60 protein-coding genes (2 of these 60 only partly in view) are annotated in these 52,118 nt (G+C 69.0%); 25 read left to right on the forward strand and 35 right to left on the reverse strand.

Annotated elements, in window-relative coordinates; translation table 11 throughout:
- The 5 genes from BMZ45_RS15860 to BMZ45_RS15880 form a co-directional block, all read left to right on the forward strand.
- A protein-coding gene (locus BMZ45_RS15860; RefSeq protein WP_091637502.1) for an energy transducer TonB crosses the window boundary here: on the forward strand, positions 1-45 show its final stretch. The gene continues 627 nt to the left of window position 1, outside the view; the window shows 45 of its 672 coding nt (coding positions 628-672); its start codon lies off the left edge, out of view; it ends in the stop codon at positions 43-45.
- Between the two features lie 74 nt (positions 46-119).
- Entirely contained in the window at positions 120-872 is a 753-nt protein-coding gene (locus BMZ45_RS15865) for a MotA/TolQ/ExbB proton channel family protein (protein WP_057161609.1), read from the forward strand.
- A gap of 51 nt (positions 873-923) precedes the next feature.
- Entirely contained in the window at positions 924-1,343 is a 420-nt protein-coding gene (locus BMZ45_RS15870) for an ExbD/TolR family protein (protein ID WP_091637503.1), read from the forward strand.
- 18 nt (positions 1,344-1,361) lie between these two features.
- Positions 1,362-1,778, forward strand: coding sequence for an ExbD/TolR family protein (locus tag BMZ45_RS15875; protein ID WP_091637504.1), 417 nt, complete (start codon positions 1,362-1,364; stop codon positions 1,776-1,778).
- Positions 1,779-1,910: 132 nt separating this feature from the next.
- Positions 1,911-2,321 carry an ExbD/TolR family protein gene (locus BMZ45_RS15880; protein ID WP_091637505.1) on the forward strand — a complete coding sequence of 137 codons (411 nt, stop codon included), beginning with the start codon at positions 1,911-1,913 and terminating at the stop codon, positions 2,319-2,321.
- Between the two features lie 24 nt (positions 2,322-2,345).
- On the opposite strand, the gene BMZ45_RS15885 is transcribed toward BMZ45_RS15880, so the two are convergent.
- From BMZ45_RS15885 to cls, 3 genes are all read right to left on the reverse strand, one after another.
- Positions 2,346-3,089 carry a pyridoxine 5'-phosphate synthase gene (locus BMZ45_RS15885; protein ID WP_091637506.1) on the reverse strand — a complete coding sequence of 248 codons (744 nt, stop codon included), beginning with the start codon at positions 3,087-3,089 and terminating at the stop codon, positions 2,346-2,348.
- 413 nt (positions 3,090-3,502) lie between these two features.
- Positions 3,503-3,784 carry a hypothetical protein gene (locus BMZ45_RS15890; RefSeq protein ID WP_091637507.1) on the reverse strand — a complete coding sequence of 94 codons (282 nt, stop codon included), beginning with the start codon at positions 3,782-3,784 and terminating at the stop codon, positions 3,503-3,505.
- Positions 3,785-3,912: 128 nt separating this feature from the next.
- Positions 3,913-5,313 (reverse strand): cardiolipin synthase, encoded by a 1,401-nt coding sequence (cls, locus tag BMZ45_RS15895; RefSeq protein WP_254776679.1) that lies wholly within the window; start codon positions 5,311-5,313, stop codon positions 3,913-3,915.
- A gap of 241 nt (positions 5,314-5,554) precedes the next feature.
- On the opposite strand from cls, the gene BMZ45_RS15900 reads away from it, so the two are divergent.
- The 4 genes from BMZ45_RS15900 to BMZ45_RS15915 all read left to right on the forward strand — a co-directional run bounded on the left by BMZ45_RS15900 (position 5,555) and on the right by BMZ45_RS15915 (position 9,338).
- Positions 5,555-6,325 carry an SIMPL domain-containing protein gene (locus BMZ45_RS15900; RefSeq protein WP_091637509.1) on the forward strand — a complete coding sequence of 257 codons (771 nt, stop codon included), beginning with the start codon at positions 5,555-5,557 and terminating at the stop codon, positions 6,323-6,325.
- A 173-nt stretch (positions 6,326-6,498) separates the two neighbouring features.
- Entirely contained in the window at positions 6,499-7,602 is a 1,104-nt protein-coding gene (locus BMZ45_RS15905; protein ID WP_091637510.1) for a PA0069 family radical SAM protein, read from the forward strand.
- Between the two features lie 166 nt (positions 7,603-7,768).
- Positions 7,769-8,911 (forward strand): sensor histidine kinase, encoded by a 1,143-nt coding sequence (locus BMZ45_RS15910; protein ID WP_175489103.1) that lies wholly within the window; start codon positions 7,769-7,771, stop codon positions 8,909-8,911.
- Positions 8,904-9,338 carry a response regulator gene (locus BMZ45_RS15915; RefSeq protein WP_091637512.1) on the forward strand — a complete coding sequence of 145 codons (435 nt, stop codon included), beginning with the start codon at positions 8,904-8,906 and terminating at the stop codon, positions 9,336-9,338. The genes BMZ45_RS15910 and BMZ45_RS15915 overlap by 8 nt, the downstream gene beginning before the upstream one ends.
- Positions 9,339-9,351: 13 nt before the next feature.
- Here BMZ45_RS15915 and BMZ45_RS15920 read toward each other — a convergent pair whose 3' ends face one another.
- The 14 genes from BMZ45_RS15920 to BMZ45_RS15985 form a co-directional block, all read right to left on the reverse strand.
- Positions 9,352-10,008, reverse strand: coding sequence for a hypothetical protein (locus tag BMZ45_RS15920; protein ID WP_139215536.1), 657 nt, complete (start codon positions 10,006-10,008; stop codon positions 9,352-9,354).
- A 66-nt stretch (positions 10,009-10,074) separates the two neighbouring features.
- Positions 10,075-10,539 (reverse strand): GNAT family N-acetyltransferase, encoded by a 465-nt coding sequence (locus tag BMZ45_RS15925; protein ID WP_175489104.1) that lies wholly within the window; start codon positions 10,537-10,539, stop codon positions 10,075-10,077.
- 50 nt (positions 10,540-10,589) lie between these two features.
- Complete coding sequence (locus tag BMZ45_RS21325; RefSeq protein ID WP_139215537.1) at positions 10,590-10,982, reverse strand: hypothetical protein; 393 nt, start codon at positions 10,980-10,982, stop codon at positions 10,590-10,592.
- Positions 10,979-11,404, reverse strand: a complete 426-nt coding sequence (locus BMZ45_RS15930; protein ID WP_091637515.1) for a PaaI family thioesterase — start codon at positions 11,402-11,404, stop codon at positions 10,979-10,981. The genes BMZ45_RS21325 and BMZ45_RS15930 overlap by 4 nt, the downstream gene beginning before the upstream one ends.
- Before the next feature lie 60 nt (positions 11,405-11,464).
- Positions 11,465-11,767: a hypothetical protein gene (locus BMZ45_RS15935; RefSeq protein ID WP_091637516.1), complete on the reverse strand. Its 303-nt coding sequence runs from the start codon at positions 11,765-11,767 to the stop codon at positions 11,465-11,467.
- Between the two features lie 79 nt (positions 11,768-11,846).
- A complete protein-coding gene (locus BMZ45_RS15940) occupies positions 11,847-12,398 on the reverse strand; it encodes a glycosyl-4,4'-diaponeurosporenoate acyltransferase CrtO family protein (RefSeq protein WP_091637517.1) in 552 nt (183 codons plus the stop codon).
- Between the two features lie 104 nt (positions 12,399-12,502).
- Positions 12,503-12,775 (reverse strand): hypothetical protein, encoded by a 273-nt coding sequence (locus BMZ45_RS15945; protein WP_091637518.1) that lies wholly within the window; start codon positions 12,773-12,775, stop codon positions 12,503-12,505.
- 13 nt (positions 12,776-12,788) lie between these two features.
- Positions 12,789-13,028, reverse strand: a complete 240-nt coding sequence (locus BMZ45_RS15950) for a hypothetical protein (protein WP_091637519.1) — start codon at positions 13,026-13,028, stop codon at positions 12,789-12,791.
- Between the two features lie 104 nt (positions 13,029-13,132).
- Complete coding sequence (locus BMZ45_RS15955; RefSeq protein ID WP_091637520.1) at positions 13,133-13,387, reverse strand: DUF2164 domain-containing protein; 255 nt, start codon at positions 13,385-13,387, stop codon at positions 13,133-13,135.
- Between the two features lie 78 nt (positions 13,388-13,465).
- Positions 13,466-13,936 carry a hypothetical protein gene (locus tag BMZ45_RS15960; RefSeq protein ID WP_091637521.1) on the reverse strand — a complete coding sequence of 157 codons (471 nt, stop codon included), beginning with the start codon at positions 13,934-13,936 and terminating at the stop codon, positions 13,466-13,468.
- The gene (locus BMZ45_RS15965) at positions 13,923-14,648 is read right to left on the reverse strand and encodes a 2OG-Fe(II) oxygenase (protein ID WP_091637522.1); all 726 of its coding nucleotides are present in this window, start codon (positions 14,646-14,648) and stop codon (positions 13,923-13,925) included. Before BMZ45_RS15965 ends, BMZ45_RS15960 begins: the two co-directional genes overlap by 14 nt.
- 709 nt (positions 14,649-15,357) lie before the next feature.
- Complete coding sequence (locus BMZ45_RS15970) at positions 15,358-16,749, reverse strand: sigma-54 dependent transcriptional regulator (protein WP_217643218.1); 1,392 nt, start codon at positions 16,747-16,749, stop codon at positions 15,358-15,360.
- A gap of 273 nt (positions 16,750-17,022) precedes the next feature.
- Positions 17,023-18,057, reverse strand: coding sequence for a class 1 fructose-bisphosphatase (locus tag BMZ45_RS15975; RefSeq protein WP_091637524.1), 1,035 nt, complete (start codon positions 18,055-18,057; stop codon positions 17,023-17,025).
- 458 nt (positions 18,058-18,515) lie between these two features.
- Complete coding sequence (locus BMZ45_RS15985) at positions 18,516-18,932, reverse strand: hypothetical protein (protein ID WP_091637526.1); 417 nt, start codon at positions 18,930-18,932, stop codon at positions 18,516-18,518.
- A gap of 247 nt (positions 18,933-19,179) precedes the next feature.
- Between BMZ45_RS15985 and BMZ45_RS15990 the strand changes: the two genes are divergently transcribed.
- From BMZ45_RS15990 to dinB, 3 genes are all read left to right on the forward strand, one after another.
- A complete protein-coding gene (locus BMZ45_RS15990; RefSeq protein WP_091637527.1) occupies positions 19,180-19,620 on the forward strand; it encodes a hypothetical protein in 441 nt (146 codons plus the stop codon).
- Positions 19,621-19,649: 29 nt separating this feature from the next.
- Positions 19,650-20,120: a hypothetical protein gene (locus BMZ45_RS15995; RefSeq protein ID WP_091637528.1), complete on the forward strand. Its 471-nt coding sequence runs from the start codon at positions 19,650-19,652 to the stop codon at positions 20,118-20,120.
- Positions 20,121-20,596: 476 nt separating this feature from the next.
- The gene (dinB, locus tag BMZ45_RS16000) at positions 20,597-21,682 is read left to right on the forward strand and encodes a DNA polymerase IV (RefSeq protein ID WP_091637529.1); all 1,086 of its coding nucleotides are present in this window, start codon (positions 20,597-20,599) and stop codon (positions 21,680-21,682) included.
- A gap of 294 nt (positions 21,683-21,976) precedes the next feature.
- Here the strand turns inward: dinB and BMZ45_RS16005 are convergent, their stop codons facing one another.
- The 3 genes from BMZ45_RS16005 to BMZ45_RS16015 form a co-directional block, all read right to left on the reverse strand.
- Positions 21,977-23,005 (reverse strand): MBL fold metallo-hydrolase, encoded by a 1,029-nt coding sequence (locus tag BMZ45_RS16005; RefSeq protein ID WP_091637530.1) that lies wholly within the window; start codon positions 23,003-23,005, stop codon positions 21,977-21,979.
- Between the two features lie 112 nt (positions 23,006-23,117).
- Positions 23,118-23,666, reverse strand: coding sequence for a GNAT family N-acetyltransferase (locus BMZ45_RS16010; RefSeq protein WP_091637531.1), 549 nt, complete (start codon positions 23,664-23,666; stop codon positions 23,118-23,120).
- The gene (locus BMZ45_RS16015; protein ID WP_139215538.1) at positions 23,663-24,013 is read right to left on the reverse strand and encodes a hypothetical protein; all 351 of its coding nucleotides are present in this window, start codon (positions 24,011-24,013) and stop codon (positions 23,663-23,665) included. The genes BMZ45_RS16010 and BMZ45_RS16015 overlap by 4 nt, the downstream gene beginning before the upstream one ends.
- Before the next feature lie 191 nt (positions 24,014-24,204).
- On the opposite strand from BMZ45_RS16015, the gene BMZ45_RS16020 reads away from it, so the two are divergent.
- The 6 genes from BMZ45_RS16020 (at position 24,205) to BMZ45_RS16045 (ending at position 29,839) form a co-directional block, all read left to right on the forward strand.
- Positions 24,205-24,870: a response regulator transcription factor gene (locus BMZ45_RS16020; RefSeq protein WP_091637533.1), complete on the forward strand. Its 666-nt coding sequence runs from the start codon at positions 24,205-24,207 to the stop codon at positions 24,868-24,870.
- Complete coding sequence (locus BMZ45_RS16025) at positions 24,867-26,246, forward strand: ATP-binding protein (RefSeq protein WP_091637534.1); 1,380 nt, start codon at positions 24,867-24,869, stop codon at positions 26,244-26,246. The genes BMZ45_RS16020 and BMZ45_RS16025 overlap by 4 nt, the downstream gene beginning before the upstream one ends.
- 98 nt (positions 26,247-26,344) lie before the next feature.
- Entirely contained in the window at positions 26,345-26,944 is a 600-nt protein-coding gene (locus tag BMZ45_RS16030; protein ID WP_217643219.1) for a hypothetical protein, read from the forward strand.
- 65 nt (positions 26,945-27,009) lie between these two features.
- Complete coding sequence (locus tag BMZ45_RS21860; protein WP_217643220.1) at positions 27,010-28,371, forward strand: NIPSNAP family protein; 1,362 nt, start codon at positions 27,010-27,012, stop codon at positions 28,369-28,371.
- Between the two features lie 102 nt (positions 28,372-28,473).
- Positions 28,474-29,172 (forward strand): helix-turn-helix transcriptional regulator, encoded by a 699-nt coding sequence (locus tag BMZ45_RS16040; RefSeq protein ID WP_091637535.1) that lies wholly within the window; start codon positions 28,474-28,476, stop codon positions 29,170-29,172.
- A 277-nt stretch (positions 29,173-29,449) separates the two neighbouring features.
- A complete protein-coding gene (locus tag BMZ45_RS16045) occupies positions 29,450-29,839 on the forward strand; it encodes an HU family DNA-binding protein (RefSeq protein ID WP_091637536.1) in 390 nt (129 codons plus the stop codon).
- A 240-nt stretch (positions 29,840-30,079) separates the two neighbouring features.
- Here the strand turns inward: BMZ45_RS16045 and BMZ45_RS16050 are convergent, their stop codons facing one another.
- Entirely contained in the window at positions 30,080-30,712 is a 633-nt protein-coding gene (locus tag BMZ45_RS16050; protein WP_091637537.1) for a response regulator transcription factor, read from the reverse strand.
- Positions 30,709-31,845 carry a sensor histidine kinase gene (locus tag BMZ45_RS16055; protein ID WP_091637538.1) on the reverse strand — a complete coding sequence of 379 codons (1,137 nt, stop codon included), beginning with the start codon at positions 31,843-31,845 and terminating at the stop codon, positions 30,709-30,711. Before BMZ45_RS16055 ends, BMZ45_RS16050 begins: the two co-directional genes overlap by 4 nt.
- Positions 31,846-31,990: 145 nt before the next feature.
- Between BMZ45_RS16055 and BMZ45_RS16060 the strand changes: the two genes are divergently transcribed.
- Positions 31,991-32,716 carry a hypothetical protein gene (locus BMZ45_RS16060; RefSeq protein WP_091637539.1) on the forward strand — a complete coding sequence of 242 codons (726 nt, stop codon included), beginning with the start codon at positions 31,991-31,993 and terminating at the stop codon, positions 32,714-32,716.
- Between the two features lie 144 nt (positions 32,717-32,860).
- Complete coding sequence (locus BMZ45_RS16065) at positions 32,861-34,252, forward strand: FAD/NAD(P)-binding protein (protein ID WP_091637767.1); 1,392 nt, start codon at positions 32,861-32,863, stop codon at positions 34,250-34,252.
- Positions 34,253-34,294: 42 nt separating this feature from the next.
- On the opposite strand, the gene phhA is transcribed toward BMZ45_RS16065, so the two are convergent.
- Positions 34,295-35,188: a phenylalanine 4-monooxygenase gene (phhA, locus tag BMZ45_RS16070; RefSeq protein WP_091637540.1), complete on the reverse strand. Its 894-nt coding sequence runs from the start codon at positions 35,186-35,188 to the stop codon at positions 34,295-34,297.
- 148 nt (positions 35,189-35,336) lie between these two features.
- Between phhA and BMZ45_RS16075 the strand changes: the two genes are divergently transcribed.
- Positions 35,337-35,813 carry an Lrp/AsnC family transcriptional regulator gene (locus tag BMZ45_RS16075; RefSeq protein WP_056177346.1) on the forward strand — a complete coding sequence of 159 codons (477 nt, stop codon included), beginning with the start codon at positions 35,337-35,339 and terminating at the stop codon, positions 35,811-35,813.
- Positions 35,814-35,949: 136 nt separating this feature from the next.
- Here the strand turns inward: BMZ45_RS16075 and BMZ45_RS16080 are convergent, their stop codons facing one another.
- The 3 genes from BMZ45_RS16080 to BMZ45_RS16090 form a co-directional block, all read right to left on the reverse strand.
- Entirely contained in the window at positions 35,950-36,642 is a 693-nt protein-coding gene (locus BMZ45_RS16080) for an aspartate/glutamate racemase family protein (RefSeq protein ID WP_091637541.1), read from the reverse strand.
- 76 nt (positions 36,643-36,718) lie between these two features.
- Positions 36,719-37,306, reverse strand: coding sequence for a hypothetical protein (locus BMZ45_RS16085; RefSeq protein ID WP_091637542.1), 588 nt, complete (start codon positions 37,304-37,306; stop codon positions 36,719-36,721).
- Positions 37,307-37,492: 186 nt separating this feature from the next.
- Entirely contained in the window at positions 37,493-39,154 is a 1,662-nt protein-coding gene (locus BMZ45_RS16090; RefSeq protein ID WP_175489106.1) for a M28 family metallopeptidase, read from the reverse strand.
- 364 nt (positions 39,155-39,518) lie between these two features.
- Between BMZ45_RS16090 and BMZ45_RS16095 the strand changes: the two genes are divergently transcribed.
- The gene (locus BMZ45_RS16095) at positions 39,519-41,261 is read left to right on the forward strand and encodes a phosphoethanolamine transferase (RefSeq protein ID WP_091637544.1); all 1,743 of its coding nucleotides are present in this window, start codon (positions 39,519-39,521) and stop codon (positions 41,259-41,261) included.
- A gap of 10 nt (positions 41,262-41,271) precedes the next feature.
- Here the strand turns inward: BMZ45_RS16095 and BMZ45_RS16100 are convergent, their stop codons facing one another.
- From BMZ45_RS16100 to BMZ45_RS16110, 3 genes are all read right to left on the reverse strand, one after another.
- Positions 41,272-41,844, reverse strand: coding sequence for a cysteine hydrolase family protein (locus BMZ45_RS16100; RefSeq protein WP_091637545.1), 573 nt, complete (start codon positions 41,842-41,844; stop codon positions 41,272-41,274).
- A gap of 20 nt (positions 41,845-41,864) precedes the next feature.
- A complete protein-coding gene (locus tag BMZ45_RS16105) occupies positions 41,865-42,236 on the reverse strand; it encodes a hypothetical protein (protein WP_091637546.1) in 372 nt (123 codons plus the stop codon).
- Positions 42,237-42,317: 81 nt separating this feature from the next.
- Positions 42,318-43,082, reverse strand: a complete 765-nt coding sequence (locus BMZ45_RS16110; protein WP_091637547.1) for a rhomboid family intramembrane serine protease — start codon at positions 43,080-43,082, stop codon at positions 42,318-42,320.
- A gap of 138 nt (positions 43,083-43,220) precedes the next feature.
- Between BMZ45_RS16110 and BMZ45_RS16115 the strand changes: the two genes are divergently transcribed.
- Complete coding sequence (locus tag BMZ45_RS16115) at positions 43,221-44,390, forward strand: class I SAM-dependent rRNA methyltransferase (protein ID WP_091637548.1); 1,170 nt, start codon at positions 43,221-43,223, stop codon at positions 44,388-44,390.
- A gap of 671 nt (positions 44,391-45,061) precedes the next feature.
- Here BMZ45_RS16115 and BMZ45_RS16120 read toward each other — a convergent pair.
- The 3 genes from BMZ45_RS16120 to BMZ45_RS16130 all read right to left on the reverse strand — a co-directional run bounded on the left by BMZ45_RS16120 (position 45,062) and on the right by BMZ45_RS16130 (position 47,165).
- Complete coding sequence (locus BMZ45_RS16120) at positions 45,062-45,388, reverse strand: hypothetical protein (RefSeq protein ID WP_091637549.1); 327 nt, start codon at positions 45,386-45,388, stop codon at positions 45,062-45,064.
- A 114-nt stretch (positions 45,389-45,502) separates the two neighbouring features.
- Complete coding sequence (locus BMZ45_RS16125; protein ID WP_217643221.1) at positions 45,503-46,201, reverse strand: hydrolase; 699 nt, start codon at positions 46,199-46,201, stop codon at positions 45,503-45,505.
- A gap of 28 nt (positions 46,202-46,229) precedes the next feature.
- A complete protein-coding gene (locus BMZ45_RS16130; RefSeq protein WP_091637550.1) occupies positions 46,230-47,165 on the reverse strand; it encodes a DMT family transporter in 936 nt (311 codons plus the stop codon).
- Between the two features lie 94 nt (positions 47,166-47,259).
- Between BMZ45_RS16130 and BMZ45_RS16135 the strand changes: the two genes are divergently transcribed.
- On the forward strand, positions 47,260-48,201 hold the full coding sequence (locus BMZ45_RS16135) for a LysR family transcriptional regulator (protein WP_091637551.1): 942 nt from the start codon (positions 47,260-47,262) through the stop codon (positions 48,199-48,201).
- Here the strand turns inward: BMZ45_RS16135 and BMZ45_RS16140 are convergent.
- Positions 48,198-48,638, reverse strand: coding sequence for a hypothetical protein (locus BMZ45_RS16140; RefSeq protein ID WP_139215539.1), 441 nt, complete (start codon positions 48,636-48,638; stop codon positions 48,198-48,200). The genes BMZ45_RS16135 and BMZ45_RS16140 overlap by 4 nt on opposite strands.
- Entirely contained in the window at positions 48,602-49,126 is a 525-nt protein-coding gene (locus BMZ45_RS16145; protein ID WP_091637553.1) for a hypothetical protein, read from the reverse strand. Before BMZ45_RS16145 ends, BMZ45_RS16140 begins: the two co-directional genes overlap by 37 nt.
- Positions 49,127-49,246: 120 nt before the next feature.
- On the opposite strand from BMZ45_RS16145, the gene rmuC reads away from it, so the two are divergent.
- Positions 49,247-50,602, forward strand: coding sequence for a DNA recombination protein RmuC (rmuC, locus tag BMZ45_RS16150; RefSeq protein ID WP_091637554.1), 1,356 nt, complete (start codon positions 49,247-49,249; stop codon positions 50,600-50,602).
- Between the two features lie 248 nt (positions 50,603-50,850).
- On the opposite strand, the gene BMZ45_RS16155 is transcribed toward rmuC, so the two are convergent.
- Positions 50,851-52,118 carry the 3' portion of an MlaA family lipoprotein gene (locus BMZ45_RS16155; protein WP_343124210.1) on the reverse strand. It continues 64 nt past the right edge of the window, so only the last 1,268 of its 1,332 coding nucleotides appear in the window; the start codon falls outside the window, past its right edge — the gene reads right to left on this strand; its stop codon occupies positions 50,851-50,853.

Consider the following 52,118-nt stretch of genomic DNA (forward strand, 5'->3'; position numbering starts at 1 on the left):
ACCAGCAAGGTTCGCGTCCCGGTAGATTTCGTCCCTCCGAACTGATCGGGTTCGCGGGACGGTTGTAACGCACCACGTAACTCTTCTTTCCTTATCCACGACATTCAAAGGTAAGCGTCATGCTGCAGGAAACCACCACCGCTGCTACTGCCGGGGGCTCCAACGCCGAAGCCCTCCAGCAGATGAGCTTCGCCCATCTGTTGACTAACTTCGACATCGTCGGCTGGGTCGTGTTCCTCACGCTCGCGATCATGTCGGTCCTGTCGGTCTACTGGATCGTCGTGAACTTCGTGAAGAACCTGCGTCTTCGCGGCAGTTCGGATCGCGTCGTCAGCACGTTCTGGGAAACCCCGAACGCACAGGACGCCATCCGCTTCATGGAAGAACAGTCGCGTAGCGAACCGTTCTCCAAGATCGCGCTCGACGCCGCCCAGGCCGCCGCTCACCATCAGCGCCACGAAGGTTCGCGCCTGGTCGAGTCGCTGAACCGTTCCGAGTTCGTCGATCGCGCCCTGCGTCAGGGTGTGACCCGCGAATCCTCGCGTCTGGAAAGCGGCCTGACCGTGCTCGCCACCGTCGGTTCGACCGCGCCGTTCGTCGGCCTGCTCGGCACCGTGTGGGGCATCTACCACGCCCTGATCAAGATCGGTGCGACCGGCCAGGCTTCGATCGACGCCGTCGCCGGCCCGGTGGGTGAAGCGCTGATCATGACCGCCATCGGTCTGTTCGTCGCCATCCCGGCGGTGCTCGCGTACAACTTCTTCGTCCGCCTGAACCGCGTCACGAACAACAAGTTCGACACGTTCGCGCACGACCTGCACGACTTCTTCGCTACCGGTTCGCGCGTCGGCGAACTGGCCGCTAAGCGCTAAGTCGCCTAACCGCGACGTCTTCACCTTACTTGTAGTAGTTGGAGTTCGGACATGGCCTTCAGTACAGACAGCGATAGCGGCGGCCCGATGGCACAGATCAACGTCACGCCCCTCGTGGACGTGATGCTGGTGCTGCTGATCATCTTCATGATCACGGCGCCTCTGATGTCGCATAAGGTCAAGGTCGATTTGCCCGAAGCCACTCTCAATAACAGGCCGGACAAGCCGCTGCCGACACAGCCGATTACTCTGGCTGTAAGGGAAGACGGTTCGCTGTTCTGGAACGACGAACCGATCACCAAGGGCCTGCTGGAAAGCCGGCTCTCGATCGAAGCGCAGAAGACGCCGCAGCCGCAGATCAACGTCCGTGGCGACAAGACGACCAAGTACCGCATCGTGCAAGACGTGGTGAAGATTGCGCAGGGCCAAGGCATGCGCAAGGTCGGCTTCGTAGCGATCAAAGAACGTTAAGGCACCCGGAGACTATTTATGGCATTCAGTTCTGGCTCCGGCGCAGGCGCACCGATGGCCGACATCAACGTCACGCCCCTGGTGGACGTGATGCTGGTGTTGCTGATCATCTTCATGGTGACGGCGCCCGTGATGTCTTACCCGATCGAAGTCAATCTGCCGCAGCGCACGACCACGCCGCCGCCGCCGACGCCGCCGAAGGAGCCGATCCGTCTGCGCATCGACGCTTCGGGTCAGATCTTCTGGAACGATACGCCGCAACCGATCACGGCGCTCCAGAGCATGATGGGCGCCGAAGTGCAGCGTGATCCGACCAACCAGCCGATGCTGGAGATCGACGTCAGCACCGATGCCGATTACGGCATCCTCGCCAAGGTGCTGGCGAAGGCAAAGAACGCCAATATGGAAAAGATCGGCTTCGTCCAAAACGACTGACCGATCGACAAGTTTGACGCTTACCGTCGTGAAAACGCCGCCTCCGGGCGGCGTTTTTTTTGCCCCCTTGCCAGCCGGGCCGGACCGGGTTTAGCGTGGAGCCGGGCATCCCGCCCTGGTGGGGGTAGAGCAATGGCCGTCTCCGCGTACTTCGAGTCTCCGTCCCGCAGCGACGCCCGCGCCGTCGCCGAAATCAACATCACCCCCCTGGTCGACGTGTTGCTGGTGCTGCTGGTGATTTTCATGGTCGCCGCGCCGGTGATGAGCGGGACCTTGGATATGCGAATCCCGGGCCGTTCGGACCCTATCGAGCAAACACCGCCGCCGCGCGTGCAGCTCGCCGTCCAGGCCGACGGCAGCTATCTGCTGGACGGGCAGGTGGTGGCCGCAGGCTCCCTGCGCGACGAACTGGCCAACCTGGCCGTGGCCGCCCCGCGCACCGTGCTGCAGATCAGTGCCAACGCCGATGCCGACTACCAGGGCTTCGCCACCGCGGTGTCGGCGGCGCAGGACAGCGGTTTGAAGAATCTCGCGCTGGAGTAAGCGCGATAGCGCAGCGGGACGGGCCTACAGCAGACGCAGGTAGGCCCGCACCGTCGCATCCAGGCCTGCGTACAGGGCCTCGCCGATCAGGGCGTGGCCGATCGACACTTCCAGCACCTGCGGCACCGCGCGCAGGAACTCGCCCAGGTTGGCCTGGCTGAGGTCGTGGCCGGCGTTCACGCCCAGCCCGACCGCCTGCGCGCGTCGCGCGGCATCGGCGAACACGGCCAGTGCCGCGATCGGATCGCCGGCCGCGTGGGCCTCGGCGTAGGGGCCGGTGTAGAGCTCGACCCGGTCGGCGCCGATCGCCGCGGCGATCTCGAAATCCTGCGAACCGGCGTCGGCGAACACGCTGACCCGGCAGCCCAGCGCCTTGAGCTCGGCGATCAAGGGCCGCAGCGACTCGCCGTCGCGGCGGAAATCGAACCCATGGTCGGAGGTCAGCTGACCGTCGCCGTCCGGCACCAGGGTCGCCTGCGCCGGACGCGCCTGCGCGCACAGGGCCAGGAAACCGGGATAGCCCGCGCGCGCCGGCGCGAACGGGTTGCCTTCCAGATTGAATTCGACCCCGCGCTCGCGGGTGAGCTCGGCCAAGGCCGCGACGTCGTAATCGCGGATGTGGCGCGCATCGGGACGCGGATGCACGGTGATGCCATGCGCGCCGGCGTCGAGACAGGCGCGCGCGGCCGCGACCACGTCGGGTTCGTTACCGCCACGCGAATTGCGCAGCACCGCGATCTTGTTGACGTTGACGCTGAGTACGGTCATCCGCGCAGTCTAGGCCGCAGCGCCGCGTTTCCCAAGCCCGCGCCCGCATCGAAACCGACGAGCCCCAAAGTCGATGTCCAACCCCAAGCAGGAGACATCACCCCTGTGGGAGCGGCGTAAGCCGCGATAAACCCCACCCACGACCAAACCCCCCAGCGCCCCCTGTAGGAGCGGCGCAAGCCGCGACGAACCCCACCTGCGACAACTGCGCGACCCGCGCGCAACCGCGATGCGATGCGCCCTCCGCTTGTTCCCATGGGAACGTCAGGCGCGACCAAGCAAGCACCAAAACATCGCGGCTTGCACCGCTTTCCACAAAGGAAGGAATCGTCGCGCCATCGAACCGGCACCGGCCTTGCCGGCGCGAGTGGTCAAGGCAGAGCAGTGCGCAACCGCCGCGTGCGCGGCGAAGCTCAACGCTGCTGCTGCGGCTCCGACGACGACCCCGGCTGCTGCGACGCGGCCGCCAGCTTGCGCGCCTCGGCCTGCTCGCGCAGGCGGCGCAGCTCGTTCGGGTCCAGCATCAGGCCCTCGTCGCGGCTGCTGCTGCCGATACGCGCGGCCAGCAAGCCCAGGATCCAGGCGATGAAGAACCCCAACGAAGCCAGCAGGGACACCACGAGCAACAGGCCCGAGGAGGCTTTGAAGGCGATTACGAGCGCGGCCAGGGCCAGCAGCAAAAACAGCCAGTACATCGCGGCGGTGCTCCCGTCGTTGGGGTGGTTGCCAGTCGCCGCGAGTGTAGCGCGCCGCCCGCCCGGCTACAGCCCGACAACCCCGTCGCGGCGACCGCTCGTCGCGCGCGACGTGACCCAGTGCGCGTTCACAGCAAGGGCGAGACCAGGCGTGCCAGCGCCTCGGGCAGGCGCCGCCGCCACAGCCCCTGTTGGCGGTCGCTGCGCACGCGCGGGGCGTAGCTGCATTCGGCCTGGATCAGCTGGGCCAGCTCGGCCGCCAGCGCATGGTCGTGGAACAGCACCGAGATCTCGAAATTCAGCCGGAAGCTGCGGTGGTCGAAATTGGCGCTGCCGATGATGGCCAGGTCCTCGTCGCACAGCAGGGCCTTGGTGTGCAGCATGCGCGGGCCGTACTCGTGGATCTTGACCCCGGCTTCCAGCAGTTCGTCGAAGTAGGAGCGCGCCGCGTAGGTGACCAGGCGGCTGTCGCTCAGGCGCGGCACCAGCAGGCGCACGTCCAGCCCGCCCAGCGCGGCCGAGGTCAGGGCCATGCGCGCGGCCTCGCCGGGCACGAAATAGGGCGTCACCAGCCACACCCGCTGGCGGGCGGCGTGGATCGCGCCCACGTGCAGGCGGTGGATCGCCTCCCAGGACGAATCCGGTCCCGACACCAACACCTGCGCGGCGATCGGACCCGGCTGCGGCGCCGGATGCTGCAGGCGCAGCGGCGCCTGCCCGGTGGCGTAGGCCCAGTCCTCGCAGAACACCAACTGCAACTCGCGCACCACGTCGCCTTCCAGGCGCAGGTGCAGATCGCGGTAGGCGTCCTTGCGGATGCGCTCGTCCTCCTCGTCGGTGATGTTGATGCCGCCGGTGAAGCCGACCAGGCCGTCGATCACCACGATCTTGCGGTGGGTGCGCAGGTTCAACCACGGCCGCTTCCAGAACCAGCGCAGCTTCATCGGATGGAACCACGCGACCTCGCCGCCGGCGTCCACCAACGGCTGCAGGAAGCGGTTGGAGGTGGAGCCCGAACCCACCGCGTCCAGCAGCAAACGCACCTGCACGCCGTCGCGCGCGCGCTCGATCAGGGCATCGCGCAGGGCCAGTCCGCAGGCGTCGGGCTGGTAGATGTAGTACTCCAGGTGGATGTGCTCGCGGGCCTGGCCCACCGCCTCCAGCAGGGCCGCGTACTTGGCGCCGCCGTCGATCAGCAGGCGCGCCTGGGTCGCGGTCGTCGGCGGCAGCCCGGTGGTGGCCTGGGCCAGCCTGGCCAGCTCCACCGCCTCCGGCGATTCGCTCAGCCCCGGCATGGTCGCCGGCAGCGCCGCACGCGCGCGCACCCGCCGCAGGCGCTGGCGATGGATGCGCTGCGGGCCGAAGACGTAGTAGATGAAGAAGCCCAGGTAGGGCAGGGCGGCCAGGCTGATCAACCAGCTGATGGTCGCCACCGGTTCGCGCTTCTGCAGCACGATCCACAACCCCAGCCCGATCAGGTAGGCAGCCCAGCCCAGGGTCAGGTAGAGGCTGAGGTGGGGGATGCCGATGAGCGCGTTCCACAGCGAGGACAACAGGTCGGACACGGGGCTCTCCAGGGGACGATCGGCGCGGACGCGTCGATCGCAGGCCAAGGCTAGCCCGCGGCGACAGTCGCGCAAAGTGTGCGCCGGCAGGTGGGCGCTACGATGCACCGGCACACGCAGCGCCTAGGATGACGCATACGCGCACCCCGCACCGTTGCGGCCGTATCCCGTTTCGCCGTCGCTCTTCGACCCAGGACCCCAGCCCATGAAAATCGCCTCGCTGTTGTTGCCGATCCTGTTGGCCAGCCCACTGCTGCCGGCCGCCGCGCAGGCGGCCAGCGTCACCCCCGCACGCACGGTGAGCGTGTCCGGCAGCGCCGAGATCAAGGTCGCCCCGGACGAAATCCTGCTCAACGTCGGCGTCGAGACCCGCAACCTCGAGCTCGCCCCGGCCAAACGCCTCAACGACGAGCGCGTGGCCGCGGCGCTGGCGTTCCTCGCCCGCAACGGCGTGCCCAGCAAGGACGTGCAGACCGACTTCATCAGCATCGAACCGCAGTACGAATACGACGACAACAGCAGCCGCGCCGCCCAGGAGCGTTCGCGCGTGGTGCCGGTGGTCTACATCGTGCGCAAGAGCATCGGCATCCGCCTGACCCGCACCGACAACTTCGAGACCATCCTCGCCGGCCTGCTCGACAACGGCGTGCAGCACATCCACGGCATCGAGTTCCGTACCTCGCAGCTGCGCAAGCACCGCGATGCCGCGCGTGCGCTGGCGGTTCAGGCGGCCAAGGAAAAAGCCGATGCCCTGACCACCGGGCTCGGCGCGCGCCGCGGCCCGGTGCAGAGCGTGTCCGAGTCCTATTCCGGCGGCTGGTGGCGCAGCGGCGCGACCTGGGGCGGCGGGCGAGGGCAGATGATGCAGAACGTGTCGCAGAACGGCGGCGGCGGCGAAGGCGCGGACGGCGCCACCCTGTCGGTCGGCCAGATCAGCGTGACCGCCTCGGTGGATGTGAGCTTCGCGATCGAATAGCGCCCTCCCGCGCTTCGGCCTTCCCTTTGAAAACGGGGAGGCCTGCGTTTACGGACCGCAGGTTCGTGCAGAGCCGAACGGCCGGCAGGCCCTGCCTGCGGGCCGGGCGGATTGCGCGGGTTCGCTTCTTGCCCGTCGCATCCCCTGCGACACCCCCCACCTAGCCTGCGGCCATGCACGACACCCGCCGTTCCCAGCTCTCGGTCCAGCCCGCCGCGATCAAAGGCCGCGGCGCGGCGTCCTACGTGCCCGGGCGCTACGCGGTCACCACCGCCCAGGGCGAGGACGACGGCTGGGGCTCGCTGCACGACCCGGCCGACGAGGTCTCGCGGCCGGACACCCAGGTTACCGAGGAGCGCGCGCGCAGCGTCGTCAACCGCAACGAGTCGCCGGACATCGCCTTCGGCCAGTCGATCAACCCCTACCGCGGCTGCGAGCACGGCTGCGTGTACTGCTTCGCCCGGCCCTCGCACGCCTACCTCGACCTGTCGCCGGGGCTGGACTTCGAAACCAAGCTCTACGCCAAGACCAACGCCGCCGAGCGCCTGCGCGCCGAGCTCGCGCGGCCCTCGTACCGCTGCGCGCCGATCGCGTTGGGCATCAACACCGATTCCTACCAGCCGATCGAGCGCCGCTACAGGATCACCCGCTCGCTGATCGAGGTGCTCAGCGAATGCGCGCATCCCTTCAGCCTGATCACCAAGAACGCCGGCGTGGTCCGCGACCTCGATCTGATCGCGCCGATGGCGCGGCGCGGGCTGGTCACCGTGTACTTCTCGGTCACCACCCTGGACAACCACCTGTCGTCGAAGATGGAGCCGCGCGCGTCGGCCCCGCACGCGCGCCTGCGCGCGATGCGCGAGCTCGCCGACGCCGGCGTGCCGGTCGGGGTGATGGCCGCGCCGATGATCCCGATGATCAACGACGCCGAGCTCGAGCACATCCTGGCCGCCGCCTTCGAAGCCGGCGCGCGCGCCGCCGGCTACGTGGTCCTGCGTTTGCCGCACGAGCTCAAGACGATCTGGCGCGAGTGGCTGGCCCTGCACTATCCCGACCGCGCCGAGCACGTGATGAGCCTGGTCCAGCAAATGAGCGGCGGCAAGGACTACGACAGCGCCTACGGCACCCGCATGCGCGGCACCGGCCCCTTCGCCCAGCTGATCGAGCAGCGTTTCGCCAAGGCCTGGCGCCGCATCGGCTATGGCCGCCTGCCCGGCCTGGACACCGGCCAGTTCGTGCCGCCGCGTCCGCTTTCGCCCCAGGGCGAGCTGTTCTGAGCCGAACGCCGCCGCACCCGCGGCCGTCGGCCTCGCCTGCGCCAGGACGGTTCCGGTCCGCGTTCTGACGGTGGTTCGCGGTTCAGCCCCGCGGCCCCCCTGCACCGCACCGTCACGGCGGCAGCCGGTACACTTGCCCGCCAGAGGAGCCCCGAGTCCGCAACGAATGACCGAAGCCGCCGCTCACGAAACGGGCGAGGACCGTTTCCGCATGGCGATGCAGGCCTCCGGCATCGGCATGGCCATCGTCGATCTGCAGGGCCGTTGGCTCGAGGTCAATCCGGTGTTCGAGCGCCTACTGGGTTACGCCGCCGCCGACATGGTCGGCCGCAGCACCGCCGAGTTCACCCACCCCGAGGATGTCGAGCTCTCTCGCGGCTTCCTCGAGGGCCTCAACGACGGCGGCATTCCAGCCCTGGATGTGCGCAAGCGCTACCTGCGCCGCGACGGCACGGCCGTGTGGACGCACGCCAACGTGGCCTTGGTGCGCGGCGCCGACGGCGCCCCGCGCTGCCTGCTGGTGCAGATCCGCGACATCGGCGACCAGCTCGCGGCCGAAGCCCAGGCCCGTACCGACGCCGACGAGTTCGCCCACGCGCTCGACGCCTCCAACCGCCATCTGCAGCTGTTCGCCGACGCGGTCGCCCACGACCTGCGCGCGCCGCTGCGTTCGATCGAGAGCTTCTCCGGCCTGCTCGCCGACCGCGCCGCCGAGCGTCTGGACGAGACCGACCGCGACTACCTGGACCGCATCCGTGCCGCCGCCGGTCGCATGACCGCGCTGCTGGCCGCGCTCAACGACCTCTCGCACGTCACCCGAACCGCGATGCGCCAGGCGCGCGTGGACCTGAGCCTGCTCGCCGACTGGGTCGGCGCCGAGCTGCTGGACGCCGACCCGCACCGTCGCGCCGACATCCGCGTGCAACCCGGCCTGTTCGTCGAAGGCGACGAGCGCCTGCTCAAGCTGCTGCTGACCCAGCTGATGGGCAACGCCTGGAAGTTCTCGCGCGAGCGCGACCCGATCCGCATCGAAATCTCCGGCGAGCGCGACGACGGCCGCCTGCGCGTCGCGATCCGCGACTACGGCGCCGGTTTCGACATGCGTTACGCGCATAAGCTCTTCGAACCCTTCCAGCGCCTGCACGGCCCGGATCAGGGCGGCGGCCACGGTCTCGGACTGGCGATCGCCAAGCGCATCGTCGACCGCCACCGCGGCCAGCTGCGCGCCCAATCCGAGCCCGATGTGGGCAGCACTTTCACTGTCGAACTGCCCGCCGCCGCCGCGGGCGAGGTAGCCGCGCATGCATAAGGTCATCCTGTTGGTCGAAGACAACCCCGACGACGTCGAGCTGACCCGGCTCGCGTTCGAGGAGGCCAAGGTCGCCAACAAACTGGTGGTGGTCGGCGACGGCGCCGAGGCCCTGGACTATTTGTTCGCACGCGGCCGCTACGCCGACCGCGACCCCGTCGACCTGCCTTCGATCGTGCTGCTGGACCTCAACCTGCCCAAGGTCGACGGCCGCGAAGTCCTGCAGGCGATCCGCGCCAACGAAGCCACCCGCACGCTGCCGGTGGTGGTGCTGACCACCAGCACCGAACCCTTCGACGTCGAAGCCAGCTACGCCCTGGGCGTGAACAGCTACATCCAGAAGCCGGTGGATTTCGAGCAGTTCGTATGGGCGGTGAAGCAGGTGGGCTTGTACTGGCTGGTGTTGAACCATCCGCGGACGCCTTGACCCGGTACCGGCATCACGGCCGGTTCCAAACCGGCGGCTCGCGAACATAAGCGGTCCAAACATCGGCTCCCATCTCCTGCGTCAAGCGCGCCACGACGGCGGTGGCGTCCTGCATGGCGTCGCTCATCTTCCGTAGGAACGCGCTGCGCGGCACGGACACCAGGAGACCCGTGTCGTCGCTGTCGGGGTCGCGCTGGTGTATCAACAGTCGATCGTCGGTGCCTTTGACGTCCAGCCCCCAGCCCTGATCCTGATCCCAGTACAGATCCCCCACGGCATCCGTCGCGATGGCGTCGGAAAAGCGGCGCATCTCCGACAGGGAGTCGTACCACGGGAAAGAAATGCTCAGCTGCTCCGTGGCGTTCGACAGCCAAAGCCGCATCCAGAAATAGTGCCGAATATGATTGAAGTCCTTCGCATGACGTCGGGCGGCAGAAACGATTTGCCAGTAGTAGTCGGCCAGCTCCTTCTCGTGGCCCCGCGCCTCGGGCGTACGAACAATCGAAGGAAACGCCTGGCCTAGCCTCGGCGGTATCAGCTTCTCCACAAGCTTTCGTTCGCAGATGTCTGCGTGTCGATCGGGACCGTAGTAGAAGTCATCGCGGATCAGGAAGCAGATCTCGGGTTCAAGCGAGTCGAGAACCGTTGCGTTCAAAGTACGAGATTCCATCCGGTCGTACCCAAGGCGTAAGTGAAACAGTCCTGCGAGCGAGACCGCTGCGGTATCGACTAGACCTCAGCCTTCGTCTTCGTACGCCATAGGCACATACACCAGGCCGTTCTTGGATTGCGCCGATTCCGTTGCGACGAAGCCGAAGCGCTCATACACCGGAATCGCCGGAAGAGACGAGTTGACCATGAACGAGGGGCTGCCGGACTCGGACTTGGCGCGCTCCCAAAGCAAGCGGGCAATGCCCCGTCCATGGGCGTCCTCACGAACGAACAGGTGGTAGAGGTGGAAGCCCTCGCGCAAGGCGATGACGCCCACAATCGCGCCAGCGTCTTCCGCGACGTAGTAGCGGAAACTCGGCGACCCGATGCGCTCGGCGGTAGCGGATGGCGTGAGCGTTGCCAGAAACACGGCGGCTTCAGGTGGCGGCGGATCTTCCAGGTAATGGTGCGCCCAGCCGGTGATCAGCCCGCTGATCTCGTCGGCATCGGATGCGTTGGCTGGGCGGATGCTGAAGGTCGTTACAGACATCAATCGATGGGTCCGGGTGGGTCCGAAAAGGATACGGCGCGCAGGCGAAATCAATTCTCCGAGAGCAGCGATTCCTGACCAGGATCGCCAAGCAGAAAGACTTCGCCGTTCGTCGCGGCGATGCTGCCGGTACCCAGGCTGCGGATTTCCCATTGCCAGGTGTCGTAGCGGGTCTTGAAGGTGCCGCGGGCGGAGCAGGGGCCATACAGAAAGTTGTCGTGCTGCTGGCGCCCTGAAATCAGCACGGCCTTGTTGAAGAAGGCGCGAACCCGTGCCGGGGTCATCGCGAACTTCTCGCAAGCTTCGTGCTTGGGTCCGATGCGGTTCTCCTTCACGACGATCTCGGTGATGGGCCCGACCGGCGTCGACGAGGCACCTGGCGGAAGCAGCAGGCCAAACCAACACGCGGCGGCCAGGCCGGAGAAACGGAAGCGTTCGTTCATGGCCGCTGCCCTGCGACGTTGATGATGGTGGCCTGCATCACCGCGACGGTCTCGCGGCGCGAACCCAGCTCGCCGACTACTTCGCCCTGACACACCGTCAGGGTCTTGCCCGCCTTCGTCACCTTGCCGATCGCCAGGAACCGGTCGGCTACGGCAGGGCGCACGAAGTTGATCTTGAACTCGACGGTAAGCACATCGAGCCCGGCCGGCGCGACGGTCAGCGCCGCGTAGCCGCAAGCGCTGTCGAGCACGCTGGTCAGGGCGCCGGCATGGATATAGCCGTGCTGCTGGGACAGGTCCGGGCGCGGCAGCAATGCGATCCGCACCTCGCCTGCGCTCGCCAGGACGAGCTGCGCGCCCAAGGTGGTCATCAACCCCTGAGCCCTAAAACTGGTGGCGATACGCTCCTGCAGATCCAACATGCTTGTTCTCCACGCTGCTCCAAGGCGCACGATCGCGCCGGGCGGCGACATCGGCCCTGATCAATTGTCGGTCAACGCAACCCAGGATGGAGCCTGGCCGATCCATTTCATGCGACCGCTTTTCATCTCCACGCGGCACTTGATGTAGTGCCGGGTTCCATCCTTGGTATATCGGACGCCGTAATGGTTCGGCCACGGCTTGATGGCGATATCGAGGCATCCCGCAGACTCGAAGAACTGCCGTATGCGCTTGACCCGGGGTGGATCCGCGATCGCGGCCAGCAACTTCGGCAGACCGCCAAGCAGAAGCGCGAAGGCGATGAAAACGAGGCATCCAAGCAGCAGTGCGCGGAGAACTTCCATGGAGTCGCCTGGGGCTGATGCTCACCGATCCGGGTGCGGTCGACGATCGACTGTGCGATGGAACGCCATCCCATCATAGCTACTCGCGACCGCCTCGAATGCCTCCGCTTACGCCAACTGCGGCGAGCCGCGCGCGAACGATGCGCAGATGCAGGATCGGATAGACGTTGAACGCGATCTGCACCACCACGAACAAGGCCGCCTCGGCCAGGTAGCCCCGCGCCCCAAGGTAGACGATGTACGGCGTGAACAGCACCGCCGCCCAGAAGTGGGTGGCCTCCGCCGACGCCGCCTGCGCCTGCAACGCCGCGAGACTGCGCTTGCCGCCCAGGCGGTACACGGAAGCATTGAAGTACCGCAGCGGCGTGTTCCGCAGCAGGCTGCCGAAGCCGTGCACGCCCAAGCGCCGATAGAGCGGGGCTTTGGGCAACGCCGGATCGACCTCGCGCAGAGCGCCGGGCATGCGCAACACGAACAAGGGTTCCGCGATCTTGGCCAGGCCCATGAAATAGAACATCAGCAACAGGCCCAGCCAGGGCGAGCCGTAGCCGATGACGTCGGCCAACATGATGAAGGTCACGGCAAAGAAGATCGCGACGAGAACCAGTTTGGTCGTGCTGCGCCAACGCATCTACGCCGACTCCTTGCTCATGGGGCTGATCCCTGGCTTACGCACAATCATCGCCGATCACGCCGATACCTCGTAGCTATGGTCGGATAGCGGCTGTCAGCGCTTTACGGCTCCGGCGGAGCCACCAATGCATGCAGTATCAGCTTGAACACCAAGGCGGCGCGCGACAGCAGCAACAGGACCCCGGTTACCAGCGTCGAGGTGGCCGCGGAATCCCCCGAGGTCATATGGCTGTCCCAATACGATCCCGCCAAACCGAACAGCAGAAATACCGCGCCCAGGCCAAGGAACGCGCAGCTGCTCAGTATCGAAAGCCAGACGGGCAGACGAAAGAATAGCGATCCCCAGGCGGCGATGACGAGCAGTGCATAGACCATGCCGGCGCTCCTGTTACGGTTCCAGGATCTGGACGAGATCGCCGTGCCGCAGCGCCTCATCGACCAATCGTCGGAACGCCACCGCCGCGATCGCGGGATCGGCCAGGTGATCTATGAAGTAAAAGCCGTCCGGCTCAAGCTCGTAGCCGTAGATCGCTCCCGCGGCGCCCGCTGCCGCCGGCAATCTTCCTGCCACCGCGGAGCGGTCATAGCGCGTGGGCACCTCAAACCGGATCTTGTACTCGATTCCCATGCAATCCCTCGCCAGTCGCGCTTGCTTGTCTGCGGGTCATCCTAGCGTCCGGATAGGGCGCTGGCGGGATCGGCGTACCTGCCCACAGGTCTGCGCATGCGCGCTTACCTTCTGAACTCCGTGCGCTGCTCGAGCTGATAGATCGCGTCCTGCACGTCCTCGAGCTTGGCGTTCAACACCGCCTGCGCGTCGTACAAGCCGCGGTTGTAGTAGTACGCGCCCAGCTCCTTGGACAGGAAATCGAGCAGGAACTCGGCGTCGAACTGGCCGATCTGCTGATTGAGCTCTTCGGAGAAGTAGCCCTGGATCTTGCGGACGATGAGCGCCTTTTCTTCTTTACTGAACGTGATATCGGACATGGGTTTTACGCGCCCTGGAACTTGATCTATGCGAACACTCGCAACGACGATGCTTCGCACTCCTGGCCGGCAGCAAGGTCACGGCTGGCATGCCACCGCGATGGATTTGATCTTCTCGCCTTCGGCGGCGATCTTGAGCCAACAGTGAACATCGGTAGCGTAGTACTCGTAGAACTGTCCCGTCTCCCGGTTCGCCACGATGGGCGCCCCGTACAGGGATCGCATCTTGTCCAGCCTATCGCCGGGGCACAGGCGCATCGGTGTGCAGCCCTTGCGGTGATCGCTATACAAGCCCGCGACCACGCCATCGCTAAAGGACACCTGCAGGTTCGGGTAGTGGTAGTCGAGATCGATGAAGTCCGTCTGCGGCTGTTGACGCAACGGTTTGCCGAGCGTCTTCGTTACCTCGCTGGTGGTCGCGCCCACCGCAATGCCGCCCAGCGAGATTTCGCTGCCAGCGACTTCGCCCTCGAACGCGAGCGCGGAAGCGGGCGCCAGGAGCAGGCAGAGCCAAAGCACCCGCATCCCGCGCACCTCAGCCGCCCCCATACAAGCGCTCCGCCCGCTGAAACAGAATCCAGCTCGTCGCGATGTACTTGTCTCCACCCTGGGGCCGATTGCCGCGATGGGTGTGGGTGAAGGCAGCCGGCGCGATCAGCAGGTCGCCGGTGCGCGGGGCGATCTTGCGTTGCTGGTACAGGAACTCGGTCTCGCCCTGCTCGAAGCCGTCGTTGAGGTAGATCGTCCACAGCAGGTGGCGGTGCAGGGTTTCGGCATTGGCGTCGCGCGGGAACAGCTCGCAATGCCAGTACGGATAGCCGCCGCGATCGGCGGTGTAGCGCTGCAGGTTGATCGCGCCCGGCCGCAGCACGGCCTGCACCACCGGGGCCAGGGTGGCGTCGTCCATCGCGACCAGGCGCTCGCTGGTGAGGCGGTGGCGGCCCTGGCCGTCGGCGCCGGGCACTTCCAGCATCAACGGCGCGATCAGGGTGTGCGGGTAGCGGCGCAGGTAGTGCAGCAGGCCGGCGAACACCGCATTGTTCAAGGCCGCTTCGGCGTCGCGCCATGCCTCGCGGCCGGAGATGGTCAGGTCGCGGCTGTCCTTGAGCTCGGGCATCACGCCGCCGCCGACGCGGCCGGGCACCACGTCGGCGCTGGCGTTGAAACGCTGCAGCAGGGCGGCGCAGGCGGCGCGGTCCAGCGCCTGCGGGTAGACCTCGATGAAGTCGTGTACGGCGTCTTGCGGCGGGGCCTCGGTCATGCGGCGTCTCTACGCAATGCGGCGGGAAAGCGGCCATCCTCGCACGGCCCATCGGCGTTGCAAAAAAGCAACATCGCCTGCTCAGGCTGGTGTGTACGGCGTAAGCACGCCAGACCTCGCCGATCGCTGGCGAAATCCCTCCGACGCCGCCGACGCAGCGCCCATTCGAGGTTGCAGCAACGAAACCTTTGCGCGGTACTAGCCCGGTGCCCGCTGTCGCATGCACGGAAAAATATCGTCGAATCAATTACTTGAGTGGTTGGCACGAAGCTCGCTTGGGTAACTCTCGTCCCCCTGCGCCGTCCGCGCCCCGGGACCGTCCCCCGACGGAGTCCACCATGTCCCACCGCCCGCAACCTCATCCGGCACTGTCCCCCGCGGACCGCGATGTGGTGGTGCGCACCGGCCTGGTAGGGCTTCGCCGCGAGGGCGCAGGAGACGCCCGCGCCCGAGGCGAGCGGCGCGGGCGTCGAAGACCCGGACACGATCGTCGCGCGGCGCGCCGCGGCCGCGCGTGGCCTATCGCCGCACTTCCACCCAGGACAACTCGGCGCAGCTGCGCGCGACGATGTTTCCTACGCGGATCTACCACGACATGCATGGGCGAACGCGAGCAGGCCATGCCTGTGGGCCGGGCGGATTGAGAGGGCTTCGCTTTTCGCCGCGCGTGCCGCGCATGCGTCGATCGTCCAAGCAGCGGGCACCCCCGCTAGGCCGCGCTGGACGTATCCGGCGCTCCCGTATCGTCGCCCGTGCGCAGGCCATGCCGCTGCATCAAGCGATACAGCGTGACCCGCGACACCGCCAGTTCGCGCGCGGCATCGACCAGACGCCCGCGGTTGCGCTGCAGTGCGCGTTCGATCGCGTCCTTGGTGGCGGCATCGCGGATTTCGTCCAGGGTCGGCGGCGGCGCGGCGCCGGCGCTGTCGATATGCAGATCCGCGGCGGTGATCAGCCGCCCCTCGGCCATCACCACGGCCTGGCGCACCCGGTTGATCAGCTCGCGCACGTTGCCCGGCCAAGGGTGGCTGTGCAGGGCGTGGCGCGCGCAGGGCGAGAAGCCCTTCAAGCTGCGCTGGCTTTCCTGCGAATAGCGCTGCAGCGCGTGCTCGGCCAGGCGGTCGATATCGACGCCGCGGTCGCGCAGCGGCGGCTGCTGCAGGCGCAGCACGCACAGGCGGTGGAACAGATCGGCGCGGAAGCGGCCGTCGATGACCGCCGCCTCCAGATCGTGATGGGTGGCGGAGATGATGCGCACGTCGATCGGAATCTGCTCGTGGCCGCCCAGGCGTTCGATGCTGCCCTGCTGCAGGAAGCGCAGCAGCGAGGCCTGGCTTTCCAGCGGCAGGTCGCCGATCTCGTCCAGGAACAAAGTGCCGCCATTGGCCATCTCGATCCGGCCCAGCTTGCGCTGCTGCGCGCCGGTGAACGCGCCGCGCTCGTAGCCGAACAGCTCCGACTGCACCAGGCTGTGCGGGATCGCGCCGCAGTTGATCGCCACGAACGGATGCGCATGCCGGCGCGAATGCCGGTGCACCGCGTTGGCGGCCAGTTCCTTGCCGGTGCCGGTCTCGCCGGCGATGAACACCGGCGCCTCGGTCAGCGCGGCCTTGCGCAGGGTGCGGCAGAGCACGCGCATCGCCGCGCTCTCGCCGATCATGCCGTCGAAACCGGCCTCGCTGGTGGTCTCGCCGTGTTCGCAAGCCAGGGTGGCCATGCCGTGGGCGTGGCCGACGATGGTGTTCAGCAAGGCCTCGGGGCAGGGCAGGGTGACGTAGTCGTAGCAGTAGTCGCGGATCAGCCGGCGCACCGGCTCCTGGTCCAGCTGGGCCGCCTCGACGCAGGCGACCCAGCCAACGTTGTTGGCCGACAGGGCGCTGCCGAGTTCGGCCAGGTCGTGATGGGTGAAGCCCTCGCGCAGGTCCAGCAGGGCCGCATGCGGCTGGCGAGGGTCGCGTTGCAGGATGCGCAGCACGCTGCGTGAATCCGGGGCGCGGCGCAGGTTCCAGCCCAACTGCTGCAGCCGCGCCAGCGACAGTACCCGGCCGGCGCTGCCGCGGGTGACGTAGATCAGTTCGCGTGCCTGTGGAATTTGAGGCAATGGCTCGCGCGGGGCCGCTTCCGTGTCTGCCGAATCGTGCTTACCCGCGCCTCGAGCCTGGGGCCCGCGCGGCACACCGTTGGCCATCGTGCTCTCCCCGCCCATGACGCGTTGCGCGCCGCTGTCCGTGGGCAAGAGTAGTCAACGCCGAGGGTGACCCAGAGCGGTCACCGCGATGCCGGGCATCGCGGTGAAGCGGGTTACGCGGGGGCAAGCACGAATCGCGCCATCGGCGATTCATCCGCAGCGGATGCGCGCCGGAGCGCGTGCCGGTCAGGCCTGGGCGTCGTGCTCGGCGTGGTAGCGCACCGCGGTCTCGACCTCGTGCTTGCTGCCCAGGAACACCGGCACGCGCATGTGCAGGCCGGTGGGCTGCACTTCCAGCATGCGCTGGCGGCCGGTGCTGGCCGCGCCGCCGGCCTGCTCGACCAGGAAGCTCATCGGGTTGGCCTCGTACATCAGGCGCAGCTTGCCGCCCTGGGCGGCGCACTTGGCGTCCAGCGGATAGCTGAAGATGCCGCCGCGGGTCAGGATGCGGTGCACGTCGGCGACCATGGACGCGACCCAGCGCATGTTGAAGTCCTTGCCGCGCGGGCCTTCCTTGCCGGCCAGCAGATCGCCCACATAGGCCTGCATCGGCGCCTGCCAGTAGCGCTGGTTGGACATGTTGACCGCGAATTCCTTGGTCTCTTCCGGAATCTTCATGTCGCGCGTGGTCAGCACGAAGCTGCCGACCTCGCGGTCCAGGGTGAAGGCGTGAGTGCCGTTGCCGATGGTCAGCACCAGCATCGTGCTGGGGCCGTAGGTGGTGTAGCCGGCGCAGACCTGCTCGGTGCCCGGCTGCAGGAAGTGCTGGTCCTGGGCCTGGGTGACGCCGTCCGGGCAACGCAGCACCGAGAAGATCGTGCCCACCGAGATGTTGACGTCGATGTTGCTGGAGCCGTCCAGGGGATCGAACAGCAGCAGGTAGTTGCCGCGCGGATAGACGTCCGGGATCGGATGCGAGGTGTCCATCTCCTCCGAGGCCAGGCCGGCCAGGTGGCCGCCCCAGGCATTGGCTTCCAGCAGGATCTCGTTGCTGAGCACGTCCAGCTTCTTCTGCGCCTCGCCCTGGATGTTGCCGGTGCCGGCATCGCCGAGCACACCGCCCAGCGCACCCTTGCCGACCGCGATCGAGATCGTCTTGCAGGCACGCGCCACCACCTCGATCAACAGACGCAGATCCGGACTGATCCGGCCGGCGCGCTGCTCCTCGATCAGGTAGCGGGTAAGGGAGACGGCGGTGCTGGCGCTGGGGGCCTGGGTCATGGCGGGGCTGGAAGGCGGTGAAGAGGCCGCCATTGTCGCCGATGGGGCCGGCGACGGCACCCGTGGGCGGCCTGACGCCGGGTGCGACCGTCCGGTGGCGGTCCCATCACCCGCGCCGCCTCGGGCTTGGCATGACGGGTGTGCCTACCTGCTAAGACTATGAGCAGGCCCGGCCGAGAATGGACCGCAGAGCCATCGGCACCGCGGCAAGACCCGTTGTAGGCGTGGTGCAGCGGAAGCTTCTGCTCTTAGGCTTGTTGACGTGCTCGGCCGAGGACAAAGACGCTTCGCTGTCCGCGGTTCAGTTCGAAACGGGCTGCGAGGAATATGCGACGCGGCCTTCGCCCCACGTGTGCATTGCCTCGGTGATCATGGACGAGGGCGTGCAAAGCGCAGTCCGGTAGGCAAGCGCGTGCAGATCGATGAGGAGATACGCCGATAGGCGAACCCATCGCGAGTCACCTGCACCGCAAATGCCGCTCGCTCACCCCGAACGACTGCGCCACCGAGCGCAGGTCGCCGCCGGCCGCCATCGCGGCGCGGATGGCGATGCGGCGCAGGGCGATGAACACGCCCCAGGCCGAAGGCACTTCGACGGTGCCGGCTTCGCTGGTGTGCGCGAGCAGGCGCGCGTGGGTGGTGGCGCTGAGCTCGACGCCGAGACGGTCGGCGAAGCCGCTGCGGTCGCGCGGCACGTAGACGCGGCGCCCGCCCAGGGCGCGCACGAAGCGCAGCATGGCGTCGAAGCCGTCGTGCCCGGCGATCTCGGCCGCCACCCAGGGCAGCGAGGCCAGCACGGCGACGCGGTGTTCGTCGCAGAAATCGCATAAGGCGTCGAAGGCCGGGGTGCCGGGGCAGGGCAGACCCAGGAACAACGCTGCGGGGGCGCGTACCGGGGTGGCCGCGACGGGAGCGACGGCGGGCGACCGCGACGCGGGCGGGTTGGGATGCGACGACGCGAGTATGTCCATACCGATCACAACGCGGCGCCGTCGCGGCCGTGAAGCGCAACGCATGCGGCCGAAAGCCTGTGAAGCGCCCAGGCTGCGCGCGGCTTCCGCATGTCGCCGCGCCGGCGAGGGGCCTACAAGGTGCACTCCCTTCCTAGTACTGGAGTCCGTCATGCCCTACACGATCAACGCCGGCGCCGCGCCCTTGGCCATCGCCGAATGCGAATGGGCGGCCGCCGCCAACGTCGCGCCCACCGCCGGCGGCGACACCCAGCCGACCATCCAGTTCACCGCCTTCACCTCCTGCATCGGCATCGCCGCGCGCAACGCCGCCGGCACCCAGGTGATCGGCATCCATCTGGCGATCTACGACGCCGCCAACAACCAGTTCTCGGCCGCCGACGTGCCCACCGTGGTCGGCATCCTGCAGGGCCAGAACTACAACCCGAACGAACTGTTCATCATCGGCGAGACCGCGGTGTGGCAGGCCTCGGTGCTGGCCGCCTACAACGCCCTGATCGCCGCGCTGCCCAACGCGCAGATCTATTCCCTGGCCGACGGCACCTACGGCGCCGGCATCAGCGCCGGTGGCGCGCTGGAACCGACCTACTGACCGCCACGCGACGACACCGGAGTATCGACATGCGCATGCGCAACAAAGCCGCGGCCCTGGCCGCGCTGCTGTCCGCCACCGTTCTGCCCGCTCACGCCGTGGAGCCCTGCGCCAATCTGGTCACCGTGCAGATGAGCGCGATTCCGGAGATGAACGCCGATGGCGGCGGTCATCTGGCCGCGCACGTCCCCGGCGTGCGGCCGCCGCCGGGTTTCAGCCAATACGGCCGCACCCTGTTCTGGGACGCGCAGGCCTGGCGCGAGGCCTTCGATCGCCTGGCGCGCCAGCCCAATCCGCTGTACTGCCCCGAGCCCGCGGCCAACGGCAGCGAAGCCGCGCGTACCCTGCAGTGGCAGTACTTCGCGCGCCAGTGCACCGCCGCCGACGGCAACGGCATGTGCACGGCCGGCCACGACATCCAGGTCAACGCGGTGCAGATCGTGATGCGGCGGATCAACAACCGCTGGGTGGTGTACACGGCCTACCCGACGCCGAACTGAGCGTCAGTGGGGGACGGCGCGGCGGTGCGTGGGGCGCCGCCGCGCCGGGCTTGTGGCGTGGCCGAGTGGCGTCGTCATCGCTGCGCCGCTTCCTTCGGGGCGTGTGTTCGGCGCTGGGTTTCGAGGTGGCGCAGACGCCGACGGTGGGAGCGAGGTTCCGCGGAGGCTTCCTTCAGTCGAAGGCCGCGATGGTTGCTGCGAAATGCATCGCGGCGGCGTCGATCGACGATCGCGGCTCACGCCGCTCCCACGCAGAGCGGGCACGGCATGTTCGGTCGGAGCGATGTGCCACCGGGATCTCCTTCGGTTGTAAGCCGCGACGGTGTTGCGAACCGGATCGCGGCGGCGTCGGGAGACGATCGCGGCTTAGGCCGCTCCCACGCAGAGCGGGCGCCCTAGGAATACGATGACGCAAGGCAGGGGCCGCATCAGCTCCGGCGCGCTACCATGCCGCCTTCGCATCGTTTCGTGTCGCCGTGTCCGTCCCCAGCCGCAAAGTCCTGCACGTCGACATGGACGCGTTCTACGCGTCGGTCGAACAGCGCGACGATCCTTCGCTGCGCGGTGTGCCGGTGGTGGTGGCCTGGCGCGGCGCGCGCTCGGTGGTGTGCGCGGCCAGCTACGAGGCGCGCAAGTTCGGCGTGCGCTCGGCGATGCCGGCGGTGCGCGCCGAGCGCCTGTGCCCGCACGCGATCTTCGTGCCGCCGGACTTCGTGCGCTACAAGGCGGTCTCGCGCCAGGTGCGCGAGATCTTCGCCCGCCACACCGACCTGATCGAACCGCTGTCGCTGGACGAGGCCTACCTCGATGTCACCGAAACCAAGACCGGCCTGCCTTCGGCCACCGCCACCGCCGAGGCGATCCGCGCCGCGATCCGCGAAGAGACCCAGCTGACCGCGTCGGCAGGCGTGGCGCCGAACAAGTTCCTGGCCAAGATCGCGTCCGACTGGCGCAAGCCCGACGGCCTGTTCGTGATCCGACCGCACCAGGTCGAGGCCTTTCTGGAGCCGCTGCCGGTCGGCCGGCTGCCCGGCGTGGGCAAGGTGATGGAGGCCAAACTGGCCGAGCTGGGCGTAAGCGTGGTCGCCGACCTGCGCGCGCTGGGCGCGCTGGCGCTGGAGCAGCGCTTCGGGCGTTGGGGGCGGCGTTTGCACGAGCTGTCGCTGGGCATCGACGAACGCGCGGTGGAGCCGGAGCGGCCGACCCTGCAGATCTCCGCCGAGGACACCTTCGCCGAGGACCTGCGCCTGGACGAACTGGAACCGCATATCCGTCGCCTGGCCAGCAAGACCTGGGCCGGCTACCAGCGCGAACCCGGACGGCTCGCGCGCACGGTGGTGCTGAAGCTCAAGACCGCCGATTTCCGCACCCTCACCCGCAGCCTGACCCAGCCGGCGCCGCCGGCCAGCGAGCAGGAGTTGGCCGACATCGCCTGCGCGCTGCGCGCACGCGTGGAGCATCCGGCCGACACCTTGTATCGCCTGGTCGGCGTGGGCTTGTCGGGTTTCGTCGACGAGGACGGTTACGTCGCCCAGTCGGATTTGTTCGCGATCGGCGAGTAAGCCGGCGCGCGCTCGAGGAGGCGATGGCCGGCCGCGAAGTTGCGCTGCGATTCCGAGCCTGCGTGCACGATGCGGTGCGCCTGCGGCTTACCGCATCCTACGGCCATCGACCTAGCCGTAGGATGCGGTGACAACCGCATCATCGCGATATCGGTTCACGGCGCAATCGGTTCATAGCGCGCGATGCGGTGCGCCTGCGGCTTACCGCATCCTACGGCCACCGACCTAGCCGTAGGATGCGGTGACAACCGCATCATCGCGACATCGGTTCACGGCGCGCGGCTCCGCCTTGGATCAACGCCCCGTACGCCACCACGCCGAGGTCGCCGGCGGCGCGTGCAGGTTCACCGGCGTGCCCATCACCGGGGTCAAGGTCTCGACGCCGGCGTCGCGCGCCAGCGCGGTGATGCGCTCCATCGGATCGGTCCAGGCGTGCATGGCCAGATCGAAGGTGCCGTTGTGGATGGGCAGCAGGCGCCGGCCGCGCAGGTCCAGATGCGCCTGCAAGGTCTGCTCGGGCAGCATGTGCACGCCCGCCCACTGCGCGTTGTAGGCGCCGCATTCCAGCAGGGTCAGGTCGAAGGGGCCGTACTTCTCGCCGATCGCCTTGAAGCCGTCGAAGTAGCCGGTGTCGCCGCTGAAGTACAGGTTCAGGCGCGAGCTGCGGATCACCCACGAGGTCCACAGGGTGGGGTTGTCTGCGAACATCGCGCGCCCGGAGAAATGCTGCGAGGGCGTGGCGACGAAGCGCACGCCGTCGATGTTGGTCGACTGCCACCAGTCCAGCTGTTGCACCTTGGCCGCGTCCACGCCCCATTCGATCAGCAGATCGCCCACGCCCAGCGGCGCCAGGAAGTGTTCGGTCTTGGCCGCCAGCTCCAGCACCGCCGCCTTGTCGAGGTGGTCGTAGTGATCGTGCGACAGGATCACGCCCTTGATCGGCGGCAATTGCGCGATCGTCATCGGCGGCGCGTGGAAGCGCTTCGGGCCGGCCCACTGCACCGGCGAGGCGCGCTCGGAGAACACCGGATCGGTGAGCCAGAACGCGCCGTCCAGCTTCAGCAGCACGGTGGAGTGGCCGAAGCGCACCAGGCTGCCGTCCGGCGCGGCCAGCAGCTGCTCGCGCGTGAGCGCGGCCACCGGCGGCGCGGTCTTGGGCACGGTGTCGGCGGGCTTGTCGAAGGCGAAGCGCCAGAGCATGGCCGGCATTTCGCGCCAGCCCACGGTCTTGGGGGCGATCGGGTTGCGGAAGCCGCCGTCGCGGAACTGCGGCGAGTCCGGGTAGGCGGTGGTGCGGCAAGCGCTGAGGGAGAGCGTGGTCATGACAGTGGCGACTACCAAAAGGAAGAGGAGCGCGCGACGCGCGCGGCGCCGGCGCGGGGGGCGCGCCGGGGCGTAGGGAGCGGGCATAGAGGCGCGAGGCTCGGACATGGGCTTAGCCGGCGTCGCTGGCGGGGTTCACCGGCAGTACGTAACGCAGCGCTTCCATGCGGGTGGCGCGGCGCGGCAGGTCCAGCGCGCGCGCGGCCTCGCTCCAGGCCGGCGCCTGCCATTGCAGGTTGAGGCAGCCGAAGCGCGCGGCCGCATCCAGCGCCTGCTCGAACAGCAGGGCTTCGATCTCGCGTTCGCGCCAGGCCGCACGCACGTACAGGCCTTCCAGGCACAGGTGATAGGCGCGTTCCAGCAACGAGAAGCCGACCGTGGCGCTGGCGTAGGCGACCGCTTCGCCGTCGACGTAGGCGATCCAGGCCCAGGCCCGCAGCGGCGGTTCGAACAGCGCCTCGCGCAGCTCCAGCAGGCTGTCGCGGGCGTGGCCGTAGGGCAGGCGTTCGAACACCGTCAGCTCGGCGTGCTCGGTGCACAGGCGCAACAGCGCAGGCAGGTCGTCGGGGCGCACGGCGCGTGCGTGCGGGCCCGCCGGCGCGACCGCGGTCGGCCGTTGCGCGATACGCACCACACTCATCAGGGGCGAGACCAGGCTCATACCTCGGCCCCCAGGTCGACGGCCTGGGCGGGCGCGTCCGCGCAGCGGTGGGCGTCGCGGCTGGCGCGGATCGCCTGCAGGCGCTGCTCGGCCTCCGACTGCGCCGAACGCGCCGAGGCGTAGCGCACGCCGACCGCGATCGGCAGCACCGCCTTCCAGGCGCCGCTGCGCGCGCGCTGGGCGGCGTCGCGGCTGCGTTCGCTCAGGGCCTGCTCCTGGGCCAGGGCCTCGCAGTCCAGGCCGGCGATCGCGGCCAGTGGGGTCTGGCTGCGCGGGATGGAGGCGCAGCCTGCGAGCAGCGCCGGGGTTACGATCAGGGACAAAACGGGACGTGACGATGCGGGCATGGCGATCTCCGTTCGATACGACCCGTGGGGTGGGTCGGCGAGGAGGATGCTGCGCGCGCGCTTTTAAGAAGTTTTTAAGCGGCGTAAAGATCGGCTGAACGCGCGGCGCCGCGCTTTAAGAACTTCTTAATCGCCGTCGCGCACGATATGTCCCGTTAGCTGTAGCCCATTCACCGCCACCGGTTGCCGTCATGAACATCCTGCTGGTCGAAGACGACGTCATGCTCGGCGAGGCCGTGCGCGACGGGCTGCGCCAGAACGGCTTCAGCGTCGATTGGGTCGGCGATGCGGCCCTGGCCAAGACCGCGCTGATCGATCATTCCTATGCCGCGGTGCTGCTGGATCTGGGCCTGCCCGGCAGCTCGGGCCTGAGCGTGCTGTCGGTGCTGCGCGGCCGCTACGACGCCACTCCGGTGCTGATCCTGACCGCGCGCGACAAGCTCAGCGACCGCATCGTCGGCCTGGACGCGGGCGCCGACGACTACATCGTCAAACCGTTCCAGTCCGACGAGCTGTACGCGCGCCTGCGCGCGGTGATGCGGCGCAGCCAGGGCCGGGTGTCGCCGGTGCTCAGCTACGCCAACCTGGTACTGGACCCGGCGCGGCGCGAAGTCACCCGCGACGGCGAGCCGGTGGCTCTGAGCGCGCACGAGTTCCGCACCCTGATGCTGCTGATGGAGCGTCAGGGCCGCGTGGTCACGCGCGAGCAGTTGGAGGAAGCCGTGTACGGAAGCTCCGGCACCATCGAGAGCAACACCATCGCGGTCTACGTGCATCAGTTGCGGCGCAAGCTCGGCGACCAGGTGATCGCGACCGTGCACGGCTACGGCTACCGCATCGGCGGCGCGCCGGCATGAGGACGCGTTCGCTGCGCTGGCGCTTGACCTGGGTGCTGCTGAAGGCGGTGATGGTGGCCTGGCTGGTCTGGATGGGCTGCCAGGTGTGGCAGCAGCGCATGGAGCGCACCGGCCTGTGGGACGCGTCGCTGCGCGACATCGCCGTGCAGATCCTGGGCTCGATGCCGGAAGGCTTGCGGACCCTCACCCCGCGTCCGCGCCAGCCGCTGCCCGAGGGCGCGCGCGACTGGAAGATGAGCTTCCAGGTCTGGGCCGGTGGCCGCAACGTGGTCTATTCCCAGGCCGCGCCCTTGCTGCCGCTGAAGCCGGATTTCCGCGACGGCTTCGCCACCCGCGTGATCGACGGCGAGCGCTGGCGCGTGTACAGCGTGGCCGATCCGGCGCGCGGCATCGTGGTCCAGGTCGGGCGCTCCAAGTACCAGATCGTCAACGAGATGCGCCACTGGATCGGCTGGAGCCTGTTGGCGGCGGCCTTGATCTTCGTGCTGTTCGGCATCGCGGTATGGGGCGTGATCGGGCGTTCGCTGCGCCCGCTGACCGCGCTGCGGCGCACCTTGCTGGAACGCAAGCCGCTGGACCTCACGCCGCTGCACGCGCCGGGCTTGCCCAGCGAATTCCGCCCGCTGGTGGACGCCTTCAACGGCCAGCTCGAACGCGTCGACAGCGCAGTCCAGCACGAGCGCCGCTTCATCGCCGACGCCGCCCACGAATTGCGCACGCCGCTGGCGGTGCTGACCGCGCACGCCGACCTGGCCCTGCGCGCGGACACCATCGAGGAGAAGAACGCCGCGCTGCAGCGCCTGAGCGCGGGCGTGCAGCGCAGCGCGCGCCTGTCCGAACAGCTGCTGGACCTGGCCCGCCTGGACGCCGGCGCCGGCCCGCCGCCGCTGCTGCCGGTGTCGCTGTCGGAACTGGTGGTGCTGGTGGTGCGCGACTTCGAGACCCTGGCGCGCGACCGCCGCCAGCGCGTCACGCTGCAGTCCGAGCCCTGCACCATCCTGGGCGACGTCGACCAGCTCGGCATCCTGCTGCGCAACCTGATCGACAACGCGGTGCGCTACGCCGGCATCGAAGGCCAGGTCGCGGTGTCGTGCCTGCACGCGGTGCGCGACGGCGTGCGCGGCGTGGAGCTGCGGGTGTCCGACAACGGCCCCGGCGTGCCGCAGGCCGATCGCGGCCGCATCTTCGATCGCTTCTTCCGCGTGCCCGGCCAGTCCCAGCCCGGGCGCGCCGACGGCGGCAGCGGCATCGGTCTGTCGCTGGTGGCGCGCATCGCCCAGATCCATGACGCGCGCATCGAACCCTGCGATGGCCTGGAGGGCCGCGGCTTCTGCATCGCCGTGTTCTTCCCGCACGCGCCCGACCCGGCCGAGTAAGCCCTGCGGCGAAATCGCAAGCCAGGCTACTGACAGCAGGCTGGCAGCAGGACGGGCGCAGTCTGTGCCGGTGCGATCGGCACGGACGGGGCGCGAGCATGGACCGGCAACGACGACGAATCCTGCAATGGGGCATGGCCGCCCCGGCGGCGGCGATGGCCGCCACGCTGCCCGCGATCGTGTTCGCGCACGCCGCCTCCACTCCAGCGACAGGAAGCTCCGCCATGCTCGAACGCGACGGCCGCCACGATTTCGACTTCTATCACGGCCGCTGGCAGGTCAAGAACCGCCGCCTCAAGGAGCGCCTGGCCGGCAGCGACGAGTGGATCGAGTTCGACGCCATCGACGAATGCAAACCGGTGCTCGGCGGCCTGGGCAGCATGGACCGCTACACCACCGACTGGGGCGGCGGCATCGTCGGCATGGCGCTGCGCCTGTACCGTCCGCAGACGCGGCAGTGGCACGTGTACTGGGCCAGCGACCGCGACGGCGTGCTCGAACCGCCGCTGATCGGCGCCTTCCGCGACGGCGTGGGCGTGTTCGAGGGCCAGGAGGCGCACCAGGGCCGCATGCTGCCCTCGCGGGCGGTCTGGTCGGAGATCACCGAACGCAGCCTGCGCTGGGAACAGGCGCTGTCGCCCGACGGCGGCAAAACCTGGGAAACCAATTGGGTCATGCACATGACCCGCCTGGCTTGAGACGACGCAGTCCCTACGCACGATTCCGTGAACCCCAGGCGCGCACCGCGCGCAGCGAGACAGTCATGAACGACAGCACGCCAGCCAACGACGGCCGCCACGATTTCGACTTCTTCCACGGCCGCTGGACCATCCGCAACGAACGCCTGCGCGCACGCCTGGTCGGCTCCACCGACTGGGAAGTGTTCGAGGCCACCCAGAGCTGCGAGCCCATCCTGGGCGGGCTGGGCAACGTCGACGACTTCGTCACCGATTGGGGCCGCCCCGGTCGCGGCGAGAAGTTTCTCGGCATGACCCTGCGCCTGTTCAACCCGCAAACCCGGCAATGGAGCCTGTACTGGGCCGGCAACCACGACGGCGTGCTGGAGCCGCCGGTGGTGGGCGCGTTCAAGGACGGCGTGGGTACGTTCGTCGGCGCGGCCGAGCACGAAGGCCGGCCGGTGCTGGCGAAATTCACCTGGGACCAGATCAGCGCCAACGCGGCGCACTGGCATCAGGCCTTTTCCACCGACGGCGGCAAGACCTGGGAAACCAACTGGCATATGTGGATGCGCCGCGTCGACGAGAACGGCCGCCTGGTCCACGACGACGCGGTGATCGAACTGCGCCAGTACCAGATGCAGCCGGGCCGTCGCGACGAGTTGGTCGAGCTGTTCGAGCGCGAATTCGTCGAGACCCAGGAAGCGGTCGGCATCCACGTGATCGGCCAGTTCCGCGACCTCGACGAACCCGACCGCTACGTCTGGGTGCGCGGGTTTCCCGGCATGCGCGAGCGCGCCGCCGCGTTGAACTCGTTCTATTTCGGCCCGGTCTGGCAGCGCCATCGCGACGCCGCCAACGCGACCTTGCTGGACAACGACAACGTGCTGCTGCTCAAGCCCGCGCGCGCGGGTTCGGGCTTCAAGCCGGCCGCGTCGGCGCGCGCGCCGGTGGGCGCCGATACGCTGCCGCCATCGGTCTATGTGGCCGGCATCTGCAGCTTGAACGCGCCGGCCGAGGACGGTTTCGACGACCTGTTCGAGTCCGCGTTCGCGCCGCTGCTGCGCGGCTCCGGCGCCGAACTGGTCGCGACCTACGTCACCGACGCCTCCGAGAACACCTTCCCGCGCCTGCCGGTGCGCGAGGGCGAGCGCGTGTTCGTGTGGTTCGCACGCTATGCCGACGAGGACCATTGGGCGCAGGCCACGCGCAGCCTGAACCTGGATCCGCGCTGGCGCGAGGTGCTGGTGGACGCGATGTTGGGCGATCTGGCCGCGGCGCCGGTGCTGCTGCGGTTGGGCCCGTCGGCGCGTTCGGAACTGGCCGATGCCGACGGCCCGCAACAGGCCGCGGCGGCCGCGGTGGCCCGCGCGATGGCCATGGCCGGCGCGGTGGGCGGCCCGAAGCACGGCCGCGATTCCGACGCGGAGCTGGCGGTCGCGTCCTAGGACCGTGGCGATGCACGCACCTGGCCCGACCGAGGCCCCGCCCCTCATGACCCGCCGCCACGCGCGTGTTGAGCCCGAACGCGTGGCGCGGGATCATGCGGCATGCGCCGTGCCGACCGACTGTTCCTGCTGATCCATGCCCTGCGCGGACGCCGCCAAGCGATCACCGCCCAGCAATTGGCCAAGACGCTGGCGGTATCGCTGCGCACGGTCTACCGCGACGTCGCCGACCTGCAGCGCTCGGGCGTGCCGATCGAGGGCGAGGCAGGCGTCGGCTACGTGTTGCGCAAGGGCTCGGACATCCCGCCGCTGATGTTCAGTCCCGACGAGCTCGAAGCCCTGGTGGTCGGCACGCGCTTCGTGCGCGCGTTCGCGGGCGAACGCCTGGGCGAAAGCGCGACCGCGGCGCTGCTGAAGATCGAGGCGGTGCTGCCGCCGGAGCTCAAGGACCGCAGCCGCCGCACCCGCATCTTCGCGCCCCAGCTGGGCAACCGGATCGAGGCCAGCGGCCTGATCGACGCCCTGCATGGCGCGATCTCCGACCTGCGCGTGCTGCGCCTGCTGTACCGCGACAACGAGGCGCGCGCCAGCCAGCGCGAGGTCGAGCCGCTGTGCCTGTCGTTCTGGGGCGGCAGCTGGACCCTGGGCGCGTGGTGCCGCCTGCGCGGCGACTTCCGCAACTTCCGCCCCGACCGCATCGTCGAGTACGCGCCGACCGGCGAAACCTTCGGCGACAGCCGCGAGCGCGGTCTCGACGCCTACCTGCGCTCGGTCGGTGCCAATCCCGCCGACGCCCGCTGACGCCGCCGCACGCGGCGTTGAACGCGCCGCGACGGTCGGAAAGGGCGCATTCGGGTCGCATCGGCGGTGCCCGGCATACCGGCGCGCATGCCGGCTACGGGGCGATTCCCGGCCGTTTTTTTCCCGTATCGGCGACCGCTCGGGCGCGACGACGAAAAAAAAGCGCTTTTTCCGCCATTCGGCGCTTGGCGTGGCCGCGATGTTGCCCTACATTCCGCCTTGCCGAAGGGGTTTCCTGGCAAACCATCCATTCATCGAGTACCACCGGGACAAATAAATGGCGACGAAGAAGAAAGTTGTTGCGAAGAAGAAGGCCGCTCCGAAGGCTGCTGCCGCCAAGCCGGCCGCGCCGAAGCCGATCAAGGAAGCCCTGAGCAAGTCGGGCCTGGTCGCGCATCTGGCCGAAGCCACCGGCGTGGTCGCCAAGGACGTGCGTGCGGTGCTGAGCGCGCTGGAAGGCGCCGTGCACGCTTCGATCAACAAGAAGGGCGCGGGCGCGTTCACCCTGCCGGGCATTCTGAAGATCACCGCCGTCAACGTGCCGGCCAAGCCGAAGCGCAAGGGCATCAACCCCTTCACCAAGGAAGAGCAGTGGTTCGCTGCCAAGCCGGCTTCGGTCAAGGTCAAGGTGCGTCCGCTCAAGAAGCTCAAGGACGCCGCGGCCTAATCGCCCGTCCAGCGGAGCGCGGCCTGGCGCCGCCTCCGCACGCCGCACCCTCTTCCGTCCGCGGAAGAGGGTGTGCGCTTCCACCCGGTCCGCGACCGCGGTCTTAAGCATCCCTACGATTTGAATTCGGCGCACGGCCTCCGTGTGCGTAGCCGTGCTTGTCTTCCCCCTTTGGAAAAGGGGGATTGAGGGGGATTTGCTCTTGGCGCCGCTTCGTCCTCCACGCGTACGCACCGCCCCTCAAATCACCCGCAGCGTAATCGCCTTCAACACCGCCCGCGTGCGATCGCGCGTGTCCAGCTTCTCCAGGATCACCGACACGTAATTCTTGACCGTGCCCTCGGCCAGGAACATCGCGCGCGCGATCTCCTTGTTCGAATAGCCGCCGGCCATCAGCCGCAGCACCGAGACCTCGCGCTCGGTGAACAACGCGCGCGGGGCGTCGTCGGCGTGGTAGCGGTAGCGCGCGCGCACCGGTTCGGTGCTGACCGGCTGCAGCAGGGTGTCGCCGGCGGCGACGCGCACGATCGCGTCGTACAGATCCTCCGGGGCGGCGTCCTTGAGCAGGAAGCCCTGCGCGCCGGCCTCGGTCGCGCGCAACAGCAGATCGCCGTCGTCGAAGGTGGTCAGCAGCAGCACCGGGGTGCGGTCGCCGCGTTCGCGCAGGCGCACCAGCGCCTCGATGCCGTCCAGACCGGGCATGCGGATGTCGCTGAGCACCACGTCCACCGGCGTGTCGTGCAGGCCGTCCAGCAGGGCCTGGCCGTCGTCGGCCTCGAAGGCGATGCTCACGCCCTGCAGTTCCAGCAAGGCGCGCAGGCCGGCGCGCACCAGCGCCTGGTCGTCGGCCAGGGCGATCTTCGGGCCGCTCATGCCGGCAGCTCCGCTTCGATGCGCAGCGCGCCGCGCGCGGTGGTGTGCAGGGCCAGGGTGCCGCCGGCCGCAGTCACGCGTTCGCGCATGCCGGCCAGGCCGTTGCCCTCGTGCAGGGTGCCGCGCACCTGGCCGTCGTCCTCCACGCTGATACGCAGCCTGGCGCCGTCGCGGCCGATCGCGACCCGCACGCGCTCGGCGTCGGCATGGCGGGCGCTGTTGGTCAGCGCTTCCTGGACCAGGCGCAGGATGGTCTCGGCGATCGCCGGGTCGGTGAGGTGGACGTCGTCGGCGATGCTCAGCTCCAGGCGTGGGCGCGGCATCGGCGCGGCCAGCGCGCGCAGGGCCACGCCCAGGTCCAGCCCGCGGGTGTCGCGCAGGGCCTGGACCACGTTGCGGATGTCGCCCAGCAATTCGCCCGACAGGCGCTGCGCGATCGCGATTTCGGGGCGCTTGGCGTAGTCCGGATCGGCGGCCAGCGCGCGCAGGTTCAGGGTCATGGCGGTGAGTTTATGCCCGGCCACGTCGTGCAGTTCGCGCGCCACCCGCAAGCGCTCGGCGTCGCGCGCGCTGTCGGCCAGCAGCGCGCGCGTGGCCAGCAGGTCGGCGTTGACGCGCGAAAGCTGGTCGCGCGCTTCCTCGGCGCGGCGCGCGTAGTGCGCGATCAGCGACGAGAAGGCCTGGAAGCCGGCGAAGATCAACACCACGATCAGGGCCGCGTTGTGGCCCGATGCGCGCAGCACCAGGAACAGGCCCAGGTCGATCAGCAGCATCGCCACCAGGGTGATGCGCGCCGGATAGATCATCGCCAGCTGCGCCGACAGAATCACCAGCAGCGCCGGCGTGGTGCCGCCGCGCGGCGCCAGCCAGGTCAGCGCGAGCGCGCAGATCGCCTCCGTCGCCAGCAACAGCGCGGTCAGCGCGCGCTGGTTGCGCGGCACGAAGTCGCCGATCAGGAAGGCCAGGCCGAAACCGGCCATCGCCAGCCATTGCCAGGCATCGTCGGCGCGGTTGTCGAAGCGCAGCGACAGGCCCACCGCCAGCCAGGTCAGCAACGCAGGCAGATTCAGGGGTTGGAACACCACGCGCAGGAACGCGTTGTCCAGGATCGCTCGCAGCCAGGATGACGTCATGCCCGCATGCTGCGGGCGGACGCCGCGACTGGCAATGCCCGTTCGGCGAAAGGTGACTTCCGGCAGGTCGCCTCGGTGACTGCGGGCACTGCGTCGGCGCGGCGTGCGGCGCGAGGCTGTGCGCAACCGCCAAGGAGCCGCCGTCATGAGCGCTTACTCGATCCTGGTCGCCGTGCACGGAAGCATCGGCGTGCTCGCCCTGGGCACGTTCTGGGCCGCCGCCGCGCTGCGCAAGGGCAGCCCGCTGCACCGCCGCTTCGGCCAGGCCTATCTGCTGGCGATGGTGGGCATCCTGATCACCGCGGTGCCGATGGCGGTGGTGCGTTATCTGCAGGGCCAGCTCTACATTGCGGTGTTCCTGGGCTATCTGGTCGCGATCACCGCCAACGGCGTGTGGTCGGCCTGGCGCGCGATCCGCGACAAGCACGATGTCGCGCGCTACACCGGACCGGTCTACGTCGCCTCCGGCCTGCTCGCGGCGCTGGCCGGCGTGGGCGTGCTCGCGCTGGGCGTGCACGACGGCTCGCCGCTGTTCATCGGCTTCTCCGCGATCGGCTTGTACATCGGCTACGACACCTTGAACAAACGCCTGCATCGTGCGCGCCTGGCCGCACGCCCGCGCTGGTGGCTGAGCGAGCACTACAGCGCGATGCTGGGCAACGCCATCGCCACCCACGTCGCCTTCCTGGCGATCGGCTTGCCGCGCCTGCTGCCGGCGGTGGACGGCGTGGCCCTGCACTACTTCGCCTGGTTCGGACCGCTGCTGGCGGCGGTGATCGCCAAATGGGTGCTGGATCGCAGGTATGCGCCGGCGCGGCGCGCGCCGGTGGCGGTTACCGCGCCGGGCGCCGGAAGTTCGCACGCGCTGTGATCGCGGCCGCGCCGGCGAGATTCCGTTCGGCTATGTGCCTGTGCCATTTCGTTGGGTGAGCGGCCCGCCCAAATAACCCGCGCTTTACCCGCCCGCCGGCGCGATCCACTAGAACGGAGCCTCCCCCCACGTGAGGCGATGCGCATGCGGATCACGATCATCGGCGCCGGCTTCAGCGGCAGCGCCCTGGCGAGCGAACTGGCGGCGCAGGCCGGCCCCGGCGTCGACATCACCCTGGTCGGCGTGGCCGACAGTTACGGCCGCGGCGTGGCCTACGGCGAGGCGCGACCGGAGCATCTGCTCAACGTGCGCGCGCGCGACCTGGGCGCGACGCCGGACTATCCGGGCGAGTTCGCCGATTGGCTCAATCTCACCGAGCGCGCGCGCCAGAGCTTCCTGCCGCGGCTGCTGTACGGCGAATACCTGCACGCACGCCTGCGCGCCGCCGCCGACACCAGCGCCGCCACGTTGCATCTGGTCGAACAGGAGGCGATCGCGGTCGAACGCAGCCCTGGCGGTTTTCGCGTGCATCTGGCCGACGGCAGCGATTTTTTCAGCGAACGCGTGGTGCTGACCTTGGGCGCGCTGCCGCCGCAGGCGCTGGCGGGCGTGGGTCCGCGCCTGGCGGTGCATCCGAGTTATCTGGGCTGGCCCTGGCAGGACGGCGCGATCGACCGCATCGCCCCGGACGCGCGCCTGCTGGTGGTCGGCACCGGCCTGACCATGGCCGACGTGGTCGCGACCCTGCGCCGGCGCGGCCACACCGGCCCGATCGCCGCACTGTCGCGCCATGGCCTGCTGCCGCGCCGGCATCTGGACGAGGCCAGCGCGCCGATCGCCTTGCCGCCCACCGTGCTGCAGGCCCTGAACGCGCACGACCTGGGCCAGTTGCTGCGCTCGCTGCGCATGCTGCTGCCGATCGTGTCCGACTGGCGCAGCCTGATCGACGCGCTGCGCCCGTATCTGCAGGGATTCTGGCGCGACCTGCCGGAGCCGCAGCGCGCGCGCTTCCTGCGCCATCTGCGTTCGTACTGGGAGAGCGTGCGCCACCGCCTGGCGCCGCCGGTCGCGGCCGAACTGGACGCACTGCAGGTCAGCGGCCAGCTCACGGTGCGCGCGGGGCGGTTGCTGCGCGCGCGCCGCGGCACCGACGCGGTCGAGGCGCTGATCCGCGAGCGCGGCCAGACCCAGGTGCGCAGCGAGACCTACGACGTGCTGATCCGCGCCACCGGCTTCGACACCGACATCGAACGCACCACCCATCCGCTGATCGCGCACCTGCGCGAATCCGGCCTGATCAGCGCCGATCCGCTGGGCCTGGGCCTCAACGCCTCCGAACGCTACGAAGCCCTGGACGCGAACGGCGCGCCGGTGCGCGGCTTGTACTGCCTGGGGCCGCTGCTGCGCGGGCGCTGGTGGGAGATCACCGCGGTGCCGGAGCTGCGTGTGGCGGCGCGTGCGCTCGCGCGTCAGCTGTCGGCGGCGGCCGAAGGCGCGCAACGGCCGGCGCCGTTGGCGCTCGCGGCGCGGGGTTGAGCGCCGTTCGACTGGAGCAGGGCGCGCCGTGAGCGCGCCCGCTCAGACGTCGCCGTCGTTGAGCCAGCCTTCGCCGGTGCCGCGGTTGTAGACGGTGTCGCCGGCCAGCACTTCGCCGGCCGGCACCGAGCCCTGCGCGGCGAGCTGCGCGTACAGCGGGGTGAAGTCCGGCGCGGTCGCTTCCATGAGCTGCTCGAAGCTGTCGATCACGAAGTAGGTCTTCTGGTAGGTGTCGATGCGGTAGCGCGTGCGCATGATCCGCTCCAGATCGAAGCCGATGCGGTTGGGCGCGTCCGAGTCCAGGCAGTAGATCGACTCGCCCTTGGACGAGACGATGCCGCTGCCGTAGATGCGCAGGCCGTCGGCCTGCTTGATCAGGCCGAATTCCACCGTGTACCAGTACAGGCGGGTCAGGTTGACCAGCGCGTCGGGCCCGATCGCGTGCGCTTTCACGCCGCCGCGGCCGTAGGCCTGCATGTAGTCGGCGAACACCGGATTCATCAGCAGCGGCACGTGACCGAACAGATCGTGGAACAGATCCGGCTCGCTGAGGTAGTCGATCTGCTCGGGCTTGCGGATCCACCAGGTCACCGGGAAGCGGCGGTTGGCGAGGTGATCGAAGAAGGTCAGTTCCGGCAGCAGGCCCTCGACGCCGACCAACTCCCAACCGGTGGCGGCGCGCAGCACCGCGTTGAGGTCTTCGAACTTGGGAATGCGATCGGGCGTCATGTGCATGGCGCGCTGCGCGGTCAGGAACTCGTCGCTGGCGCGACCGACCAGGATCCGCTGCTGGCGCTCGAACAGCTGCGCCCACACCGCATGGTCGCTGGCCGTATAGCTCGACCACGGCTGCTCCACCACGGCGGTCGTATAGACCGGCACGTAGCCCTTGTCGGTGAGCTGGTGTTCGACGCGCTGCGGCGTGGTGGCGTTCATGGCGGGGTCCTGGTGGATCCGCGATTCGTTGGATCGCGGCTCGACTTAGGACTTTAGCCCCGGATTCGCGCAATAAGCTTGCGTTGTTGCGCTAGAACTCGGTTACGGCGCATGATTATTGCGTGTTTAACGATTTGATTGCACGAATATGCCCGCTATCGAGCTGGATCGCACCGACCTGTTGCTGCTGGCCGAACTCCAGCGCCAGGGCCGCCAGACCAATGCCGAGCTGGCCGAGCGCGTGCATCTGTCGGCCTCGGCCTGCCTGCGCCGGGTCCAGCGCCTGGAGCGCGAGGGCGTGATCGCCGGCTACCGCGCCGAGGTCGACCCCGAGCGCCTCGGCCTGGGCCTGCAGGCCTTCGTGCGCGTGCAGCTCAACCACCACGACACCGACGCGCTGGAGTTGTTCCGCCGTTTCGTCAACGAATGGGACGAGGTGGTCACCTGCCATGCGCTGACCGGCGACATGGACTATCTGCTGCTGGTCGCGGTGCGCGACCTGGAGCACTTCTCGCACTTCCTGCTCGACCGCCTGCTCAACCAGGCCGGCGTGGCCGACGTGAACTCCAGCTTCGTGCTGCGCACGGTCAAGGCGTTCCGCGGGCTGCCCTTGCCGGCGCGGTGATCGTGTCGATGGTGGCGATGCGGTTCGCTGCGCTCACCACATCCTACGGTCGACCTCGTAGGCATGCGCATTCGTAGGATGCGGTGAGCGCAGCGAACCGCATCATCGCGCCAAGCCGAATGCCCGCGCCGCTCGCTTACTCGATCGCCGCCAACGCCGCCGCGCGCGCATGCAGGGCCGCGGTGTCGAACACCGGCACCTCGACATCGTCCGCTCCGATCAACAAGCCGATCTCGGTGCAACCCAGGATCACGCCCTGCGCGCCGCGCGCGACCAGGCCGGCGATGATCTCGCGATAGACCTGGCGCGAGGCGTCGCGGATCGTGCCCAGGCACAGCTCGTCGTAGATCACCCGATGCACGCGTTCGCGTTCGTCCGCGTCCGGCACCAGCACCTCCAGGCCGTGGCGTTCGCTCAGGCGCTGGCGGTAGAAGTCCTGCTCCATGGTGAAACGCGTGCCCAGCAGGGCCACGCGCTGGAGGCCGGCGGCGCGGATCGCCGCGCCGGTGGGGTCGGCGATGTGCAGCAGCGGCAAGCCCGAGATCGCTTCGACCTGCGCGGCCACCTTGTGCATGGTGTTGGTGCAGATCACCAGCAGCTCGGCGCCGCCCAGGCGCAGGCCGCGCGCGGCCTCGCCCAGCACGCGCCCGGCCTGCTCCCAGTCGCTGGCGTGCTGCAGGCGTTCGATGTCGGCGAAGTCCACGCTGTACAGCAACAGCCGCGCCGAATGCAGGCCGCCCAGGCGTTCCTTCACGGTCTCGTTGATCTGGCGGTAATAGGGAACCGTCGATTCCCAACTCATCCCGCCCAGCAGGCCCAAGGTCTTCATGTGGCGAGTATAGGCAAGCCCGTCGGCGGTACGGCGCGCGGCGGACCGCATCGTCATACCTGGGTCGGCCGCTCGATCAGATCTCGACGAAGTACGTCGCCAACCCGATCAGCACCATCAGCCATAGCAGCGCGCCGGCCAGCAGCCACAGGTAGTTGGCCCAGGTGAAGTGGCGGTTGGATTCGCCCTGCGGATCGCCGCTGGCATGATTGGCGGCACGCTGCAGGCTCAGCAGGCTGACGCCGAGCGGAACCAGCAGGACGAGGCTGAGCATGTCCGTATACGGTGAGCCGATCTCACGCCCCGCGAGCCGGTCGAGCACGCCGCTGGCCAGTTTTGAAATCACGTAGATCGTGGCGGCCGTAGCGGGCGACCAGTCGCGACGCAGGCCGCGATCGCGCAGGGCCGCATCGAAATGCCCGGCCAGCGCATGAGTGAAGAAAATCGAGAAGATCGCACGCATGACCGGCCAGACCGTCTCGCCGGTCTGACGGCGGTAGCGGGCCCATTGCATGTAGAACCAGTACAACTGGTACAGGCCCAAAGTGCCGAAGAACAACAGGCCGAACTTGAGCGGGGACACCACATAGAAGCTACGCGCGGCTACGGCAGGGCCGGTGTCGAAGACCTCGCTGGCCGGCGGTGCATAAAGGTTGTCTTCCATGGGATCCGAGTGCGCTTGAACCGGCCTGAAGAATAATGCAGCGACGGGCCCGCTGGCAGGATGTCGTGCGTCCAGTGCGCGCATGGCCTGGCTTGCACATGCCGATCCGATCGGCCTATGTAGGATGCGGTGAGCAAAGCGAACCGCATCGCGCGTACCGGAAGTGCGTCGAAAGCGGGGTCGCGCTCAAGGTTCGTGGGGCTGGTTCTGCTGCGCACCGAAGCGTTGTCCGAAGAAATCGCCCGCGTTCCAGGCCGGGCGCTGCGGCGCGTCGCCGATCAGCTGGCCCAGGCGCGCGTTGAGCCGCGCCAGGCGCGCGGCATCGGCGTAGTGGATAGGCTGACGCGTGTCGTCGCTGGGCTGGTGATAGCGCAGGCGCAGATACTCGCGTTGGGCCTTGCGCGGATCGTCGCCCAGGCCCGCGCCCTCGATGCCGCCGTTGAGGTAGACCGCGGGCACGCCGGCGCGGATGAAGGCGTACTGGTCGCTGCGCACGAACATGCTCAGCTCCGGCGCCGGGTCCGCCGACAGCTTCACGCCGGCGTCCTGCGCGGCCTGGCGCAGCAGCGGCGCCAGGCTGGAGTGCTCGATCCCGATCGGCACCGCGTCGCGCGTCGGCGCCAGCAGCAGCGGCATGTCCAGATTGAGATTGGCCACCAGCGGGCCGCTCACGGTCGGGTGTCGGACGAACCATTGCGCGCCGAGCAGGCCTTGTTCTTCGCCGGTGACCGCGACGAACAGCAGCGAGCGTCGCGGCGCGGCCGGGGCGACCGCCAGCTTGCGCGCGGCCTCCAGCATCACCGCCACGCCCAATGCGTTGTCGATCGCGCCGTTGTAGATCGCATCGCCGTCCACCGGCGGCCCCAGGCCGACGTGGTCGAGGTGGGCGCTGAACACCACGTGCTCGTCGGCCACGGCGCGGTCGCCGCCGGGCAGGCGCGCGACCACGTTGCGCGATTCCAAGGGCGCGATGCGGTTGCGCGCGGCCAGCACGATGCGGCCGGGCAGCGCGTAGCCGCGCAGGCGGCCGGCGTCGGTGGCCTGGTAGAGCTCGGCCGCGGTATGGCCGCTGCCGGCCAGCAGCACGTCGGCCACCGCCGCGCTGACCCGCGCCACCACCTGCAGCTGCGGCGTGCTGTCGATCGCGCGGCCGTCGGCGCCGCGCAGGCGCATGCCCGGTCGCTGCCAGTCCTCGGCCGAGCGCGCCCAGGGATAGGTCTGTTCGTCGCCGGTCGTCGCCACGAACACCGCGCCGACCGCGCCGCGCTCGGCCAGCGCGCGCAGCTTCTCGTCGGTGCTGGAATAGAACGCGCGCTGGTCGGGTGCGAAGCGCGCCGGCGCGCCGCCGAACAGCACGGCGATCTTGCCGCGCACGTCCAGGCCGGCGAAATCGTCCTGGCCCAGCTCCGGCGCGTGCACGGCCTGGGCCACGAACACCGCCGGCGCCTCCACCCGCGCCTGCGGGCGATCGAAGTTGAGCAGCGGCAGGAACTGGTCGCGAAAGCGCAGCGCGGTGGTCGCGCCGTTGCGTTCGATCACCAGTTCGTTGCCCTCGGGCAGGCGCTGCGCGCGCAGCAGCGGCACGCGCTGGGTGTAGCCGCCGCGGTCGCCGGCCGGGTGCAGGCCCATCGCGCGCAGGCGCTGGGCCACGTACAGGGCGGCCAGGTCGTGGCCGCGGCTGCCGGTCTCGCGCCCTTCGAGCAGATCGTCGGCGAGGTAGCGCACATCCGCCTCGATCCGGCGTGCGTCGGCCGCGGCCGACGCGTCGTAGCCCTCGTCGGAAGTTTGGGGCGCGCGCTGGCAGGCCGCCAGGGCGAGCAGGCACACGGCGGCGGCGGCAAAGCGCATGCAGGGTTCCGGTCGCAAGGCAGTCGCGACGCTAGCATCGCGGGTGGGCATCGGTGGCGGCCTGCGGAGGCCGCCGATGTGACGAAGAAGTGAAATCGACGCGCACGATCATAAGCGGACCGCGTCCGTGGCCGCTGACCGGCACGCAAAGTTCAGCCCCATCAAGCGCTTGCATTAGGCAGCGCGCGCCGCCGCCTTCGCCAATGGCTGAACCTCCGTTAAGACTTGGCGCCAGTCGCGCATACAACGTAGCGAACTAAAGCGCATTACGTGTGCGCATTCTGCGCATCACAGCGAATCCTTAACGCGTAGGGGAAATCACCTACTTAACGTCCATCGCCACTCAGGCTTCCAGGGCGGCGATATGAGACTCAGCGCAACGGCGACGGCGTCCGCTCGTGGACCGGGCTGGCCTGCCGCGCTCACGCGTTGGGCGACTCTGATCGCGGTCGCCGGCCTCAGCGCGGCGCTGATGCTCAGCGACGACTTCCTGCAGCAGCTCACCAGCCCGCACAACCTGGCGCGCCTGCAGTTGCCGTGGGTGCTGGGCTTGTTCTTCATGCACCTGTGCCTGTGGCTGGGCGGCCGCCGCTGGGCCGCCAACGCGCTGCTGAGCGTGTTCGCCCTGATGCAGCTGCTGCAGCTGTGCCACATCGCGGCGATGGGCCGACCGCTGACGCCGGTGGACCTGGCGATGATTCCGCGCGAGACCCCGGACATCGCCGAGGCCACGCTGGCGGGTGCGCGCGCGCACTGGCCGACCCTGCTGACCGGCGCCCTGCCCTATGCGCTGCTGTTCGCGCTCTACAACCTGGGCCTGCCGCGCCTGCCGCTGCCGCGCGCGCCGATCGCGCTGCTGGTGCTGGCCGTGGCCCTGGCGACCAAGCCGTACAAGGCCAGCCAGCGCGCGATGCCGCAGTACATGCCGGCGCCCGCGCGCAGCTCGCTGCACAACTCGATCAACAGCTTCAGCTTCTATGCCGTGAATCTGGTCGGCAAATCGGTGCAGTCCTACGATCTGCAGTACCAGCCGTATCGGGTCGCGCGCACGCCCGTCGCCGAGCAGGACCTGCCGCAGAACGTGTGGCTGGTGATCTTCGATTCGACCCGCAGCGACCACTGGGGCCTGACCGGCTACGCGCGCGACACCACGCCGACGATGTCGCAGTGGGTACGCGACGGACAGGCGCGCTGGCACCACGGCATCGCCGGCGCCACCGCGACCTCGGCTTCGCTGGCGCTGCTGATCAATGGCGTGCGCGAGCCCGGCAACCTGGGCCAGCAGCGTTCCTACCAGACCAACCTGATGCGCTTGGCCAAGCGCGCCGGCTACCGCACCTACTGGCTGTCCACGCAGAGCGGCAACCTGCTCAACGAGCTCGACGTGGCCAGCATCGACGTGGTGCGCACGCGCGACACCGACACCAAGCGGGTGATCGAGGCGCGCGACGACGCGGTGCTGGAGATGGCCAAGCGGATCACTCCGGGCACGCGCAACTTCGTGGTGATGATGTTGCGCTCGGCGCATCTGCCCTACGAGAAGAACTACGCCCAGCACGGCCAGCGTTACGCGCGCTGGCCGACCGCGGCGACCCTGCCGTTCGCGACCCGCCAACGCAACGCCTACGACAATTCGCTGCTCTACCAGGACGCGCTGACCGCCCAGCTGTACCGGCACTTCGAACGCCTGCCCGGCAAGGGGTTGTTCGTGGTCACCTCCGACCACGGCCAGATGCTGGGCGAGGGCGGCGTGTGGGGCCACAACGTGCTCACCCCGCAGGTCGCGCGGGTGCCGGTGCTGGTGCGCAGCCGCGGCCTGGTCGATCGGCTGCCGCCCGGCAACGGCGGCTGGATCAGCCACTACGGCCTCGGCCACGCCCTGATGGCGCAGCTGGGCTATCGCATCGACAACCCCAACGCCGAGCCCGGCGTCGACTATCTGCAAGGCTCCAATCTGTACACCGACAACCCGTTCCGCGGGGTCGGCGTGCGCGACGGCCGGTTGGTGCTCGGCGGCCTGTCCAGCCTGGGCGAGCTCGATCGCAATCGCAGCGTCTACGCGCAGCTGCGTTCGAACGGATCGCCGGCGGTGCGCGCCAGCGAGTAGCCGGCGGCGCTCAGCGCAGCGCAGCGTTGCGGTCGCCGGGGTGCCTGCGTTCGAACTGGATCTGCGCGCTGTCGACCGCGCGGATCTCGACGCCGAAGCTGACGATGTCCGACAGGGTGACGTTGTGGTGCTCGCGGATGCGCGCGGCGGTGAGGTGCGGCTTGTCGTGGGTGGTGTGGGCGTCGGCGGCCAGGGTCACCGGATAGCCGAGCGCGGCGGCGCGGCGGGTGGTGGTGTCGACGCAGAAATCGCTGGCGTAGCCGCCGATCACCAGGCGATCGACGTCCAGCGACTGCAGCAGGTCTTCCAGCGAGGTGCGCAGGAAGGCGTCGGGGGAGGTCTTGCCGACGATCAGATCGTCGTCGTGGACGTCGAGCTGGGCCTGGAACGCCCACCCCGGCGTACCCGGCTCCAGCAGGGTGCCGATGCGTTCGTGACGCACGAAGATCACCGGCGCGCCGGCGTCGCGCGCGCGCGCGATCAGCGCGTTCAGGCGCGCGATCACGGCGTCGGCGTCGTCCGGGCGCGGCTCGCCGTCGAACAGGCCGCTTTGCACGTCGATCACCAGCAGGGCGCAGGTCATGGCCGACTCGTTCGTGACATTCAGGGCGAGCGCCAGGTGCCGCCCGCGCTTTCGCAGCTGCGCTGGGTGACGACCAGGGTCTGCGCGTTGCGGCCGTAGTAGTAGGTGCGGACCTTGCGCCCCATCGGGTTCTCGCAAATGCCCTGCGGGTAGGCCGGACAGGCGCCGCTGACGGTGGCGGTGGCGCTGCCGCCGACCGACTTGATCGAGGCGGCGTTGGATTCGCACTGCATCTTGTAGGCCCCGTCCGGGCTGGCCGCATCGACTTCGCTGCAGTCGGTGAACGACATGCCGGACAGCTGGCCCTGGATCAGGCAGGCGCCCTTGGCGGCGGCGAGCGGGCTGGCGAGCAGCAAGGCGCTCAACAGCAGGGCACGGGAAACGAGGCGCATCGGGCGGTTCCTTGTGGCCGGAAAGGCTGCGGTCGAAGCGCCACTCTAGCCTGCCGCCGAGACGGGGTTAAGTCGTGGCGTTCACGGTTCGCGCCGCGGCGGAAAGCGCAGGACCACGCCCTGCTCCGGATCGGGACGGTTCCACAGCACCGGCACCTCGCGCGGGCTGGGCGGTTCCAGCTCGTCGTTGGCCGGCACCATGCTGTCCTCCTCGTCTTCCCAGCTGTAGCGCTTGCGCGGCGCCAGCGGATCGCTGCGGCGGAACAGGAAGGCCGCGATCACGCCGGCGACCGCGCCGCCCAGGTGGGCCTGCCAGGAGATGCCGGGCTCGCGCGGCAGGATGGTCAGCAGCATGCCGCCGTAGAACATGAAGGCGATCATGGCCGCCGCGATCGAGGGCCGGTCGCGGCGCAGCAGGCCCAGCACGAACACCAGGAACATCAGGCCGTGGGTGAGGCCGCTGGCGCCCAGGTGATGGCTGCCCGCGCTGCCCAGCAGCCAGGCGCCCAGGCCGGAACCCAGCCAGATCAGCGGCAGGGCGCGCAGGGTCGCGCGCGGGTAGACCCCGCCGGCCAGCAGGCCCAGCATCAGCAGCGAGATGGCGTTGGTGGCCAGGTGCTCGATCGAGCCGTGCAGCAAGGGCGCGGTCAGCAGGCCGAGCAGGCCCTCCAGCGACCAGGGCTGCACCGACCAGGCGCCGACGTCGAACTGGCCCTGCGCGCTGTAGACCGCCGCCAGCACCAGCACGAAGGCCAGGCTGGCGTTGAGGGCGCGCACGAAACGGCCGCGGTCGGCCGCGCGCTGGGCCGGGGTGTCGGGCGGGGCATCGGGAGTGGGCAGGTGCATGTTTGCGAGATTGGCACCGCCGGGCGCGAATACAAGCCGGGCGAGGCGGGCCAGTTTGTCCCGCCGATGGGACACGGGCGCCGGCGCACGCCGCACGCAAATCCCCGGAGCCGCGCACAACCCGCGTAAAATGCGTGGATGAACAACGATCTGCCTACCGTACGCCTCAAGAACGCCTGGAAATCCACCCATCCCTGGATCTTCCAGCGTCTGGTCGACAAGCCCGCCCAGCGCCCCAAACCCGGCTCCATCGTCGACGTGGTCGGCGTCGACGGCGAATGGATCGGCCGCGGCTTCTACAACGGCCACTCGCGCATCGCCCTGCGCATGCTAGACAACGACCCCGATGCGACCATCGACGCCGACTGGTTCGCGCGCAAGATCGCCGCCGCGGTCTCGCTGCGCCGCGACGTGCTGCGCCTGGACGAAGTCAGCGACGCCTGGCGCGTGGTCCACAGCGAAGGCGACGGCCTCAGCGGCCTGGTGGTCGATCGTTACGGCGATCTGCTGGTGGTCGAATACTTCAGCGCCGGCGCCTTCCGCTACCGCGAATGGATCTACGACGCCCTGCGTGCGCAGTTCCCGGGCTGCCGCTTCTACGCCTTCGCCGACGAGCACGTGCAGAAGCAGGAGAGCTTCGACTTCCGCGGCACCGAGGCGGTGCCGCCGGCCACGATCACCGAATACGGCATCCGCTTCCGCGCCGACCCGGCCGGCGCGCACAAGACCGGTTTCTTCGCCGACCAGCGCGAGAACCGCGAATGGCTGTCGCGCCAGGTCGCCGGCAAGCGCGTGCTCGACCTGTGCTGCAACACCGGCGGTTTCGGCGTCTACGCCAAGGCGCGGGGCGCCGAGGAAGTGATCGGCGTGGACATCGACGCCGACGTGATCAACATCGCCAAGGCCAACGCCAAGCTCAACAACGCCCACGTCAAGTTCGTCCAGGCCGACATCTTCCCTTACCTGCGCGACATGGGTAATGCGGGCGAGCGCTTCGACGTGGTGATCCTGGACCCGGCCAAGATGACCCGCGACCGCGAGCAGGTGATCCCGGCGCTGAAGAAGTACCTGGACATGAACAAGCTGGCCCTGGGCGTGGTCAAGCCCGGCGGCCTGTTCGCGACCTTCTCGTGCACCGGCCTGGTCAGCGAAGAGCAGTTCCTCGACATGATCCGCCGCGCTGCGTTCTACGCCGGCCGCACCGTGCAGGTGCTGAAAGTCTCCGGCGCCGGCGCCGACCACCCCTGGCTGGCCCAGGTGCCCGAGTCGCGCTACCTCAAGGCGGTGTTCTGCCGCGTGCTGGACTGACCCCCGCGTCGCGCCTGCTGCTATCTGCAGGCGTGGCGCAGCCCCCGCCTCCTGTGGGAGCGGCGTGAGCCGCGATCGAGAAACCCGCACGCCCACGACCACCCTCCCGCCCCTGTAGGAGCGGCGCAAGCCGCGACCGCGAAACCCGCACGCCGACGACTCGTTCCCGCCTTCGTAGGCGCAACGCAGCCCCCGCTTCCTGTGGGAGCGGCGTGAGCCGCGATCGCGAAAGCCGCACGTCGACGATCACTCGCCCGCCCCCTGTAGGAGCGGCGTGAGCCGCGACCGCGAAACCCGCACGCCGACGACTCGTTCCCGCCTTCGCAGGCGCAACGCAGCCCTCGCTTCCTGTGGGAGCGGCGTGAGCCGCGATCGCCCGCCGGCGTCGCTGCGATATCCGCGCGAATCTGCACGCGGTGCACGCGCGATGGTGAGAGCCGCGGCCGCGCGCCTTGTCGCGATCGCGGCTCACGCCGCTCCCACAGAAGGCACCGCAGGCATCGCGGCTCACGCCACTCCCACAGAAGGCACCGCAGGCATCGCGGCTCACGCCGCTCCCACAGCAAGCACCGCAGGCATCGCAGCTCGCGCCGCTCCCACAGCAAGCACCACAGGCATCGCAGCTCACGCCGCTCCCACAGCAAGCGCCGCAGGCGCGAACGCCTGCGCCGCTAGGTCGCCAGCGCGTAACTCGCCACCGCCACCGCCACGCCCGCCACCGCCAACGACACCAAACTCAAACGGCGCGCGTGGCGCAGCCGCTGCTCCAGCGTCATCGACGCTTCCTGCAGCGTGGCCAGGGTCTTCTGCATCTCCGCGGCCAGCACCTTGATCGATTCGGCGTTCTGCGCGGCCACGTCCTGCAGCTCGGTGATCTGCACCGCGACCACATCGGAAACAGCGGCGTTGGTCTGCTGCGGCGCGCGCGTGAAATAGGGCCGCGCCAGGCGCAGGATTTCGGGGATCAGCGGGGCGGCGACGGTAAACCAGGCGGCCATGACAACTCCGGGCGGCGCGCGTGGACGGCGCCGCGATAGCTAAGGAAGCCGTCACTGTAACGCCGACGGCCGCAACGCCGTGTGGCGATGCGGCCGTCGAGCGCGCGCGGGCGCTTACTTGCGCGGCGCGACCATGGACTGGTGGTAGTCGATGCCCTGGCCCCAGCCGCCGCCATGTTCCTGGGCGATCTTCTGCACCTGCGCGCCGGTGTTGCCGCGCGCCCAGTCGCCCTGCCATTCCAGCATTACCGCCATCCACGTCACCGGCACCGCGCCGGCCTGGATCATGCGTTGCACCGCCATCTCGTGCGATTCGCGATTGACGTCGCCGCTGGCGTCGACCACCACGTACACCTCGTAACCGTCCTTGAGCGCCGCAAGCACCGGCAAGGTCACGCAGCTGTCGGTCCACAGGCCGCTGACCAGCAACTTCTTGCGCCCCGTGGCCGCGATCGCCGCACGCAGGCGCGGCTCCTGCCAGGCGTCGATCGACGTGCGATCGAACGGCGTCAGCTCCGGACGCGCCTGGGTGAGTTGGCGGAAGAACGGGCCGCCGAAACTCTGCGCGCTGATGGTGGCGTAGAAGGTCGGCACGTCGAAGGTTTTGGCGGCCTTGCTCAGCCCGACCGCGTTGTTGATCAGCTCCAGCACCGGGATCGACTGCACCGAGAACACGAACTGCGGTTGGTAGTCGACCATCAGCACCACGCTGTTGTCGCGGGTGAGCGGGTCGCGCAGGTCGGCGTGGGCGGGCGCGGCGGCGAACAGGGCGAACATCGAGAGCAGGGCGGTACGGACTGGCGACAGACGCATGACGGGATTCCGAGTGGAGGGTGGGGATTCAGCGCGCGCCGTTCAGGGCCGGCAGCGCGGGGCTTACGGCGACCGTCGCGTTGGCGGCGACGACGCGACGGTTGGCGAGCACGACGCCGGCGAACACCAGCGCCAGCGCCGGCACGAAGCTCCAGCCCAGGCGCTCGCCGAACAGCACGGCGCCCCAGACCACGCCGGTCAGCGCGATCACGTAGCCGATCTGGCTGTAGGCGACGGAGTCGGCGATGCGTTGCAGGGCGGCGGCGGCGACGTTGGCCGACAGGGTGACCAGCACCATCGCCAGCAGCAGCGGCCAGGACGCGGCCAGTTGCTCGACGCTCGCGCGCTGGCCGCTCACCGCGATCAGCGGCAGCACCGCCAGCGCCTGCACCAGCATCGTGCCCGCGCTGGACATCGGCGCGCTGAGGCCGGTCGGCCAATGACGGCTGCGGTAGACGTTGCCGATCGCCAGCAGCACCGGCACGCCCAGGGCCACGGTCAGCGCCAGGGCCTGCTCGGCCTCGACCGCTTTCGCGCGCGGCACCAGCACCAGCAGCACGCCGAGCAGGCCCAGGCCGGTGCCCAGCATCGCGGTCGGCGACGGCCAGCGGCGCTCGACCAGGGCGTTGAACAGCGAGGTGAACATCGGCGACAGGGTCACCACCACGGTGAAGATGCCGGCTGGGATGCGCGCCAGCACCCAGTTGCCGAGCAGGGCCGAGCCGGCGACCGCGATCAGGGCGGCGATCAGGTAGAAGCGGCGCGAGGCCGGGTCCAGCGGCAGGCGCGCGCCGCGCGCGCGCTGCACCGCCAGCAGCACCGCGGCGGCGCCGGCGGTCTGGATCAGGGAAACAATCAGCGGGCTGAGGCCGCGCCCCAGCAGCAGCTTGCTGATCACGAAGATGGCGCCGACCAGGCTGCCGGCCAGAAGGGTGAGAATCAGGCGCTTCGTGGTGAGGTTCATGGCGTCGTAGCGGGGCCTAAGGGCGGGAACGAGGCCAAATTAAGGATTTAGGGCCGGCGGATAATCGGCCCGTGGGTAGTTAAACTGTTTCCCTATGTCAACAATCCCGCAGGGGCGTCTGCCCGTCCCCGATCTCGCCGGCCTGCTCGCCTTCCTGCGCGTGGCCGAACTGGGCAGCTTCGTGCGCGCGGCCGACGCCCTGGGCCTGTCCAAGGCCGCGGTCAGCAAGCAGGTCTCGGCGCTGGAAGGGCGGCTGGGCACGCGCCTGCTGCACCGGACCACGCGCCGGCTCAGCCTGACCGAGGCCGGCCAGGCCTACCTGCGTCATGCCCAGTCGGCCTTCGCCGAGGCGCGCGCGGCCGAGGATGCGGTCGCCGGCACCGGCGAACGGGTGCAGGGCCGCTTGCGGGTGTCGGTGCCGATGAGCTTCGGCGTGTTGCATGTCGCCCCGCACGTGGGCGACTTCCTCACCCAGTACCCGCAGATCGACATGGACCTGCAGCTGGACGACCGCCCGACCGACCTGGTGATGGAAAGCCAGGACTTGGCGATCCGGCTGGGTCGGCTGGAAGCGTCGAGCCTGGTGGCGCGCACGATCTCCTACAGCCGCGTCTGGCTATGCGCCTCGCCCGAATACCTGCGGCGGCGCGGCCACCCGCAGCGCCCCGACGAGCTGCCCGCGCACGACTGCCTGCATTTCAGCCTGGCGGCGACCGGCCGCACCTGGGAGCTGCGCCACGGCGACGAGGTCGTGCGCGTGGCCCTGGGCGCGCGCCTGGACGCGAATTCCAGCCTGGCCCTGAAAGCCGCGGTGCTGTCCGGCGCCGGCATCGCGCGCATCCCCGAGTTCGCCATCGCCGACGAGATCCGCGACGGCCGCATGCAGCGCGTGCTGCCGCACTGGGAGATCGCCGGCCTGGACGTGCACGCGCTGATGCCGGAGCGGCGTTACGTGCCGGCCAAGGTGCGCGCGTTCGTGGAGTTTCTGGAGACGCGGTGGAAGCAGAATCCGGGCTGGCTGGGCGCGACCCGCTAGCGAACGGCGCTGGTCTTGGCTTCGTCCAGCGACCGCCCGCAGTGCGCGCAGTAGCGGATCTGCGCATTGAGGACGAAGAACGCCCAGCTCGGGCCGTGCGCGCGTGCGAGGCGGAACTTGCAATGCGGGCAGCGGATGAACAGCACGACCACCAGCTCGATGACGACAAGGGCAAAAACGCCCGACAGCAGCGCCGCCCACCAGTAGTCGAAGCACCAGGCCACGAACGCCGATTCGCCGCCGGGTTTGCCAAAGAAGACCACCAGGCAGGCCGTCAGGGCCGGCATCATCACGGCCACTTTGATCGCAAGGCCGATGCGCGCGGTCTGGGTCAGGCGTTGGCGTGTAGTCGAGGTCATGGCGTTCCAGCGTAGTGGCGGGGATAGCGTTGCGACAACGATCAGGCGTCCGGTTTCGCGGCCGGGTCCTTCGTGCATTTCTCGTCGATGATCGGCGCCATGTACTGCTTGAGTCTGCCGGCCGTCTGCTGCTCCAGCAACGTGTCCAGATACGCGATGCGCGACTGCGGCTGTTTCGTCAGTACGACGCTATAGGCGCGCAGCATGCTTTCGACGCCGGCCAATTGCGGCGCGCCAGGATCCTTATCGTCCGGGTGTTCGATCTGATAGGCGCCGTTGCCGAACATCTGCTGCAGCACGTAAATGCCGGCATTCGGAGCGCGGTCGTCCTTAAGCAAGGGGTTGACGACATCGCAGATCACGATGGTGTGGTCGGGCGTGCGCATCAGCCAATCCAACACCCAGGCGCGCATGGACTTGTCCGTATCGCCCAGTGGATCCCGCTCCAGGGCCCGGGTCAGGCGGACCACCTTGGCGCTGGTCGATTCCGTGGCCGGCTCGGCGGCCTGCGCCGCGGTCCCCAGGCATGCGATCAACAGCAGCAGCGCGAGCGACTTGATCCGCATGCGGGTGTTCGCCTTGGACGACGCGGAGTGCGACGACGATGCGCGGCACTATCTCAGCCCGATCGCCCGCCCCGCAAGCCGCTTCTTAGCCCCTGAGACCCAGCGGGCTACACTGTCGCCATGGCCGAAACCCCGCTGCTGCTGACCCTGTTGTTGATCGCCGTGCTGGTGGCGATCGTGTTGTTGATGGTGCTGTTGCTGCGCAAGCCCGACGGGCGCCTGGAGCAGTCGCTGCGCGAGGAACAGCGCGAGGGGCGCGGAGAGCTGCGCCAGCAGCTCGACAGCCTGTCGTCGGCGCAGGAGCAGCGCATCGAGGGCTTCGGCGGCCGCCTTACCGAACTCACCCAGCGCACCGACCAGCGCCTGGATCAGCTGGTGGTCACCCTGACCGACGATGCGCGCAAGGGCCGCGGCGAGGCGGCGGAACTGCAGCAGCGCTTCGCCGAAGGCCTGGGCCAGCGCCTCAACGAGCTCACCCAGCGCAACGAGCTGCGCCTGGGCGAGCTGCGCACCACCTTGGAACAGCGTCTGCGCGAGCTGCAGGCCGACAACACCGCCAAGCTCGAGCAGATGCGCGCGACCGTCGACGAAAAGCTGCAGACCACGCTGGAAACGCGCCTGGGCGAATCCTTCCGGCTGGTGTCCGAGCGCCTGGAACAGGTCCAGCGCGGCCTGGGCGAGATGCAGCAGCTGGCCAACGGCGTCGGCGACCTCAAGCGCGTGCTGACCAACGTCAAGACCCGCGGCACCTTCGGCGAAGTGCAGCTGGGCGCGCTGCTGGAGCAGGTGCTCACGATCGAGCAGTACGACAGCAACGTCGCCACCGTTCCCGGCAGCGGCGAGCGCGTCGAATACGCGGTGCGTTTGCCCGGCACCACGCCGGAACAGCCGGTACGGCTGCCGATCGACGCCAAGTTCCCGCGCGAAGACTACGAGCGCATGCTCGATGCCCAGGACCGCGCCGACCCCGAGGCGCTGGCGATCGCCGCCGCCGGCCTGGAGCGTCAGGTCAAGGTCGAGGCCAAGCGCATCCGCGACAAGTACCTGGCGCCGCCGCACACCACCGACTTCGCCCTGTTGTTCCTGCCCACCGAAGGCTTGTACGCCGAGGTGCTGCGCCGGCCGGGTTTGTTCGAAACTCTGCAGCGCGATTTCCGCGTCACATTGGTCGGGCCGACCACCTTGCTGGCCTTGCTCAACAGTTTGCAAATGGGCTTCCGCACGCTGGCGATCGAGCAACGTTCCAGCGAGGTCTGGCAGCTGCTGGGCGCGGTCAAGAGCGAGTTCGGCAAGTTCGCCGAAGTGCTGGAGCGCACGCGGACGCAGCTGGACACGGTGCGCAAGAGCATCGACGGCGCGGGCGTGCGCACGCGCGCGATCGAACGCAAGCTCAAGGGCGTGGAAACGATGCCGGCGGACGAGGCGCGGCGTTTGCTGGGCAATGACGATTTCGTCGAGGGCGACGACGAGGCCTGAGGCTGCACCTTCAGCGATAACGCCCTAGATCTTCCCTTCTCCCGCTTGCGGGAGAAGGTGCCCGCAGGGCGGATGAGGGCGGCGGTTGAGGTTAGGGATAAGCGCCTGCGTCGGCCCTCACCCCAACCCACACCCCGGCCCGACCGCTGTGCGTTGGGCGTTCGGCCCAGCGCGAGCCAGTGGCTCGCGCCACGCCTCACCCCGCAAGCGGGAGAGGGGCTAAAGCGCAAGAGAGGTTCGTACCGTTATCAGCGGTTGTAGTTCGCATCCGTCGGCATCAACGGCATCGCATCGGCCGGCACGCTGGGGTTGCTGTCGTCGCGCAGATAGTCCGGCAGGCCCTGGTCTTCGGCGTCCATGCGGTCGCCGAAGATCTGGTAGTCGCGGCGCTGCATCCAGGAATCGCGGACCAGGGTGTAGTCGTCCTCGGCGCCTTCGCGCAGGGCGTCGGTGGGCATCAGCTGGGCGCGCACGTCGACCAGCTGCAGGCCCTGGATCGGGATGCGGATGCGATCGCGTTCGACCTGGCGCAGCGGGCTCAGCGGGGCGTCGCCGACCGCGCCGAAGGCGTCGCGCACGGTGCGCGGGCCGAACAGCGGCAGTTCCAGGTAGCGCGAGCGCTTCCAGCCCCAGATGCCCAGGGTCTGGCCGAAGTCCTCGCTGCGATTGGGCAGCTTGGCGTCGCTGGCCGGATCGAAGATGCCGCCGATGCCGACCGTGCTGTTGAGCGCGAAGCGGCCCAGCGACTGCGCGGCCTGCTTGGGCTTGCCCTGCAGCAGCGCGTTGACCGCCGACACCGGCTGGCCGAGGTTGTTGAAGAAGTTGCTCACGCCCAGGCGCACCGGCCGCGGCACCACGCGCACATAGGCGCGCGCGAGCGGCTTGGCGATGATGCGGTCCACCGCGTTGTTGAAGCGGTGCATCTTGCGGTTGTAGCGCTCCCACGGGTCGTAGATGGCCGGCAGCGAGGCCGGCGCGGGCAGCGTCGGGTCGGCGACCGGATCGTATTCCTGCGACTGCGCGCCGTAGAGCGCGTCGAAATCGCGCTCGGCGTCCGTGCGCTGATCGGCCGGACTGGCTACGCCGGCTTCCGCTGCGGCGCTAGCGTCGACGGCCGGGGCCGCGGTCGCGTCCTGGGCCGCCTGCTGCGCGGCTTCCGCCGCTGCCGCCGCGCCGGCGGCGGTCGCGGTGTCGGCCACCGCCGCGATGTCGGCCGGCGTGGAAGCGTCCGGCGCCGACACGGGCGCGTTGTTGGATGCCTGCGCTGCCGCGGTGGCGGAGGCCCTCGCGTCGGCGGCCGCTGCGGCGGCGCGCTGGGCGGCGTCGGCGGCTTCCGCCTCGGCCATGCTGGCCGACCGTGCCTGTGCGGCCGCGTCGGCTTCGGCGGGCGTAGCCGCGGGCGGCGGGGTCGCGCCGTCCTCGATCTTGAGGCGGCAGGCCAGGGCCGCGTCCGCGCTGCCGTCGCCGGCGGCCAGACAGGATTCGAACGCGTTGCGCTGTTGCGCGGACATCTGCT

The organism is Lysobacter sp. cf310, assembly GCF_900114355.1.
In the GTDB taxonomy this organism is placed as follows: domain Bacteria; phylum Pseudomonadota; class Gammaproteobacteria; order Xanthomonadales; family Xanthomonadaceae; genus Lysobacter.

What these genes read in the sequence shown, in the direction of transcription:
- BMZ45_RS15865 (WP_057161609.1), top strand. Translation starts at nt 120, where the DNA reads ATGCTGCAGGAAACCACCACCGCTGCTACTGCCGGGGGCTCCAACGCC.
- BMZ45_RS15870 (WP_091637503.1), top strand. Translation starts at nt 924, where the DNA reads ATGGCCTTCAGTACAGACAGCGATAGCGGCGGCCCGATGGCACAGATC.
- BMZ45_RS15875 (WP_091637504.1), top strand. Translation starts at nt 1,362, where the DNA reads ATGGCATTCAGTTCTGGCTCCGGCGCAGGCGCACCGATGGCCGACATC.
- BMZ45_RS15880 (WP_091637505.1), top strand. Translation starts at nt 1,911, where the DNA reads ATGGCCGTCTCCGCGTACTTCGAGTCTCCGTCCCGCAGCGACGCCCGC.
- BMZ45_RS15885 (WP_091637506.1), bottom strand. Translation starts at nt 3,089, where the DNA reads ATGACCGTACTCAGCGTCAACGTCAACAAGATCGCGGTGCTGCGCAAT.
- BMZ45_RS15890 (WP_091637507.1), bottom strand. Translation starts at nt 3,784, where the DNA reads ATGTACTGGCTGTTTTTGCTGCTGGCCCTGGCCGCGCTCGTAATCGCC.
- BMZ45_RS15900 (WP_091637509.1), top strand. Translation starts at nt 5,555, where the DNA reads ATGAAAATCGCCTCGCTGTTGTTGCCGATCCTGTTGGCCAGCCCACTG.
- BMZ45_RS15905 (WP_091637510.1), top strand. Translation starts at nt 6,499, where the DNA reads ATGCACGACACCCGCCGTTCCCAGCTCTCGGTCCAGCCCGCCGCGATC.
- BMZ45_RS15910 (WP_175489103.1), top strand. Translation starts at nt 7,769, where the DNA reads ATGACCGAAGCCGCCGCTCACGAAACGGGCGAGGACCGTTTCCGCATG.
- BMZ45_RS15915 (WP_091637512.1), top strand. Translation starts at nt 8,904, where the DNA reads ATGCATAAGGTCATCCTGTTGGTCGAAGACAACCCCGACGACGTCGAG.
- BMZ45_RS15920 (WP_139215536.1), bottom strand. Translation starts at nt 10,008, where the DNA reads ATGGAATCTCGTACTTTGAACGCAACGGTTCTCGACTCGCTTGAACCC.
- BMZ45_RS15925 (WP_175489104.1), bottom strand. Translation starts at nt 10,539, where the DNA reads ATGTCTGTAACGACCTTCAGCATCCGCCCAGCCAACGCATCCGATGCC.
- BMZ45_RS21325 (WP_139215537.1), bottom strand. Translation starts at nt 10,982, where the DNA reads ATGAACGAACGCTTCCGTTTCTCCGGCCTGGCCGCCGCGTGTTGGTTT.
- BMZ45_RS15930 (WP_091637515.1), bottom strand. Translation starts at nt 11,404, where the DNA reads ATGTTGGATCTGCAGGAGCGTATCGCCACCAGTTTTAGGGCTCAGGGG.
- BMZ45_RS15935 (WP_091637516.1), bottom strand. Translation starts at nt 11,767, where the DNA reads ATGGAAGTTCTCCGCGCACTGCTGCTTGGATGCCTCGTTTTCATCGCC.
- BMZ45_RS15940 (WP_091637517.1), bottom strand. Translation starts at nt 12,398, where the DNA reads ATGCGTTGGCGCAGCACGACCAAACTGGTTCTCGTCGCGATCTTCTTT.
- BMZ45_RS15945 (WP_091637518.1), bottom strand. Translation starts at nt 12,775, where the DNA reads ATGGTCTATGCACTGCTCGTCATCGCCGCCTGGGGATCGCTATTCTTT.
- BMZ45_RS15950 (WP_091637519.1), bottom strand. Translation starts at nt 13,028, where the DNA reads ATGGGAATCGAGTACAAGATCCGGTTTGAGGTGCCCACGCGCTATGAC.
- BMZ45_RS15955 (WP_091637520.1), bottom strand. Translation starts at nt 13,387, where the DNA reads ATGTCCGATATCACGTTCAGTAAAGAAGAAAAGGCGCTCATCGTCCGC.
- BMZ45_RS15960 (WP_091637521.1), bottom strand. Translation starts at nt 13,936, where the DNA reads ATGGGGGCGGCTGAGGTGCGCGGGATGCGGGTGCTTTGGCTCTGCCTG.
- BMZ45_RS15965 (WP_091637522.1), bottom strand. Translation starts at nt 14,648, where the DNA reads ATGACCGAGGCCCCGCCGCAAGACGCCGTACACGACTTCATCGAGGTC.
- BMZ45_RS15975 (WP_091637524.1), bottom strand. Translation starts at nt 18,057, where the DNA reads ATGACCCAGGCCCCCAGCGCCAGCACCGCCGTCTCCCTTACCCGCTAC.
- BMZ45_RS15990 (WP_091637527.1), top strand. Translation starts at nt 19,180, where the DNA reads ATGCCCTACACGATCAACGCCGGCGCCGCGCCCTTGGCCATCGCCGAA.
- BMZ45_RS15995 (WP_091637528.1), top strand. Translation starts at nt 19,650, where the DNA reads ATGCGCATGCGCAACAAAGCCGCGGCCCTGGCCGCGCTGCTGTCCGCC.
- BMZ45_RS16005 (WP_091637530.1), bottom strand. Translation starts at nt 23,005, where the DNA reads ATGACCACGCTCTCCCTCAGCGCTTGCCGCACCACCGCCTACCCGGAC.
- BMZ45_RS16010 (WP_091637531.1), bottom strand. Translation starts at nt 23,666, where the DNA reads ATGAGCCTGGTCTCGCCCCTGATGAGTGTGGTGCGTATCGCGCAACGG.
- BMZ45_RS16015 (WP_139215538.1), bottom strand. Translation starts at nt 24,013, where the DNA reads ATGCCCGCATCGTCACGTCCCGTTTTGTCCCTGATCGTAACCCCGGCG.
- BMZ45_RS16020 (WP_091637533.1), top strand. Translation starts at nt 24,205, where the DNA reads ATGAACATCCTGCTGGTCGAAGACGACGTCATGCTCGGCGAGGCCGTG.
- BMZ45_RS16025 (WP_091637534.1), top strand. Translation starts at nt 24,867, where the DNA reads ATGAGGACGCGTTCGCTGCGCTGGCGCTTGACCTGGGTGCTGCTGAAG.
- BMZ45_RS16030 (WP_217643219.1), top strand. Translation starts at nt 26,345, where the DNA reads ATGGACCGGCAACGACGACGAATCCTGCAATGGGGCATGGCCGCCCCG.
- BMZ45_RS21860 (WP_217643220.1), top strand. Translation starts at nt 27,010, where the DNA reads ATGAACGACAGCACGCCAGCCAACGACGGCCGCCACGATTTCGACTTC.
- BMZ45_RS16040 (WP_091637535.1), top strand. Translation starts at nt 28,474, where the DNA reads ATGCGCCGTGCCGACCGACTGTTCCTGCTGATCCATGCCCTGCGCGGA.
- BMZ45_RS16045 (WP_091637536.1), top strand. Translation starts at nt 29,450, where the DNA reads ATGGCGACGAAGAAGAAAGTTGTTGCGAAGAAGAAGGCCGCTCCGAAG.
- BMZ45_RS16050 (WP_091637537.1), bottom strand. Translation starts at nt 30,712, where the DNA reads ATGAGCGGCCCGAAGATCGCCCTGGCCGACGACCAGGCGCTGGTGCGC.
- BMZ45_RS16055 (WP_091637538.1), bottom strand. Translation starts at nt 31,845, where the DNA reads ATGACGTCATCCTGGCTGCGAGCGATCCTGGACAACGCGTTCCTGCGC.
- BMZ45_RS16060 (WP_091637539.1), top strand. Translation starts at nt 31,991, where the DNA reads ATGAGCGCTTACTCGATCCTGGTCGCCGTGCACGGAAGCATCGGCGTG.
- BMZ45_RS16065 (WP_091637767.1), top strand. Translation starts at nt 32,861, where the DNA reads ATGCGGATCACGATCATCGGCGCCGGCTTCAGCGGCAGCGCCCTGGCG.
- phhA (WP_091637540.1), bottom strand. Translation starts at nt 35,188, where the DNA reads ATGAACGCCACCACGCCGCAGCGCGTCGAACACCAGCTCACCGACAAG.
- BMZ45_RS16075 (WP_056177346.1), top strand. Translation starts at nt 35,337, where the DNA reads ATGCCCGCTATCGAGCTGGATCGCACCGACCTGTTGCTGCTGGCCGAA.
- BMZ45_RS16080 (WP_091637541.1), bottom strand. Translation starts at nt 36,642, where the DNA reads ATGAAGACCTTGGGCCTGCTGGGCGGGATGAGTTGGGAATCGACGGTT.
- BMZ45_RS16085 (WP_091637542.1), bottom strand. Translation starts at nt 37,306, where the DNA reads ATGGAAGACAACCTTTATGCACCGCCGGCCAGCGAGGTCTTCGACACC.
- BMZ45_RS16090 (WP_175489106.1), bottom strand. Translation starts at nt 39,154, where the DNA reads ATGCGCTTTGCCGCCGCCGCCGTGTGCCTGCTCGCCCTGGCGGCCTGC.
- BMZ45_RS16095 (WP_091637544.1), top strand. Translation starts at nt 39,519, where the DNA reads ATGAGACTCAGCGCAACGGCGACGGCGTCCGCTCGTGGACCGGGCTGG.
- BMZ45_RS16100 (WP_091637545.1), bottom strand. Translation starts at nt 41,844, where the DNA reads ATGACCTGCGCCCTGCTGGTGATCGACGTGCAAAGCGGCCTGTTCGAC.
- BMZ45_RS16105 (WP_091637546.1), bottom strand. Translation starts at nt 42,236, where the DNA reads ATGCGCCTCGTTTCCCGTGCCCTGCTGTTGAGCGCCTTGCTGCTCGCC.
- BMZ45_RS16110 (WP_091637547.1), bottom strand. Translation starts at nt 43,082, where the DNA reads ATGCACCTGCCCACTCCCGATGCCCCGCCCGACACCCCGGCCCAGCGC.
- BMZ45_RS16115 (WP_091637548.1), top strand. Translation starts at nt 43,221, where the DNA reads ATGAACAACGATCTGCCTACCGTACGCCTCAAGAACGCCTGGAAATCC.
- BMZ45_RS16120 (WP_091637549.1), bottom strand. Translation starts at nt 45,388, where the DNA reads ATGGCCGCCTGGTTTACCGTCGCCGCCCCGCTGATCCCCGAAATCCTG.
- BMZ45_RS16125 (WP_217643221.1), bottom strand. Translation starts at nt 46,201, where the DNA reads ATGCGTCTGTCGCCAGTCCGTACCGCCCTGCTCTCGATGTTCGCCCTG.
- BMZ45_RS16130 (WP_091637550.1), bottom strand. Translation starts at nt 47,165, where the DNA reads ATGAACCTCACCACGAAGCGCCTGATTCTCACCCTTCTGGCCGGCAGC.
- BMZ45_RS16135 (WP_091637551.1), top strand. Translation starts at nt 47,260, where the DNA reads ATGTCAACAATCCCGCAGGGGCGTCTGCCCGTCCCCGATCTCGCCGGC.
- BMZ45_RS16140 (WP_139215539.1), bottom strand. Translation starts at nt 48,638, where the DNA reads ATGCACGAAGGACCCGGCCGCGAAACCGGACGCCTGATCGTTGTCGCA.
- BMZ45_RS16145 (WP_091637553.1), bottom strand. Translation starts at nt 49,126, where the DNA reads ATGCGGATCAAGTCGCTCGCGCTGCTGCTGTTGATCGCATGCCTGGGG.
- rmuC (WP_091637554.1), top strand. Translation starts at nt 49,247, where the DNA reads ATGGCCGAAACCCCGCTGCTGCTGACCCTGTTGTTGATCGCCGTGCTG.